The 56,956-nt window shown below is 69.0% G+C and carries 53 protein-coding genes and 2 pseudogenes (2 of these 55 cut by a window edge); 28 read left to right on the forward strand and 27 right to left on the reverse strand.

Annotated features, from left to right (window positions below):
• Positions 1–302: the 3' end of an AI-2E family transporter gene (locus tag ACQHIV_RS39010; RefSeq protein ID WP_427889358.1), read on the forward strand. It extends 937 nt beyond the left edge of the window; the window shows 302 of its 1,239 coding nt (coding positions 938–1,239); its start codon lies beyond the left edge, outside the window; it ends in the stop codon at positions 300–302.
• A 1-nt stretch (position 303) separates the two neighbouring features.
• Here ACQHIV_RS39010 and ACQHIV_RS39015 read toward each other — a convergent pair whose 3' ends face one another.
• The 7 genes from ACQHIV_RS39015 to ACQHIV_RS39045 all read right to left on the reverse strand — a co-directional run bounded on the left by ACQHIV_RS39015 (position 304) and on the right by ACQHIV_RS39045 (position 5,919).
• Positions 304–633: a hypothetical protein gene (locus ACQHIV_RS39015; RefSeq protein WP_427889359.1), complete on the reverse strand. Its 330-nt coding sequence runs from the start codon at positions 631–633 to the stop codon at positions 304–306.
• A 68-nt stretch (positions 634–701) separates the two neighbouring features.
• Positions 702–1,895, reverse strand: coding sequence for a hypothetical protein (locus ACQHIV_RS39020; RefSeq protein ID WP_427889360.1), 1,194 nt, complete (start codon positions 1,893–1,895; stop codon positions 702–704).
• Positions 1,896–1,903: 8 nt separating this feature from the next.
• Entirely contained in the window at positions 1,904–2,485 is a 582-nt protein-coding gene (locus ACQHIV_RS39025; protein WP_427889361.1) for a hypothetical protein, read from the reverse strand.
• Positions 2,486–2,646: 161 nt separating this feature from the next.
• The gene (locus tag ACQHIV_RS39030) at positions 2,647–2,964 is read right to left on the reverse strand and encodes a hypothetical protein (protein ID WP_427889362.1); all 318 of its coding nucleotides are present in this window, start codon (positions 2,962–2,964) and stop codon (positions 2,647–2,649) included.
• Positions 2,961–3,554 (reverse strand): hypothetical protein, encoded by a 594-nt coding sequence (locus ACQHIV_RS39035; protein ID WP_427889363.1) that lies wholly within the window; start codon positions 3,552–3,554, stop codon positions 2,961–2,963. The genes ACQHIV_RS39030 and ACQHIV_RS39035 overlap by 4 nt, the downstream gene beginning before the upstream one ends.
• A 155-nt stretch (positions 3,555–3,709) precedes the next feature.
• Positions 3,710–5,317, reverse strand: a complete 1,608-nt coding sequence (locus tag ACQHIV_RS39040; RefSeq protein ID WP_427889364.1) for an MDR family MFS transporter — start codon at positions 5,315–5,317, stop codon at positions 3,710–3,712.
• Complete coding sequence (locus ACQHIV_RS39045; protein WP_427889365.1) at positions 5,314–5,919, reverse strand: MarR family winged helix-turn-helix transcriptional regulator; 606 nt, start codon at positions 5,917–5,919, stop codon at positions 5,314–5,316. The genes ACQHIV_RS39040 and ACQHIV_RS39045 overlap by 4 nt, the downstream gene beginning before the upstream one ends.
• 250 nt (positions 5,920–6,169) lie before the next feature.
• On the opposite strand from ACQHIV_RS39045, the gene ACQHIV_RS39050 reads away from it, so the two are divergent.
• Both ACQHIV_RS39050 and ACQHIV_RS39055 read left to right on the forward strand, forming a co-directional pair.
• Positions 6,170–6,943 carry a CPBP family glutamic-type intramembrane protease gene (locus tag ACQHIV_RS39050; protein ID WP_427889366.1) on the forward strand — a complete coding sequence of 258 codons (774 nt, stop codon included), beginning with the start codon at positions 6,170–6,172 and terminating at the stop codon, positions 6,941–6,943.
• Positions 6,940–7,668 (forward strand): SDR family oxidoreductase, encoded by a 729-nt coding sequence (locus tag ACQHIV_RS39055; protein ID WP_427889367.1) that lies wholly within the window; start codon positions 6,940–6,942, stop codon positions 7,666–7,668. Before ACQHIV_RS39050 ends, ACQHIV_RS39055 begins: the two co-directional genes overlap by 4 nt.
• On the opposite strand, the gene ACQHIV_RS39060 is transcribed toward ACQHIV_RS39055, so the two are convergent.
• A complete protein-coding gene (locus tag ACQHIV_RS39060) occupies positions 7,650–8,465 on the reverse strand; it encodes a carbon-nitrogen hydrolase family protein (RefSeq protein WP_427889368.1) in 816 nt (271 codons plus the stop codon). The genes ACQHIV_RS39055 and ACQHIV_RS39060 overlap by 19 nt on opposite strands.
• Positions 8,466–8,519: 54 nt before the next feature.
• Positions 8,520–10,091, reverse strand: coding sequence for an amidohydrolase family protein (locus tag ACQHIV_RS39065; protein WP_427889369.1), 1,572 nt, complete (start codon positions 10,089–10,091; stop codon positions 8,520–8,522).
• A gap of 59 nt (positions 10,092–10,150) precedes the next feature.
• Between ACQHIV_RS39065 and ACQHIV_RS39070 the strand changes: the two genes are divergently transcribed.
• The 7 genes from ACQHIV_RS39070 to ACQHIV_RS39100 are packed head-to-tail and all read left to right on the forward strand — an operon-like array spanning position 10,151 to position 16,491.
• Complete coding sequence (locus ACQHIV_RS39070) at positions 10,151–10,948, forward strand: MerR family transcriptional regulator (RefSeq protein WP_427889370.1); 798 nt, start codon at positions 10,151–10,153, stop codon at positions 10,946–10,948.
• Between the two features lie 10 nt (positions 10,949–10,958).
• Positions 10,959–11,897: an ABC transporter ATP-binding protein gene (locus ACQHIV_RS39075; protein WP_427889371.1), complete on the forward strand. Its 939-nt coding sequence runs from the start codon at positions 10,959–10,961 to the stop codon at positions 11,895–11,897.
• A 1-nt stretch (position 11,898) separates the two neighbouring features.
• Positions 11,899–12,681 carry an ABC transporter permease gene (locus tag ACQHIV_RS39080; protein WP_427889372.1) on the forward strand — a complete coding sequence of 261 codons (783 nt, stop codon included), beginning with the start codon at positions 11,899–11,901 and terminating at the stop codon, positions 12,679–12,681.
• Positions 12,681–13,484 (forward strand): ABC transporter permease, encoded by an 804-nt coding sequence (locus ACQHIV_RS39085; RefSeq protein WP_380193691.1) that lies wholly within the window; start codon positions 12,681–12,683, stop codon positions 13,482–13,484. The genes ACQHIV_RS39080 and ACQHIV_RS39085 overlap by 1 nt, the downstream gene beginning before the upstream one ends.
• Before the next feature lie 38 nt (positions 13,485–13,522).
• Complete coding sequence (locus tag ACQHIV_RS39090; protein WP_427889373.1) at positions 13,523–14,587, forward strand: hypothetical protein; 1,065 nt, start codon at positions 13,523–13,525, stop codon at positions 14,585–14,587.
• Between the two features lie 56 nt (positions 14,588–14,643).
• Entirely contained in the window at positions 14,644–15,684 is a 1,041-nt protein-coding gene (locus ACQHIV_RS39095) for a hypothetical protein (protein ID WP_427889374.1), read from the forward strand.
• A gap of 60 nt (positions 15,685–15,744) precedes the next feature.
• Entirely contained in the window at positions 15,745–16,491 is a 747-nt protein-coding gene (locus tag ACQHIV_RS39100) for a hypothetical protein (protein WP_427889375.1), read from the forward strand.
• A gap of 9 nt (positions 16,492–16,500) precedes the next feature.
• Here the strand turns inward: ACQHIV_RS39100 and ACQHIV_RS39105 are convergent, their stop codons facing one another.
• A complete protein-coding gene (locus ACQHIV_RS39105) occupies positions 16,501–17,592 on the reverse strand; it encodes an aminoglycoside phosphotransferase family protein (protein ID WP_427889376.1) in 1,092 nt (363 codons plus the stop codon).
• Between the two features lie 54 nt (positions 17,593–17,646).
• On the opposite strand from ACQHIV_RS39105, the gene ilvA reads away from it, so the two are divergent.
• On the forward strand, positions 17,647–18,849 hold the full coding sequence (ilvA, locus tag ACQHIV_RS39110) for a threonine ammonia-lyase (RefSeq protein WP_427889377.1): 1,203 nt from the start codon (positions 17,647–17,649) through the stop codon (positions 18,847–18,849).
• Here the strand turns inward: ilvA and ACQHIV_RS39115 are convergent.
• Positions 18,842–19,288, reverse strand: a complete 447-nt coding sequence (locus tag ACQHIV_RS39115) for a MarR family winged helix-turn-helix transcriptional regulator (RefSeq protein ID WP_427889378.1) — start codon at positions 19,286–19,288, stop codon at positions 18,842–18,844. The two genes, ilvA and ACQHIV_RS39115, sit on opposite strands and share 8 nt — an antisense overlap.
• A gap of 88 nt (positions 19,289–19,376) precedes the next feature.
• Between ACQHIV_RS39115 and ACQHIV_RS39120 the strand changes: the two genes are divergently transcribed.
• A complete protein-coding gene (locus ACQHIV_RS39120) occupies positions 19,377–20,870 on the forward strand; it encodes an MFS transporter (protein WP_427889379.1) in 1,494 nt (497 codons plus the stop codon).
• 130 nt (positions 20,871–21,000) lie between these two features.
• The gene (locus ACQHIV_RS39125) at positions 21,001–22,089 is read left to right on the forward strand and encodes a hypothetical protein (protein ID WP_427889380.1); all 1,089 of its coding nucleotides are present in this window, start codon (positions 21,001–21,003) and stop codon (positions 22,087–22,089) included.
• A gap of 75 nt (positions 22,090–22,164) precedes the next feature.
• Here ACQHIV_RS39125 and ACQHIV_RS39130 read toward each other — a convergent pair whose 3' ends face one another.
• The 6 genes and pseudogenes from ACQHIV_RS39130 to ACQHIV_RS39155 all read right to left on the reverse strand — a co-directional run bounded on the left by ACQHIV_RS39130 (position 22,165) and on the right by ACQHIV_RS39155 (position 27,504).
• Positions 22,165–23,964, reverse strand: coding sequence for an AAA family ATPase (locus ACQHIV_RS39130; RefSeq protein WP_427896651.1), 1,800 nt, complete (start codon positions 23,962–23,964; stop codon positions 22,165–22,167).
• A complete protein-coding gene (locus tag ACQHIV_RS39135; protein ID WP_427889381.1) occupies positions 23,957–24,526 on the reverse strand; it encodes a hypothetical protein in 570 nt (189 codons plus the stop codon). The genes ACQHIV_RS39130 and ACQHIV_RS39135 overlap by 8 nt, the downstream gene beginning before the upstream one ends.
• A gap of 208 nt (positions 24,527–24,734) precedes the next feature.
• Positions 24,735–25,967, reverse strand: a complete 1,233-nt coding sequence (locus tag ACQHIV_RS39140) for an MFS transporter (RefSeq protein WP_427889382.1) — start codon at positions 25,965–25,967, stop codon at positions 24,735–24,737.
• Positions 25,968–26,060: 93 nt separating this feature from the next.
• The gene (locus tag ACQHIV_RS39145; RefSeq protein ID WP_427896680.1) at positions 26,061–26,672 is read right to left on the reverse strand and encodes a hypothetical protein; all 612 of its coding nucleotides are present in this window, start codon (positions 26,670–26,672) and stop codon (positions 26,061–26,063) included.
• Between the two features lie 139 nt (positions 26,673–26,811).
• Positions 26,812–27,033: pseudogene (locus ACQHIV_RS39150) on the reverse strand (helix-turn-helix domain-containing protein); the annotation flags it as partial.
• 60 nt (positions 27,034–27,093) lie between these two features.
• Positions 27,094–27,504, reverse strand: a complete 411-nt coding sequence (locus ACQHIV_RS39155) for a hypothetical protein (protein WP_427896682.1) — start codon at positions 27,502–27,504, stop codon at positions 27,094–27,096.
• A gap of 3 nt (positions 27,505–27,507) precedes the next feature.
• Here ACQHIV_RS39155 and ACQHIV_RS39160 point away from each other — a divergent pair, with 3 nt between their 5' ends.
• Positions 27,508–31,527 carry a S8 family serine peptidase gene (locus tag ACQHIV_RS39160; RefSeq protein ID WP_427896653.1) on the forward strand — a complete coding sequence of 1,340 codons (4,020 nt, stop codon included), beginning with the start codon at positions 27,508–27,510 and terminating at the stop codon, positions 31,525–31,527.
• 109 nt (positions 31,528–31,636) lie between these two features.
• On the opposite strand, the gene greA is transcribed toward ACQHIV_RS39160, so the two are convergent.
• Both greA and ACQHIV_RS39170 read right to left on the reverse strand, forming a co-directional pair.
• Entirely contained in the window at positions 31,637–32,149 is a 513-nt protein-coding gene (gene greA / locus ACQHIV_RS39165) for a transcription elongation factor GreA (protein ID WP_344192782.1), read from the reverse strand.
• A gap of 210 nt (positions 32,150–32,359) precedes the next feature.
• A complete protein-coding gene (locus tag ACQHIV_RS39170; protein WP_427889383.1) occupies positions 32,360–32,788 on the reverse strand; it encodes a DUF4307 domain-containing protein in 429 nt (142 codons plus the stop codon).
• A 58-nt stretch (positions 32,789–32,846) separates the two neighbouring features.
• Between ACQHIV_RS39170 and mca the strand changes: the two genes are divergently transcribed.
• The 3 genes from mca (at position 32,847) to ACQHIV_RS39185 (ending at position 35,197) form a co-directional block, all read left to right on the forward strand.
• A complete protein-coding gene (gene mca / locus ACQHIV_RS39175) occupies positions 32,847–33,710 on the forward strand; it encodes a mycothiol conjugate amidase Mca (protein ID WP_427889384.1) in 864 nt (287 codons plus the stop codon).
• A gap of 31 nt (positions 33,711–33,741) precedes the next feature.
• On the forward strand, positions 33,742–34,035 hold the full coding sequence (locus ACQHIV_RS39180) for a hypothetical protein (protein WP_427889385.1): 294 nt from the start codon (positions 33,742–33,744) through the stop codon (positions 34,033–34,035).
• A 127-nt stretch (positions 34,036–34,162) separates the two neighbouring features.
• Positions 34,163–35,197 (forward strand): CopD family protein, encoded by a 1,035-nt coding sequence (locus ACQHIV_RS39185; RefSeq protein ID WP_427889386.1) that lies wholly within the window; start codon positions 34,163–34,165, stop codon positions 35,195–35,197.
• Here the strand turns inward: ACQHIV_RS39185 and ACQHIV_RS39190 are convergent.
• Entirely contained in the window at positions 35,194–35,721 is a 528-nt protein-coding gene (locus tag ACQHIV_RS39190; protein WP_427889387.1) for a nitroreductase family protein, read from the reverse strand. The two genes, ACQHIV_RS39185 and ACQHIV_RS39190, sit on opposite strands and share 4 nt — an antisense overlap.
• A gap of 26 nt (positions 35,722–35,747) precedes the next feature.
• Here ACQHIV_RS39190 and ACQHIV_RS39195 point away from each other — a divergent pair, with 26 nt between their 5' ends.
• On the forward strand, positions 35,748–36,839 hold the full coding sequence (locus tag ACQHIV_RS39195; RefSeq protein WP_427889388.1) for a winged helix DNA-binding domain-containing protein: 1,092 nt from the start codon (positions 35,748–35,750) through the stop codon (positions 36,837–36,839).
• A 10-nt stretch (positions 36,840–36,849) separates the two neighbouring features.
• On the forward strand, positions 36,850–37,044 hold the full coding sequence (locus ACQHIV_RS39200) for a DUF255 domain-containing protein (protein WP_427889389.1): 195 nt from the start codon (positions 36,850–36,852) through the stop codon (positions 37,042–37,044).
• Between the two features lie 171 nt (positions 37,045–37,215).
• On the opposite strand, the gene ACQHIV_RS39205 is transcribed toward ACQHIV_RS39200, so the two are convergent.
• Positions 37,216–38,307, reverse strand: a complete 1,092-nt coding sequence (locus tag ACQHIV_RS39205; RefSeq protein ID WP_427889390.1) for a reverse transcriptase domain-containing protein — start codon at positions 38,305–38,307, stop codon at positions 37,216–37,218.
• Positions 38,308–38,375: 68 nt separating this feature from the next.
• On the reverse strand, positions 38,376–39,074 hold the full coding sequence (locus tag ACQHIV_RS39210) for a hypothetical protein (RefSeq protein ID WP_427889391.1): 699 nt from the start codon (positions 39,072–39,074) through the stop codon (positions 38,376–38,378).
• A 506-nt stretch (positions 39,075–39,580) separates the two neighbouring features.
• On the opposite strand from ACQHIV_RS39210, the gene ACQHIV_RS39215 reads away from it, so the two are divergent.
• Together ACQHIV_RS39215 and ACQHIV_RS39220 are read left to right on the forward strand one after the other, a co-directional pair.
• On the forward strand, positions 39,581–41,560 hold the full coding sequence (locus ACQHIV_RS39215) for a thioredoxin domain-containing protein (protein ID WP_427889392.1): 1,980 nt from the start codon (positions 39,581–39,583) through the stop codon (positions 41,558–41,560).
• Between the two features lie 253 nt (positions 41,561–41,813).
• Positions 41,814–43,877, forward strand: a complete 2,064-nt coding sequence (locus tag ACQHIV_RS39220; RefSeq protein ID WP_427889393.1) for a M4 family metallopeptidase — start codon at positions 41,814–41,816, stop codon at positions 43,875–43,877.
• Positions 43,878–43,982: 105 nt separating this feature from the next.
• Here ACQHIV_RS39220 and ACQHIV_RS39225 read toward each other — a convergent pair whose 3' ends face one another.
• A complete protein-coding gene (locus ACQHIV_RS39225) occupies positions 43,983–44,453 on the reverse strand; it encodes a hypothetical protein (RefSeq protein WP_427889394.1) in 471 nt (156 codons plus the stop codon).
• A 90-nt stretch (positions 44,454–44,543) separates the two neighbouring features.
• A complete protein-coding gene (locus ACQHIV_RS39230; RefSeq protein WP_427889395.1) occupies positions 44,544–45,695 on the reverse strand; it encodes a phosphotransferase in 1,152 nt (383 codons plus the stop codon).
• Between the two features lie 53 nt (positions 45,696–45,748).
• Between ACQHIV_RS39230 and ACQHIV_RS39235 the strand changes: the two genes are divergently transcribed.
• Positions 45,749–46,177 carry a MarR family winged helix-turn-helix transcriptional regulator gene (locus tag ACQHIV_RS39235; protein WP_427889396.1) on the forward strand — a complete coding sequence of 143 codons (429 nt, stop codon included), beginning with the start codon at positions 45,749–45,751 and terminating at the stop codon, positions 46,175–46,177.
• Positions 46,178–46,181: 4 nt separating this feature from the next.
• On the opposite strand, the gene trhA is transcribed toward ACQHIV_RS39235, so the two are convergent.
• Positions 46,182–46,877: a PAQR family membrane homeostasis protein TrhA gene (gene trhA, locus ACQHIV_RS39240; RefSeq protein ID WP_427889397.1), complete on the reverse strand. Its 696-nt coding sequence runs from the start codon at positions 46,875–46,877 to the stop codon at positions 46,182–46,184.
• A 260-nt stretch (positions 46,878–47,137) separates the two neighbouring features.
• Between trhA and ACQHIV_RS39245 the strand changes: the two genes are divergently transcribed.
• Together ACQHIV_RS39245 and ACQHIV_RS39250 are read left to right on the forward strand one after the other, a co-directional pair.
• A complete protein-coding gene (locus tag ACQHIV_RS39245) occupies positions 47,138–47,917 on the forward strand; it encodes an isoprenyl transferase (protein ID WP_344192808.1) in 780 nt (259 codons plus the stop codon).
• 131 nt (positions 47,918–48,048) lie between these two features.
• The gene (locus ACQHIV_RS39250; protein WP_427889398.1) at positions 48,049–51,444 is read left to right on the forward strand and encodes a phosphocholine-specific phospholipase C; all 3,396 of its coding nucleotides are present in this window, start codon (positions 48,049–48,051) and stop codon (positions 51,442–51,444) included.
• Here ACQHIV_RS39250 and ACQHIV_RS39255 read toward each other — a convergent pair.
• Positions 51,416–52,216: an NYN domain-containing protein gene (locus tag ACQHIV_RS39255; RefSeq protein ID WP_427889399.1), complete on the reverse strand. Its 801-nt coding sequence runs from the start codon at positions 52,214–52,216 to the stop codon at positions 51,416–51,418. The genes ACQHIV_RS39250 and ACQHIV_RS39255 overlap by 29 nt on opposite strands.
• Before the next feature lie 557 nt (positions 52,217–52,773).
• Between ACQHIV_RS39255 and ACQHIV_RS39260 the strand changes: the two genes are divergently transcribed.
• The 3 genes from ACQHIV_RS39260 to ACQHIV_RS39270 all read left to right on the forward strand — a co-directional run bounded on the left by ACQHIV_RS39260 (position 52,774) and on the right by ACQHIV_RS39270 (position 55,632).
• Positions 52,774–54,105 carry a PhoH family protein gene (locus tag ACQHIV_RS39260; protein WP_427889400.1) on the forward strand — a complete coding sequence of 444 codons (1,332 nt, stop codon included), beginning with the start codon at positions 52,774–52,776 and terminating at the stop codon, positions 54,103–54,105.
• Between the two features lie 171 nt (positions 54,106–54,276).
• Positions 54,277–54,981, forward strand: a complete 705-nt coding sequence (locus ACQHIV_RS39265) for a hypothetical protein (RefSeq protein ID WP_427889401.1) — start codon at positions 54,277–54,279, stop codon at positions 54,979–54,981.
• 9 nt (positions 54,982–54,990) lie between these two features.
• A complete protein-coding gene (locus ACQHIV_RS39270) occupies positions 54,991–55,632 on the forward strand; it encodes an MnmC family methyltransferase (RefSeq protein WP_427889402.1) in 642 nt (213 codons plus the stop codon).
• On the opposite strand, the pseudogene ACQHIV_RS39275 reads toward ACQHIV_RS39270, so the two are convergent.
• A pseudogene (locus tag ACQHIV_RS39275) lies at positions 55,617–55,997 on the reverse strand (DUF3224 domain-containing protein). The gene ACQHIV_RS39270 and the pseudogene ACQHIV_RS39275 sit on opposite strands and share 16 nt — an antisense overlap.
• Positions 55,998–56,076: 79 nt before the next feature.
• Between ACQHIV_RS39275 and ACQHIV_RS39280 the strand changes: the two are divergent.
• Positions 56,077–56,956: the 5' portion of a class II fumarate hydratase gene (locus ACQHIV_RS39280; RefSeq protein ID WP_427889403.1), read on the forward strand. 521 nt of this gene lie beyond the right edge of the window; the window shows 880 of its 1,401 coding nt (coding positions 1–880); it begins with the start codon at positions 56,077–56,079; its stop codon lies beyond the right edge, outside the window.

The raw sequence follows: 56,956 nt of genomic DNA on the forward strand, positions 1-56,956 counted from the left end.
TCGTCGCACTGGTGGCCAAGGGCCCCATCATCGCGATCGTGATGCTCGCGGTCGTGATCGGCGTACAGCAGCTGGAGGCCCACGTCCTGCAGCCGTTCCTGATGGGCCGCGCGGTCAGCGTGCACCCGCTCGCGGTCATCCTCGCGATCGCCACCGGCGTCGTCATCGCCGGCATCGTCGGCGCCCTGGTAGCCGTCCCCACCGCCGCCGTCCTGAACGCCATCGTCAACCACCTGGCCGGCAACGACCCAGCCCCCGAACCCCCACGAAAACGCCGCTCAGCAGTACCCGTCGAAGACTGACCTAACCGAGCTGCGGAAACGCCGCGACCCACCGCTCAGCGCAGCGCCGCGGGAGACGCAGCCGCGGCCAAAGCGCGAGCAGGACGTCGCGGTTCAGGTACTCGATGAGATCGGCCTCGGTGGAGGCCTCGCTGATCACCCTGTTGTAGAGCCCGATCGCCTCGTCGAGGTCCGCCAGGTCGTATCTGTTGTTCGAGGTCCAGTCGAGGCGCGTCGGCAGCTCGATCACGCCTACGCTGGGGCCTTGGAACAGCTCCAGCGACGCGGGTACGACGTACGGGATCATCGAACCGTAGGTGTCGCCAGGCCGCGCGAGGTGCTTGTCGCCCATGCGACCACCGTAACGGGACCGGCCGCCCCCGCGGGTGCGAGGGCGGCCGGTTCGAATGGTGGTGTGCGTCAGCGGCCGCCGACGCCCTTGTTGTTGTCGGTGCTCTTGGTGACGTTGGCGCCGGTCTGCTGCTGGGCGCCGTGCTCGCCTGTCTGCTGGCCGGTGGTGGCCGGCGTCTGCGGGGACTGGGTGCCCGGGCCGGGAACGCCGCTGAAGGCGGCCATCGCGCTGCGCTGGACGTCCGACTGGACGCCGGCGCTCTGGTTGACCTGGGACTGGGAGGTCCGCGCCATGTCCTGGAGGATCTCGTTGCGCGCCTCCATGGTCGGGGCGTTCAAAGCCGCGCTGAACCGCTGCGCCATCTCGGCCCGGTCCTTCGCGCTCAGGCCGCTGGCGCCGAGGTCCGGGTTGTGGCGGCCCGCGTTGTAGCTCGCCACCGCGCTCTCGGCCTTGATCATCGCGTTGTTGAACTTGCCCTCGAACCAGCGGCCCGCCTTGGTGGCGGCGTTCCGCCCGGCCTCGACGGCGCTGCGCCCGGCACCGACCGCGGTGTCGCGGGCGTTGCGGGCACCCTGCGCCACGTTGGCGCCGACGTTGCGGGCGCCCTGAACCGCCGAGTCGCGGATCGCGCCGGCGCGCTCGGTGCCGCTCTGCCAGGCCTGGTCGAGCGCGACCTGGCCGCGCTGCGCCATGTCGACGACGCGGTCCCGGCCGGTCTGGTACGCACCGACGGCCTGCTGCCCGAGCTCCTCGGCCCGATCCATCGCGTTGCGCCCGGTCTGTACGACCGTGTCGCGAGTGTTGCGGTACGTCTGGGCGGCGCTGGCACCCAGGTCACGAGCGCCCTGCACCGCGCTGTCGCGAGTGTCGCGGTACGTCTGGGCAGCGCTGGCGCCCAGGTCGCGGGCGCCCTGGACCGCGGCATCGCGGTAGTCACGCGCCTGGGAGGCGAGCGAGGTGGCCATCTCGCTGATCCGGCCGCGGGTGTTGTCGTAGGTCAGGTGCACCTTGGCGACGGCGGCGCGGGTCGCGTTCTCGATCCGGGTGCGCAGCGGGTCGCGGTTCGCGGCGCGCATCAGGTTGCCCTGCTGGCGGTCGTCGAGGTTCGCGAACGCCACCGCGGCCTGCCGCTGCTCGGGCGTCATCCCGGCCACGGCGCGGAGGTTCTGCTGCTGCTCGGTCGAGAGGTTGCTCAGCCAGTCCATGGACTGGCCCCAGCTGCCCTGCTCCCAGCCGGCGGGTCCCTCGGAGGGGGTCGTCATTGCGTCTCCTAGTCGATGTAGATCGCGTAGCTGACACCGACCGCCGGGGTCAGTGGGTCACTGGTGGGCTTGGTGCTGAACAGGCGCAGGTGCGCGCCGTTGAGGGCCCAGGTCGCCAGGTGCCGCTTGTCGGCGCCCGCGCCAGGTCCCCACTCGTCGAGGAAGTTCGGGTTGCTGTCGTCGCCCACGTACACCGGCTCGCCGAAGTACTTGCGGGCCAGCGCCACGTGGTCCGGCCAGTGCTCGTCCAGCCCGGCCTCGGCCGCCCGCGTGTCCTCCGGGCCGAGCTCGTAGGCGCACCAGCCGGCGTTGAGTACGTCGGCGTACGCCAGGCCCGGGAACACGACCATCGTCGTACCGCGCTTGGTGGTGAAGCCCCAGGAGGCGAGCACCGGGTCGATCTGCTCGCCCGGCTGCAGCGGCCAGGGCTCCCAGTCGGTGACGGCGGTGACCCGCTGGACGATCGCCCGGACCACCTCGGGACCGCTGTCGTCGTTGTTGGGCCCCGCGATGGCACGCCAGTCCGCGATCTCGGCGAAGTCGGCGAACGCCGCCTCGTCCTGATCGAGCGGCCGGTCCATGGTTTTCATTTCCGGGCTTGTTCCTTCCGTGGGTGCTCAAGCCGTCGTCGGCAACCGTACGGCGGTGCCAGGGTCAACAACAACGGGTGTTCGGCTGCCTGTGGATAACACGAATTGGTCTGCTCCGGACAGCAGATCCCGACGGGATCCGATGGACCGGTTGGACCTGTCTAGCGGCTGCCGGTGCCGCGGTCGCCGCGGTCCGGGCCGGGGCGGCCGCCGGTCTCGGGGCGGGCGCCGGTGGAGTCGGCGATGCGGGTGGTGCCCTGCGGGCCACGCGGCGGAGTGGCGGCGCGGACGGCGGCGCCCAGGTCGGAGGACAGACCGGAGGACTCGCCTGCGGCCTGGGCGGCCGCGGCGGCGCCGACGGCGACGTCGGTGAGCCTGTCGGGGGAGACGGCACTGGCCGTTCCGGTCCCGGTGCGGACCTCGCTGTTGGCAGCCGCGTCGCGCTGACTCGTCCGGTAGTCCTGCCTGGCTGTCGTCATGACCCCTCCTCGTTGAGGTACACCACGTAGTTGATGCCGACCGAGGTCGACAGCGGCTTGCGCCGCGGGCGGTTGCTGTACAGGTGGATCTCGGCGCCGGGCGGCGTCCAGACCGCCAGGTGCCGGCGGTCGCGGCCGGCTCCCGGGGCCCAGTCGTCGTCGAACCCGGTCTTCGTCTGTACTCCGACGTACGAGGGCTGTCCCCAGTGCCGGCAGGCGAGCTCGAATTTCGCCGGCCAGTGCTCGTCGAGGCCGGCCGCGACCTCCTCGAGGTCCCAGGGCTCGATCGCGAACGCCACCCAGCCGCTGAACGGGCTGTGCGCCAGCACCTGGTCGTCGTACACGGCGAGCTCGGTCTGCCGCTTGGTCAGGAAGCCCCAGCCGTCGAGCTGCTCGTCGATCACCGTGCGGCGGTTGATCGGCCACGGCTTCCAGTTGGTCGCCGACTTCACCCGGCGGATCAGCCGGCGGACCGGGACGGGTCCGGTCTGGCCGGCCTGCGGGCCGCCCAGGCGTCGCCAGTCGCGGACGTCCGCGAAGTCGGCCATCGCGCGGTCGTCGTCGTCCAGTGGCCGGTCAAGAGTCTTCATCCGTAGGACAGTCCTGTCGTTGCGGTACGTGTCGAAAGTACGACCCGGGGAGGGTCAGACGGCCGCTGCGACAACGGAACAGCCGCCCTGGAAAAGCTTTCCAGAGCGGCTGTCGGGTAGGTCAACCGACGTTTGGTATCGGTTCGGTGAAGCGGTCAGTGCATCGCGGCGGCCGCGGAGGCCTCCAGCGACTCGTCGCCCTCGGCCTTCGGGCCGTCGTTGCGGCCGGCCAGCCGCTGCTCCGGCGTGACGACCGCGAGGATCAGGGCGATCGCGAGGAACGGCAGCGAGACCAGGAAGACGTCGTCCATCGCGTCGACCAGCCCGTGCAGTGCGAAGCCCTTCAGCGGCTCCTTCAGCGAGTGCAGCGCCTGGACGCTGTTGGCCGCCTTCGCCAGCCCGTCGACCATCGCCTGGGTGGCGTTCGGGACGATGTCGCCCAGGTGGGTCTTCAGCCGGCTGGTCAGTACGGCGCCGTAGACCGCCGTACCGATCGCGCCACCCATCGAGCGGAAGAAGGTCATCGTCGAGGTCGCGCTGCCCATGTGCTGCCGGGGAACGCTGTTCTGCGCGGCGGTCACGGTGATCTGCATCGACAGACCGAGGCCGGCGCCCATCACGAACATGTAGATCGCCAGCTGCCAGTACGGCGTGGTCAGGCTCAGCGTGGACAGCAGCACCATCGCGCCGCCGACCAGGACCGCGGAGATGATCGGGAAGTGCTTGTACCGGCCGCTCTTGCTCATCATCTGGCCGCTCGGGATCGACGCGGAGAAGATGCCGACGATCATCGGCAGCAGCGCCAGGCCGGAACGGGTCGGCGACAGGTCCTTGACCGCCTGCAGGTACAGCGGCAGGAAGATCAGCGCACCGAACATCGCGAACCCGAGCAGGAACGCGTACCCGGCGTACCCGGAGAAGATCCGGCCCTTGAACAGGTCCATCGGGATGATCGGCTCGGCCACCCGCAGCTCGATGATCACGAACGCGACGGCGAGGACGACGGCGCCGGCCAGCAGCGCGATCGTGGTGGCGGTGCCCCAGCCGTTGGTCGGGCCGCTCCAGGAGATGGCCAGCAGCAGCGAGGTGACCGCGGCGGCGATCGTGGAGGCGCCCAGGTAGTCGATCTTGTGCGAACGCTTCACGTGCGGCAGCTTGAGCACGGCACTGACGATGCCCAGGGCAACCAGGCCGATCGGCAGGTTGATCCAGAAGATCCAGCGCCAGCCGGGACCGTCGGTGAGCAGACCGCCGAGCAGCGGGCCGGCCACCGAGGACAGGCCGAAGACGGCACCGAAGTACCCCATGTACTTGCCGCGCTCGCGCGGCGGGATCACGTCGCCGATGGTGGCGAAGGCCAGCGACATCAGGCCGCCGGCGCCGAGACCCTGGACGGCCCGGAAGCCGATCAGCTGCTCGATGTTGCCCGACAGGGCCGACAGCACCGACCCGGCCAGGAAGGTGACGATCGCCGCGATGAACAGTGGGCGGCGGCCGTAGAGGTCGGAGATCTTGCCCCACAACGGGGTCGAGGCGGTCGAGGTCAGCAGGTACGCCGTGACCACCCAGGACAGCTTGTCGAGGCTGTTGAACTCGCTGACGATCCGCGGCAGCGCCGTACCGACGATGCTCTGGTCGAGTGCGGCCAGGAACATCCCGGCCATCAGGCCGCCCAGGATCACCAGGATCTGCTTGTGGGACAGGTAGCTCGGACCGCTGTCGGGTGCGGCGCCGCCGGCGGTGGCGGGCTCTGTGGTGCTCATCTGGTGCTCTCCAGGTTGTTGTCGTGGTTCGCGCTGCCGGCGGGGTCACCGTCGGCAGTGGAGTCTGTGTCGGTACTGCGCTCTGCCCGGCCGGTCCGGCCTAGCCGCGGGGCGACCGCGGCCCAGCCCTTGTCGGCCCAGGCGGCGCTGGCGGGTGCCTCGGTCAGCGCGGTCACGCCGTCCGCGAAGCGGGTCATCAGCCGCTCGAAGGTCTGCACGTCCTCCTCGGACCAGCCCTCCATGGCGGCGCTCAGCAGTTCCATCCGGTGCCGGGCACTGGTCTCCCACTGCTCGATCCCCTGCTCGGTGAGCTCGACCCGGAAGGCCCGGCCGTCGTCGGGGTCGGGGGAGCGCCGGACCAGGCCGAGCTGCTCGAGGGACCGGACGTGCCGGCTCGCGGTCGAGGCGTCCAGCTCCAGCCGGGCGGCCAGGTCGGACAGCCGCAGTGCGCCGTTGCACCGCAGGGCGAACAGCACGACATGCGCGCTGTGGTCGATCGTGTCGCCGGGCTGCTTGGCCTTCAGCCGGCGCCCGATCCGGGTGAACGCGTGCATCACACCCTCGATCGGGGTCTGTGGAGCGTACGCGTCGTTTACTTGCATGCTGCAAGCATATACATGCTTGCGTGATACACGCAAATGAGTTTCCAAGGTATTCAACTGAGCCGCCACTCATTTGCTCTCGGTCGCCGGATGGTCACTCTCCGCAGTACTCCGCGGGATGCGGACAGTAATTCGACGGCGCACGGTGGCGTTTTGTGACGTGAATCGGGGAAGAAGTGGTGCTTGCCTCACCCCGGAAGGTCGGCCCAGCACCCTGGTGGCGGTGGTACGGCGTACCCAGGCTTGGACGGTGATCAAGCGCCGGCTGGTGGAGTTCGCGGTTGTCTGTCTGGTTCTGACCTGGGTGCCGTGGGGCGTACTGGGCGTTCTTGGGGTGGACCCTGGTGAGGGCGTGGGCATGCTGGTGTTCGCGCTCGCGGCTTCGGGGCCGTCGTTGGCTGCACTGGTGCTTTGGGTACGTCACCGGGAGCGGCGGCGGGTGGTGCGGTGGTCGGGGGTGTGGGTGGTCGCGGCCGTCGTACTGGGGGCGTTGCCGCCGTTGGTGGCTTGTGCGCTGATGGGGGAGTTGCCGGCGTTGCCAGCGCACGCGGGCTCGGTGGTTGCGGGTGCCGGCGGGGTGCTGGGGGCTGCGGCGTACACGTTTCTGGCTGGGCCGGTGGCGGAGGAGTTCGGGTGGCGTGGGTATGTGCAGCCGCGGCTACGGGAGTACTTCGGGCCGGTGGGGACGGCTGTGGTGCTTGGGGTGGTGTGGGGGTTGTGGCATGTGCCGTTGTACTTGCTGGACGGGACTGGGCAGCACGATGACGGGCTGTTTACCCAGCAGGCGTTGACGTTCTTTCTGGAGTTGTTCCCGTTGAGCTTCGTGATGTTGTTCGTGACGGAGCGGCTGCGGGGTGGGGTGCCGGCGGCGATCCTTGTGCATGCTTCGTGGAACCTGACGCAGGAACTGGTGCCGCCGTTGGGGCGGGGGGAGTGGGTGGAGTTGCTGGTCATGACCAGCGTGGCCGGGGTGTTGCTGACATGCTGGACGCCTGTTCGACGAGGCGGAAGGGTGGCGGCATGACGCGGGTTGCGGTGGTGACCGGAGGTGGGTCGGGGCTCGGGCGGGAGATGGCGCTCGCGCTGGCCGGCGCCGGCTACCAGGTGTGGGTGACCGGACGCACGGAGGACAAGCTGAAAGACACAGTTGCCCTGGGTGGGGAGCTGATGCGGTACGCCGTACTCGATGTTGCTGATGGGGTGGCGGTGCGGGGGTTTTTCGGGGGGCTCGAGCGGGTTGACGTGTTGGTGAACAACGCGGGGACGGGGTCGCCGGCTGCTGCGGTGGAGGACGTGCGGGAGGAGGACTGGCGGCGGGTGGTGGACACCAACCTGACCGGGTCGTTCCTGTGTGCGCAGGCGGCGTACGAGCTGATGCTGCGGCAGGATCCGAAGGGTGGGCGGATCATCAACAACGGGTCGATCTCGGCGCACGTACCGCGCCCGCAGGGGATCGCGTACACCGCGAGCAAGCACGCGATCAGCGGGCTGACCAAGGGCCTCGAACTGGAAGGCCGGGCGCACGGGATCACCGCCTGCCAGATCGACATCGGCAACGCCGCCACCGCGATGACCGCCCGGATGGAGCAGGGCGTCCTGCAGCCGGACGGGTCGATCGCGGTCGAGCCGACGTTCGACCCGAAGATCGTCGCGGACTTCGTGGTCCGGATCGCCGGCCTGCCGACGACCGTCGCCGTACCGACGCTGACCGTGATGGCGGCCGGAATGCCCTACGTCGGCAGGGGATGAGGGGCGTACAGATCTGGCTGGGCGTCCTCCCACAGGGCGGAGTTGTGGGCGTCGGCCTCGTGAATGCCGGCTTCCAGGTCGACGTCGCAGACGAGTGACGCGCGGTCGCGCGGGGCTTCGGCGACCGTGGTGCCGTCCGGGGCGATCACCCGGCTGCGGCCGAACATCCCGCCGCCGCACTGGTTCACGGTGATCCACCACTGCCCGTTGGCGAGCGCGTTCGCCGGGTGCAGCAGGTCCCACCAGCTCTCCGCGGCCGTCTCGTACGCCGCGGGCATGACGACCAGCCGCGCCCCGCGGTCCCGCAATGCCCGCGCGTACCCGGGATGATCGCCGTCGAAGCACGTCGCGAGCCCGACCGGCCCGAACCGATCGGTGTCGAGCACCGTCACGGTCTCGCCGGCCGCGAACACCGCGTCCTCAGCGGTAGGCCGATAAAGGTGCACCTTCCGATGTACGCCGGCCAGCTCGCCCTCAGGGTCGAACACCAGCGTCGTGTTGTACACCCGCCCGTCCGCCAACTCGGGCACAGACCCCGCGAACAGCCACAGGCCGTGCTCACGCGCCGCCCGCGCCAGGGCTTCGCTCCGAGGCCCTGGCACCGGCTCGGCGGTGGCGGAGACGATCTCGCCGAGCCGCACCGCGTCGTACCCGCTCGCCCACAGCTCGGGCAGGACGACGAGCTCGGCGCCCTGCGCGGCGAGGTCCGCCACGACCTCGAGAGCCGTTGCCAGGTTGACGTTGTGGTCTCCGGGCACAGCGTGCCACTGGCCGAGACCGATGCGCGTAGTACTCACGCGACTCAGCCAAGCCTTCGGCTGAGTCGCTGTCAACGAATCACGTCATCGGCATTATCGATGGCTTGTACGGGACAGGTCGATGTCGATCAAGTCGTACCACCGGCCCGCCGCCGGCTGCTCCAGCAACGGGTCCTTCCAGCGCAGCCGCACGCGCTCCGGCTGCGCCTCCATCAGCACGGCCTCCTGCCACTCCCCGTCCGTTCGCGCCCACCAGGTGTCGGTCAGGCATTCCAGCCCTTCCTTCTCCACCAGCGCGACAGCCGTGTCCCGGTCACTCGCCGGGCCTAGCGCGGCACCGAAGACAGTCGTCGGCAACCACCCACCGGTCACGGGTACGACGCGCCCGAGCACCTCGCCGTCCTCCCGCACCACGTCCTCCGGTGACGGGAACCCGGGCCATTGCTCCTTCAGCGCCTTGACGATCCGTGCGGTGGTCTGACCGAGGAACCGGATGCTCGCCAGCTCCGCAGTACTGCCCGCGTACTCAACCGGCACCTCCCCGGCGACCCAGGTCTGCCGGATCCGTTGTGTGGCAGTGATGTCGACCAACGGGTCCCCGTCGACCAGCAGCAGGTCAGCACGAGCTCCTACAACCAACCGACCGCGGTCCGTCAGCTTGAACACCTCGGCCGGCCCACTGGTAGCAGCCACGAGAGCCTGCGCCGGTGTGAGCCCAGCACTCACCAGATGCACCAGCTCCCGGTGCAGCGACGCTCCAAAGACCAGCCCTGGGTTGGGCACGTCTGTACCAGCGAGCACTTGTACGCCGGCCCGCAGCAACGCCAGTGTGTTCGCCCGAGCAGGTGCACCGTCCGGCGCCTGTGGCGGCATCCAACGCCGCGACTGGTGGTCCAGCACGCGCCGCCAGCGCGCAGGCATCCTGGCCATCAGCTCCGGCTCGTCTTGCAACGGCAGGTGTCCAGGAGACCCGAACATGTCGACTACGCCCAGCGTTGCGATCACGGCCACGTTCTTGACCGCGTCGATGTCCTCAGGCGTCATCAGGTCGGACGGCGCATGCGCCAGTACGTCGACACCGCACTCGGCCACCGTCACCGCACCGGCCGCGGTGGACACGTGCGCCACCACCGTGAGCCCGTTTGCATGCGCCTCGTCGGCCAGCGCACGGATCGTGTCCCGGGTGAGCGTGGGGATGTTCAGCATCGCGCCGGAGCCGTCGTCGTAGATCAGCTTGAGGTGGTCGGCGCCTTCGGCGATCCGGTCCGCGACGAACCGCTTGGCGTCCTCCGGCCCGGTCACGGACGGGAACGGCGGGAACGCGATCGTCGGATGCCCGCCCGGTGCGGTCGCGCCGACGCTCGACGTGAAGAACCCGGACCGCGGCGTCTCCGCGGCGATCACCTCCGGCATGCTGAACATGTCGAGCTGCGTGGTCACGCCGTACGTCGCCGCGAGCCCCGTGCTGCCCGGCGCGAGGTGGACGTGGGCGTCGATCAGCCCGGGGAGCAGCGTCGTACCGGAGCCGTCGACGAGGACGTCGCCGGGCTGGGCGATCTCCGGGCCGCCAATCGCCGCGATGCGGCCGTCCGCGACCCGCAAGCAGTCCGCGGGCAACGCCGTACCGCGGTCGACGAGTCTGGTGTGCAGGATCGTGAATGCCATGCCCGGGACGCTAAAGGGTGACGTAACGTCAGACTCCAACCCGAATTTCGGAGGTGCCGGTGGAGCGGACGGTCAGTGAAGTGGCGCGGCTCGCCGGTGTCTCGGTGCGCACGCTGCGGCACTACGACGCGATCGGGCTGCTCCCGCCGGGGCGGATCGCCGCGAACGGCTACCGGTACTACGGCCGGCCCGAGCTGCTCCGGCTGCAGCGGATCCTGCTGCTCCGCGAGCTCGGCGTACCGCTGCCGTCGATCGCGCGGATCCTGGACGAGCAGGACGACGAGGTGACCGCGCTGGAGGGGCATCGGGAGCAGCTGCTGCGGGAGCGGAAGCGACTGGACGACATGCTCGGCGCGGTCGAGCGGACGATCGCGGGACTGTCGGGGGACGAGACCGTCGCGGACGAGGAATTCTTCGCGGGCCTGAACGACGCGCGGGCGCGGCTGCGGGAGGAACTGGCCGAGCGGTACGGAGAGGCCGCGGCGGAGGGGTTCGAGAAGGCGGTGCGGGAGACGTCCAGCTGGACGCGGGAAGACTACGAGCGGTTGGGCGACGAGGGGCGCCGGTTGCTGCTGCGGATGGCGGCCGCGCGGGACCGCGGCGTACTGCCGGACTCGGCCGAGGGGCTGGAGCTGATCGAGCAGCACTACCTGGGCGTGCTGGAGGTGTGGCCGGCTACCCCGACCACCTATTACGGGCTCGCGGATCTGCTTGTCGAGAACGCGGACCAGCGGGCGATCATCGCGATGGTGGACGCGGACCTGCCCGAGTGGCTGGCGGCCGGCGTCCGGGCGTATGCGGTGCGACGGCTCGGGTACGTGGGAAACGAAGAGGAAACTGTCCGACGGTCCGTCTAGTGTCGGGTGGGTGAGCGATTCTCTGGTGCACGTCCGCGGTCTGCGGAAGTCGTACGGCGACTTCGAGGCGGTCCGCGGCATCGACCTGGACGTCTGGCGCGGCGAGGCCTTCGGCTTCCTCGGGCCGAACGGCGCGGGCAAGTCGTCGACGATGCGGATGATCGGCGCGGTCTCCCCGACCAGCGGCGGTACGCTGCGGATCCTCGGCATGGACCCGGCCACCGACGGCCCCGCGATCCGCGCCCGGCTCGGCGTCTGCCCGCAGGACGACACCCTCGACACCGAGCTCTCGGTCCGGGAGAACCTGACGATCTACGGGCGGTACTTCGGGCTCAGCCGGGCGGAGTGCCGGCTCCGCGCGGACGAGCTGCTCGAGTTCGTCGCGCTCACCGAGAAGGCGAAGGTCAAGGTCGACGAGCTGTCCGGCGGGATGAAGCGGCGGCTGACGATCGCCCGCTCGCTGGTCAGCAAGCCGGACCTGCTGCTGCTCGACGAACCGACCACCGGACTCGACCCGCAAGCGCGGCATCTGCTGTGGGACAAGCTGTTCCGGCTCAAACAGGCGGGCGTCACGCTGATCATCACCACCCACTACATGGACGAGGCCGAGCAGTTGTGCGACCGGCTCGTGGTGATGGACGGTGGGCTGATCGCGGCCGAGGGGTCGCCGGCCGAGCTGATCCGCGACTACTCGACCCGGGAGGTGACCGAGCTGCGGTTCGGCCCGGACGTGATGCTCGCGGACCACGACGCACTGGCCGGCAAGGTCGAGGACCTCGCCCAGCGCATCGAGGTACTGCCGGACCGGCTGCTGCTCTACACCGACGACGGTGAGCGCGCGGTCGCCCAGGTGCACGAGCGCGGCCTGCAACCGGCCGCCGTGCTGGTCCGCCGCTCCACGCTCGAGGACGTGTTCCTGCGACTGACCGGCCGGACGTTGGTGGACTGAGATGGCCGTTGCCGTGGAGAACGGTCGCCGGATGTTCGACTACTGGCTGACCGTCTACAAGCGGACCTGGAAGGGCACGGTGATCAGCAGTTTCCTGCTGCCGCTGCTCTACCTGGCCGCGATGGGGATCGGGCTCGGCTCGTTCGTGGACAGCAACGGGACCGGTGCGCTCGGCGGCGTCAGCTACCTGCAGTTCATCGCGCCCGGGCTGCTCGCCTCGACGGCGTTGCAGATCGCGGTCGGCGAGGCGACGTACCCGGTGATGGGCGGGCTGAAGTGGCAGAAGTTCTACCACTCGATGATCGCGACCCCGCTGCGGCCGGCGGACGTGGTGTACGGGCAGCTCGGGTTCATCGCGTTCCGGGTGTTCACCTCGTGCACGGTGTTCCTGGTGGTCATCGCGCTGTTCGGCGGGCTGCGGTCGCCGCTCGGGATCCTCGCGCTGCCGGTCGCGCTGCTGGTCGGGATGGCCGTCGCCGCGCCGATCGCGGCGTACGCGACGACGCTGGAGAACGACTCCGGCTTCGCGATCGTGTTCCGGTTCGGGGTGGTGCCGGCGTTCCTGTTCTCCGGCGCGTTCTTCCCGGTGTCGCAGCTGCCGGACTGGATCGAGTGGCTCGCGTACGTGAGCCCGCTGTGGCACGCGGTCGACCTGTCCCGCGCGCTGAGCCTGGGCTCGGTCAACCCGCTGCTCGCGGTCGTCAACGTCGTCTACCTGCTGGCGTGGTTCTCCGTCGGCACCCGCCTCGCCGTCCGCGGCTTCACCAGAAAGCTGATCGGCTGATGGCGACCATCGCAGCGCGCGTCCTTCCGGTGCCGGTCCGCCTCGGCGGCGGCCGGCACATGGTCGAGCGGAACTTCATGCTCTACCGCCGGTCGTGGGTGGTGTTCATCTCCGGGTTCTTCGAGCCGGTGTTCTACCTGCTGTCGATCGGCGTCGGCGTCGCGCACCTGGTCGGCGCGTTCACGCTGTCGGACGGGACGAAGATCGCGTACGCCGCGTTCGTCGCGCCGGCGATGCTCGCCAGTTCCGCGATGAACGGCGCGATCTTCGACTCGACGTACAACATCTTCTTCCGGATGAAGTACGCCAAGCTGTACGACTCGATCCTCGCGACGCCGCTGCGGCCGTGGGACGTGGCCACCGGCGAGGTCACCTGGGCGTTGCTGCGCGGCGCGATCTACTCGGCGATGTTCGTGGTCGTGATGCTGATCATGGGGCTGATCTCGTCGTGGTGGGCGCTGCTCGCGCTGCCGGCGTCGGTGCTGATCGGGTTCGCGTTCGCCGGGGCCGGGATGGCGCTGACCACGTTCATGCGCAGCTGGCAGGACTTCGAGCTGGTGCAGCTCGCGATCATGCCGATGTTCCTGTTCTCGGCCACCTTCTACCCGGTCGAGACGTACCCGGGCGCGATCCGCTGGCTGGTCGAGATCACCCCGCTCTACCAGGGCGTTGTCCTCGAGCGCGCGTTCAGCACCGGCGCGGTCGGCTGGTTCCTGCTGGTGCACGCGCTGTACCTGGCCGCCATGGGCACCTTCGGGATGTACGTCGCGTCCCGCCGCCTCGGCAAGCTCCTGCTGAAGTGAGCGGAACCAGCACCCCCTGTCCCACCGTCCGACCCTGCATGACCGATGAGTCCTTCCACGATCTGGTGCGGGCACCGAAGGTGGCGCTGCCGGGCGGACCGCGGCGCTGGGTCGAGGACTCGTTCCGCTTACTGGCCGACCACTTCGGTACGGCGGTCCTGCGACGGCCGGTCGTCGTACCGGACGAGTTCGTGCCACCCGGGTACGACGGCTCGGCCGCGGCCGCGCGGGACGTCTGCGCGCGGGTCTGCGAACACCTGGGGATCCCGGCCGAGCGGGTGCATCTCAGTTTCCGGTTGGAGAAGGTCGCCGAGGCCGCCGAGTTGCTCGGGTCGGCGATGCTCGACGGCTATCTCGACCCGGAACACCCGTTGTCGCAGGGCGCGGCGCCCGGCGACCGCGCGGCGGTACGGACCCATTCGAGCCGCCTGGGTACGGCGTCGTTCGAGCAGGTGGACCGGATCATCGAGGCCGAGTTGGCAGCCGACGAGGACAGCCTGCTGCCGTTCCTGGTGCGGCGGCTCGGTGCCGACGAGTTCGGTGCCGAGGTGGTGCGGTGCCTGCTGGCGGCCGCCGATCCGGGGCGGGCCGGCGTCGTTCACCCCGCCGTACAGGCCGGCCCGGCGCTCGGGCGGTGGATCGACCTGGGTGCGGAATCTCCTGGCATCGAACCGATTCCGGGGCATTGCGCGATCCTGCTGCGGTCCGATGTGATCGCCGATCCGCTGAAACTGCTCGCCGCGGTGTCGCACGAGTTGAGCCACGAGCTGCTGGCCCGGCCGGCTCCGCCTTGGGCGTCCGGGCCGCTCGAGGAACCGTTGACCGACCTGTGCGCGTTGTTCCACGGGTTCGGTGTCGTGCTCGTCAACGCGGCCGTCGACGAGACCACGCTCGACGACGAATGGGTCCACACGTCCGGCTACCTCGGCGAACACGCGGTCGCCGAGGCGCTCGCGCTGTACCGCTTCCGCCAGCACCGGCTGCTCCGCGACGGTCCACTGCTCCCGGGCTGGCACCAGGCACTCGACCCGGCACCACGGGCCCGTTTCGCGGCCCGTCTGGAGGAACTGATCGGAGGTCCGCCGACCGTGCTGGGTTGGTGATACAGCTGCAACATTTCCGATGGAATGGGCGCCGGGTCGACCGCGTCAGTTCCGGTATGAATCTGATCGGTGCCTGGCGGCGTCGGCAACGTGAACGCGATCTCCTCTACGGCCCGAAGGTGATGCTGCCCGGCGGACCCGAGCAGTGGATCGAGGACTCGCTGGACTGGCTGATCGGCCGGTTCGGCGTCGAACCGCTGCGCCGCCGGCCGGTACTGCCGAGTGCCTTCGTCCCTGCCCGGTACGACGGGTCCGAGCACGCCGCGCGGGAACTCTGCCTCCGGGTCTGCGCCTGGATGGAGGTGCCGGACGACCGGATCCGGTTCAGCTTCCGGATGGAGGACGTCCGCGCCGCGGGCCGCAGTACCGCCGCCCGCCGCCTGCAGGCCGAGCATCCCGCACTGACGGGGATTTCGGGGCTCCAGGCAACGATGTCGGCGGTCGAGGTCGAGGAGCTGGCCGCGGCCGGGTACGCGCCCGAGATCGCGGTCCTCGCCGAGCGGGAGCTGGCCGCCGAGGTGAAGCGCAGTACGGCGCTCCGCGACACGACCGATCCGGAGCAGCGCGCCGAACTGTACGAACGTGCCGTCGCGGTCTGGTCGGCGCCGGCCGGCACCGGTTCGCGCGCCGCCTGGCTCGACCTGCGCACCGGAGGCCACGAAGGTACGGCGGTGATGCTGTCGGCGACCACCCGGTCCGACCCGTCCGCGGTGATCGCGGCGACGGCGCACGAGCTGGGCCACGAGGTGCTGTGGGGCTACCACCTGATGGACCGGAGCCGGCCGGACGCGGAGGCGGTGACCGACCTGTTCGCGGTGTTCCACGGCTTCGGGATCTTCCTCGCGAACCAGGCCGTCGAACGGGTCCCCGGGCGCCGCTCGATGCGGCAGAGCCTCGGCTACCTGGGGGAACGCGGCGCCTCGGACGCCCTCGCGGCGTACTGCTTCCGCCGGCACACACTGTGGCCGGAGTCGCTGCTGCCGGTGATGCCGACCGAGCTGGACCGCGCGGTCCGGATCCGCACGTTCGCCCGGCTCGCGGCGCTGGTGAAGCGCGCCGAGATCGACTCGATCCAGGAGGGCTCGCCGCTACGCTGAGCGGTGACGCAGCGGGACCGGGAGGTTTCGCTGCGAGGTCGGGCAGGCATGATTCGGCGGGTGAGGAACCCGATCGGCACGATCAAACGAAGCCAGCAGCTGCGCTCCCAGCTGAAGGCACCCCGCGAGCGCCTGCGCGGCGGCAGCCGCCGCTGGATCCGGATGTCGATGGACTGGCTGATCGAGGAGTTCGGCAAGGACGTCGTCCACCGGCCGATCGTGCTCCCCACCGAGGTGATCCCTTCCGGGTACGACGGGAGCGAGGCCGCGGCGACCGCGTTGTGCGAACTGGTCGACGGGCGGATGGACCTGCGCCCGGGGCAGTGCGGGCTGAGCTTCGAGCTGAACGGCGTACGCCGTTCGGTCCGCGCGCACATCGTCAAGGAGCAGTCCGGCCGCTGGATCCGGGGCGAGCCGAGGAACGAGATCCAGCTCGCGCCCGCGCTGGCGGCCGACCCCGTCGCGCTGACAGCGATCTATGCCCATGAGGTCGGCCACGAGCTGCTCCTCGGCGGCGGCCGCATCACCCGCGCCGCTCGCCCAGACCACGAGTCCCTGACCGACCTGATCACGGTCTTCTATGGCCTGGGCATCTTCACCGCCAATGCAGCCTACGAACGCCGCCCCCGCCCCAACGGCCGGGGCAAACAACCTGTTGCCCGCGGCTACCTCCGCGAAGCAGTCCTCTCCGAAGCCCTCGCCTACTACGCCATGCTCCGAGGCGAACGTACGCCCACCTGGGATCAGCACCTGGACCCACCCGTACGCCGAGGCATGCGCACCCACCTGGCAATCCTCCACCGCTAACCGGTCCTGTCAGCCAAGCAGTTTGCGGGTCCAGAAGTCGCCGCCGCGGAGGAGGGAGGTTCGGCTGGGGCCGGTTACGTGGTCTACCAGGTGGAGGTACGTGATGGTTTGGTAGAGCACGCCTACTTCCTCGGCGAGCTGGACCGCGTGGCGTAGGGCGGTGGGGGTGGCGTACTCCTCCCACTCGGCCAGGTAGGCGTCTCGCACTCGCGGGTCCGCCGACAGTGGCGAGCGCTTCTCGACAAACGTCACCAAGTCGAGGAACGGGTGTGCCAGCGCCGCATCCGTCCAGTCGAAGGCGAGTACCTTCCCGTCCCGCACCGCCAGGTTCCGCGGGTGCAGGTCGCCGTGCAGCAACGTCTCCGGTAGGCCGATCTCCGCGAGTTCGGTGATTGCCTCGCGCAACTGCTTCGCCCGGTCCGGCAGTTTGGCGAGCTCCGGCGGAGCGAGGCGTTGTGTCAGCTTGTTCGGTTCGAGGAGGCGGTCCAGTTCCGAGTCGAGTACGGCGAGTCGCCGATCGGCGCAGCTGTACTCGAGCAATCGGTCGGACTCCGCCGCGTAGCTCCGCTGCAGCCGAGCATGGTTGCGTACGGCATCGATCCACAGCGCGACGTCTGTTTCCTCGCCGAGCGGCGTACCGAGATCGGCCAGCAACAGCCACCGGCGCGCCTCGTCGATCGCGATCGGCGCCGGGATCTCCCCGGGCCGATCCGCGGACGCGTGCTGCAGGAACCGCGGCTCATGGGCGAACAGGAACGGGAGCGCCTCAGGATCGGTCGACGCCTGCGAAAGTGCCTTGAAATATACGTCCCCGTCGGTAGTCGGGACACGCAGTACGTCGGACAGCCCCCACGTTTTCACCTGCGTCCACGGACCGGTCGCCTGTACGTGTTTCCCGATCCACCGCAGTTCCTCGTCGTACCGCTCCCGCGATTCGAGCAGGTACGTGACCGGTTCGTCGGATACGCACTCGCGGACGACGGCCTCGACGCCGTACTGCTCGTGCAGCGCCCGCAGCACCGGCTCCACGTCCGGGAACCAGAAGTCGTCCGGCATCTCGACCGTGAAGACCTGTTCTGCGACGTGAGCCCGGACTTCCATGGGCTGAAGCGTATGTTCCCGGTGCAACTGCTTTTCCCCGTTAAGGTGCATGTCGTGATCGATGCCAGAGATGTTGCGCGGGCGGCCGATCTGCTGCACGACGTGGTCGCGCCGACGCCCCTGGAGTACTCGCGCTGGCTGAGCGACCTGGTCGGCGGCGACGTGTTCCTGAAGTGCGAGAACCTGCAGCGCACCGGGTCCTTCAAGCTGCGCGGGGCGTACGTCCGGATGGCCCGGCTGTCCATGGCGGAACGTGCACGCGGCGTCGTCGCGGCCAGCGCCGGGAACCACGCGCAGGGCGTCGCGCTCGCCGCGCAACTGCTCGGCATCAAGGCGACCGTGTTCATGCCGAACGGCGCACCGATCCCGAAGGAGAAGGCGACCCGGGCGTACGGCGCCGAGATCCGGTTCGCGGGGACGTCGATCGACGACTGCCTGATCGCGGCGCGGGCGTTCGAGGCGGAGACCGGCGCGATCCTGATCCACCCGTTCGACCACCCGGACATCGTCGCGGGACAGGCCACGACCGGGCTGGAGATCGTCGAGCAGTGCCCGCAGGTGCGGACCGTCGTCGTACCGACCGGAGGCGGCGGGCTGCTCGCCGGGATCGCGGCGGCGATGCAGCGTGACGGCCAGCCGATCGAGGTGGTCGGCGTACAGGCGGCCGGCGCAGCGGCGTACCCGGCCTCGCTGGCGGCGGGGGAGCCGGTGCAGCTGGAGCGGATGCGGACGATCGCGGACGGGATCGCGGTCGGGCTGCCCGGGAAGGTCCCGTTCGAGACGGTCCAGCGGTACGTCGGTGACGTCCGGACCGTCGGCGAGGACTCGTTGTCGAAGGCGTTGCTGCTGGTCCTCGAACGCGCGAAGCTCGTCGTCGAACCGGCCGGTGCCGCCGCGGTGGCCGCCGTACTCGACGAGCCGAAGCGGTTCAAGCCGCCGGTGGTCGTCGTACTGTCCGGGGGCAACATCGACCCGCTGCTGCTGATGCGCGTGATCCGCCAGGGCATGGCCGCGGCCGGCCGCTACCTGTCCGTCAGGGTACGGATCCCCGACACGCCAGGTGGGCTGGCGATGCTGCTGACCCAGATCGCCGCGCTGGACGCGAACCTGATCGAGGTACTGCACGAACGCATCTCGGAAACCCTCAGCCTGGACGAGGTCGAGGTCGCCCTGCAACTGGAACTGCGCGGCGAGGACCACCGCGAACGCCTGCTCGCCGGGCTACTCGCGAACGGCTACACCTACACGCTCAACTGAGCGTCGTAGCCGGCGCGGGTTCGCAGGTCTTCACCAGCGGGGCGTGCAGCCGCTGGGCGAGCACCTGACGCTGGGTCGGCTGGGCCTCGGCCTGTCGCTGCAGGCCCTCGTCGGTCAGCCGGACGTTGATCGCGCGGCGGTCCTCGGGGCACATGTGCCGCTCGACCAGGCCGGCGATCTCCAGGCGGCCGATCACCCGGGACAGCGCGCTCTGGCTGAGGTGCACGGACTTCGCGATCGTCGCCACCTTCGCGGAATGCTCCGGGAACTCGGCGAGCCGCTCGAGCACCTCGTACTCACTCATGCCGAGCGAGTGCCCGGCCTGCAGTGCCCGGTCGAGGGCGCAGGTCAGGTCCGCGTGGCGGGCCAGCAGCTCGCGCCATTCGCGCACATCGGCGGTGGTTTCACCAGTCCCACCGCTGACCTTCGTAGCGGTCATGTCGGTCAACATAGCATGCGGCTGCAATCAATGCAAACGCATTTAATGCCTAGACATTAGATGCACACGCATGCAATAGTCTCTTCTCGTGACTACGCAAACCACATCTCCCGCCCGCATGACCTGGGATGCCCGTCTCTGGGGCGCACTCCTGGTGGTCTGCGGCGTGATCTTCCTCGACGGCCTGGACGTGTCGATGGTCGGCATGTCGCTGCCGTCCATCGGCGCCGACCTCGGCGTCTCCCTTGCCTCTCTGCAGTGGGTCGTGACCGGCTACGTGCTCGGGTACGGCGGTCTGCTGCTGCTCGGCGGCCGGACCGCCGACCTGCTCGGCCGGCGCCGGGTCTTCCTGATCGCGCTGGCCGTCTTCGCCGTCGTCTCGATGCTGAGCTCGCTGGCGAGCAACCCCGAACTGCTCATCGCGGCGCGGTTCGTGAAGGGCATCGCCGCGGCGTTCACCGCCCCGGCCGCGCTCTCGATCATCACCACCACCTTCCACGAGGGACCGGATCGCAACCGGGCCCTCAGCATCTTCACCACCTGCGCCGCCAGCGGCTTCTCGATGGGCCTGATCCTCGGCGGCGCGCTCACCGAGGTCGGCTGGCGCTGGACCTTCCTGATGCCCGGCCCGGTCGCCCTGATCGTGCTGCTGTTCGGCCTCAAGCTGATCCCGAACAGCCCGCGGGACGACGCCGCCGGCGGGTACGACGTACCCGGCGCGGTTACCGTCACCGGCGGCATGCTGTCGCTGGTCTACGCGGTCGTCGGCGCCGAACACGCCGGCTGGGTGTCGCTGCAGACCATCGGGCTGTTCGTACTGGCCGTCGTACTGCTGGCCGGCTTCGTCGCGATCGAGCTGCGCACCAAGCACCCGCTGGTCCGGCTCGGCATCCTCCGCAACGCGTCGCTGCGGCGCGCGAACCTGGCCATCCTGACCGTCTTCGGTTCGTACGTCGCGTTCCAGCTGATCGGCACCATGTACCTGCAGAACCTGCTCGGCTGGTCGTCGTTCCAGACCGCGCTCGGGTTCCTCCCGGCCGGCCTGCTGGTCGCCACGCTGTCCCCGAACGTCGGCAAGATCGTCGACCGGGTCGGGACCGAGAAGATGATCATCGTCGCGATGGCGCTGTTCGTGGCCGGGTACGCCCTGAGCCTGCGGATCGGGCCGGAGTCGGCGTACTTCTCGACCGTGTTCCCGACGATCATGCTGCTCGGGCTCGGGTTCGCGCTCGGGTTCCCGTCGCTGAACATCCAGGCCGTGTCCGGGGTCCCGGACCACGAGCAGGGGCTGGCGTCGGGGCTGTTCAACACGTCGAACCAGGTCGGCGGAGCCGTCGTACTGGCGATCGTGACCGCGGTGATCAGCGGTCAGACGGTCGGCGTCACCGCGGCCGCCGGGGTGCTGTCGGCGTACAAGTCCGGGCTCGGGGTCGTGACCGGGATCGCGGCGCTCGGTCTGGTGATCGCGCTGACCGGTCTGCGCGGGCTGAAGGCGCGCCGGGCGGCCGAGGAAGCCGAGGCGGCGGAGCTGGCCGCCGTACAGGACGAGCTGGCGGCGGAGGAGATGACGCCGGCGGCGTGACAACAACCAGCCCGTTGTGGCTGTGAAGTGATAGAGAGCGGACGGTGCGGACTCCTTCGGGGGTCCGCACCACTGCTTTTCGGGGGATTCCCCGATTGGTTTCGACCCGGCGGGGTGCTGGACTGGACGCATGAGCAACCAGAGCTACGACGAGAAGGTCAAGGACATCCTGGACCGCGTCGCCAAGGGCCACCTCTCCACCGAGGAAGGTGCCACGCTGATCACCGCCCTCAAAACCGCCGGCGCGGCTGACACCGGAGCACCGACCGGCACCTCTCCGGTTGCCGACGACACACAAACCACCACCCCCGACCACCCAGCCGCCGCCGCGGCCCCCTCCCCAGAAGTCTGGGCCGACGCCGTCGACTCACCCACCACCCCACCCGACGAAGCCGCGGCCGATACCACCACCGGCGCGACCGCCGCCCCCACAGCCGTGCCCACCGCGGGATCTACCGCAGAGCCCACCGCTGAGCGGGCCGGGGAGCCGGGCGCGCGGCATGCCGCGGAGCCCTCGTCCGTGCAGGATGTCGTGCCTGAGGAGGTTGAGGGAGTGCCGGCTGAGGAGGAGCACAGTAACGTGCCTATTCCGTCTGGGGTGCAGCGGGTGACGGTGCGGGCGATCGGGCGCCGGGTGCGGCTGATCGGGGAACCGGCCGTGAACGGGGTCGCGGTGGACGGGCCGCACGTGATCAAGCGCGACGGCGACACGCTCGCGATCAGCAGCGAGGGCGACATGGGTGTCTCGATCGACGGGTTCAGCATGCTGCGCAACCCGACCGACCTGAAGGCCCACGTCAACGGCCTCGCCAAGGAACTGTCGATCCGCGTCAACCCGCACCTCGAGGTCGAGGTCGAGGTGACCGGCGGCAGCGTGAACGCCGAGCGCCTCCCCGGCCTGACCAAGGTCCGCGTCACCGCCGGCACCGCGAAGGTCGCCGACGTCGACGGCCCCATCGACGTACTCGTCCAGGCCGGCTCCGCGACCCTGGACGCCCAGCTCACCAAGGGCCGCTCCCGCGTCCGCGTCGAGTCCGGTACGGCGAACGTCGCCCTCCGCCGCGGCTCCGACGTCCACGTCCACACCGAGGCCCAACTCGGCCGCGTGACCTGGGCCGGCGCCGTCTCCGGCCAGTCCAAGGACGTGGAAATCGGCCGCGGCCGCGCCGCCCTCGACGTAGAGGTCCTGGTCGGCACCGCCCAGATCACCTCCGACTGAGCGACTGATTCGCACCGAACGACCGCCGGGTGGCAGGCCCGTGATTCTCCCGCCACCCGGACGGTCATGGTGTGCCTACGGTGCATCGATACGCAGGACACGAACGGACTCGCGATCACCGTGGAGCGCCAGCCTGCGCGCCAAGGACTCCTCGTAGGTTGTGACGAGCAACTGGCCGAGAACGCCTTGCGACGTCAGATCGGTGAGCATGCGGCCGATCGTCCAGCGGTTCCTCGGATCGAGATGTTCGAGTGGCTCGTCCAGCAGCATCAGCGGAGCCGCGGTGAGCGCCTTCAGCGCCGCCACCTTGTACACCAGGAGCGACTGGGCCTTCTCACCTCCGGACAGTGAGTGGTAGTCGACCGTCTTGTCACCTCGCGCGGCCTGGATCGCGCCGTCGCGCGAAACGGTGAGACTGTCACCGCCTGGCAACTGCTTCCAATGGCCACGAATCAGCCTGACCAAGGGGTCGGCGCCACGTGCGGTCAGATCCCCGGCGACCGCCTCAACAGTGTCTCCCAGAACCGTCGCATAGGCCTGTCGCCGATAGCTCCTGACAGCAACCTCGAACATCCGGTTCTGACTCTGCAGCCGTTGTTCCTCGCTGCGTGCGACACCGAGCCGGTCCCGCAGCACCTCGCATCGCGCCTGTTGCTCCCCGAGCAGCTCGGTCAGGCGATGGCCGGAGTACGAGGCAAGCTCGGGAGAGGCCGGATCTGCAGTCTCGTCCACGTCAGCCAATGGAGCGGGCAACGGCTCCGAGAGAGTCACCCGGAACTCGCGAAGCTTCTCCAGGTGCGAGCCCAGGGATGCCGTCTGCGCTTCCAGGCCGGACGCCTCCTGCTCCAGCCGTCGGATCTCCCCGCGGTGTCCCTCGGCAGCCTTCTCCGCGGCGGTTGCGTCGAGTTGCCGAAGACACACCGGGCAATCGTCGCCGGGATGGAGAAGACGTAGCTGATCTGCGGACACCGCGGCCATGGCACGACTGCGGGCAGCTCGCTGGACGAGTTCGTCCCACCGGGCCCGCAGCCGCTTGCCCATCGCGTCGACCGTCGTGAGTGTCAGCTGATGCGGCGGAAGCGATTCGCCTTCCCGCTCGGCAATTCGGAGTACGCCGGCAGTTGCCTCGGCGTGACGCGTTCGTACAGCCTCCGCGCCAGCTCTCCATTCGGTCCGTCGCTGCTCGATCGTGGCCCGCTTCTCCCGGGCGGCGAGCTCGACCTGGAGCTGCCGCAGACGCTCGGCGGCGACTTCGTACTCGCTCTCGGCAGTGAGCAACGCCGTCTGCGCGGCGCTAATCACCTCGGCGTCGATCTTCTTGGCCTCTCGTGCCTGGCGTTCAGACGCTCTGGCCTCGCTGCGAGCGGCGCGCTGCACGTCCGTCAGGACGTCGAGCCGGAGCAGGCGGGAAACCTCCGTGGTGAGGTCGACGCCGATCGGTCGATCGTGTTCCCGCCAGATGGCGTCGTCGGAGCCTATGAGCAGTCGGCTCAGCAGTGCGGGAGGGGCACCCAGCGCGGCGGTGATCAGTTGCGCCCAATCATCGTCGTCGGTGCCGGATCCGTCCGCTGTGTGGAACTCGACTGAGCTTTTGGGCCTGCGTGCTTTTGTCGCAGCGGTCATCGAACGGGTGACGCTCACTGGTCCGCGGCTGGGCAACTCGAGGTCCAGCCTCACTCGGCAAGGTCCGTTGCCGCGCCTGGCATTGTCGGCATCGATCCCCGACTCCGGCCCGAGCAGAGCCCAAGCGATCGATTCGAGGAGTGAGGTCTTTCCCGTTCCGTTCCGCGCGACGACGAATGTCGTCCCGCCGAACAGCTGGAGGTCGAGATTGTCGAAAGCCTTCCAGTTCTGCAGCCGGACGCGACTAATCATCGTCGCCACCGGCGATGTCGTCGAGCTCGTGGGCGAGTTGATCGGCGGTCCAGTTGCCCGCGAGCGTTGCCGTCACACGCTGCACAACCCAGTCCTCGATGTGATCGTCCAACGAGCCGTAGGCGGCCTTCTTCGCCTCCAGTTGCACCTTCTTCGCGCGGATCGCCCGCGCCTTGGCTGCGGCGATCTCGCCGATGTTCTGTGGATCGATCAGCTGGCTGAGCCCGACGGCGATCGGTGCTTGCGGAAGGTCCGACCAGTCGTGGTGTGCCGGAGCGAGCAGTTCTTGGACGGCTCGTCGTACCGATTCGTAGCGGGTGTCCGGACGGCCAGGCAGTTCGTACGCGTCGATCACCAGGCAGGGGAACGGCGGGCTCGGTCGGCAGAGGATCACAGCGTCGGCGTCGGTCGTTGTGTTCAGCAACTCGGCGCCGGTCTGCAGGACGTCGGTCGGCGGAACGACGTCCCAGAGGACCACTACCAGGACGCGCAGCTGCTGGCCGTCGACGATGAAATCGGCTGCGGAACTCCCGTGGGCCGACGGCCGGCGTTCAGGGAGCACCGTGACCGGATGCTCGAGGTTCTCGAGCTCGGCCAGAATTGTCCGGAGGACGACCGGCCGCTCCGGCGCGGGAACCGGCGGGTCGTCGGCATGCAGATCGATGGCGCACCCCTGTCTCGATCGTTGGGTCTGATGTGTGGCTGTGCCCGACAAGGTATGGCTTTTCGGCCCGCTCGGGCGGGGCGAATCCGGAGCCTGTGGACAACCGTCAGTGCGCGGCGGGGATGTCGGCCAAGTTCTTCTGCGTTCGGAGTGGGGAGAAGTACAGGAAGGATGTGCCGGCCAGGGTGGCGAAGCCGGCTGTGTAGAGGGTGGGGCGGAGGCCGAGGGTGGTGCCGAGGAGGCCGCCCAGGAGGCTGCCGAGGGGGGTGGCGCCCCAGGAGACGAAGCTCATGGTGGCGCTGACTCGGCCCTGGAGGTCCGGTGGGCAGACGCGTTGGCGGGTGCTGGCGGCGAGGATGTACGCGACGATGATCGAGAAGCCTGCCAGCAGGGTTGCGAGGACGTACCAGGCCAGTTGCCAGCCGCGGTTCGTCAGTGCCTGCAGGACGAACGCGACTCCGATACCTGTTGTCGAGAGCAACAAAGCGCGGGCGTCGCCGAGCCAGGTGCTGATCCGCTCGGTGACGACCGAGGCGACGATCGCGCCGAGCAGGCCGAGCATGCTGAGGATGCCGATCGTGCTCGGGCGGAGGTGCAGTTGGCGGACCAGGAAGACCACCATGACCGCGCCGTTCGCGGACTGGAACAGCATTGTCGTGGTCTGGTTGAGCGCGATCGGCCGGAGCAGCGGGTGCTTGAACACGTACCGCAGGCCCTCGCGGATCTCGCGGCGCAGGTGTGGGCGTTCGGGTTTGACCGGCGCGGGCTCGGGGGTGCGGATGCTGCGGAGCCAAATCGCCGACCAGACGAAGCTCAGCGCGTCCAGGCCGATCGTGACCGCGGCGCCGATCCACTGCACGAGGATGCCGCCCGCGCCGGCGCCGATCACGGCCGCGACCGAGTGGTTCGCGGCGAGCTTCGCGTTGCCCGGGAGGAGCTGGTCGGCGTTCAGCAGCCGCGGCGGATAGGTGCTGTGGGCAACGTCGAACAGTACGGTCAGTACGCCGGCCAGCGCGAGTACGACGTACAGCTGCGGCAGGCTGAGTACGCCGAACGCCGCCGCCACCGGGATCGATCCGAACAGGACGGCCCGGCCGAGGTCCGCGGCGATCAGTACCGGCAGACAGCGGACCCGGTCGACCCACGCGCCGGCGAACAGCCCGAGCAGCAGCCAGGCCGCGGTCTCGCAGGTGCGCAGCAGCGACACCTGGAACGTCGTCGCGTCGAGCGTCAGCACCGCGAGCAGCGGTATGGCGAACATCGTCAGCCGGCTGCCGAGCTGGCTGAGCAGATCGGCGAGCCAGAGCCGCCGGAAGTCGGGGTGCCTCAGAATGCCCATGTCCTGGACCGTAAGCAGGATACTTGAGTGCTGTCGACTCAAGTATCAAGAAAGTTGAGTCGCAATGACTCAACTTCACGCTCAAAGAAGTTTTCAGAGCCACCCGCGGCGCATCGCGACGGCGCCCGCCTGGAAGCGGTTGGAGGTGCCGGTCAGCTCGTGCAGGCGACGTACCCGGCGGCGCATCGTGCGCAGTGACCAGCCGAGCTGGCGGGCGATCGCGTCGTCCTTGAGACCGGCGACGAGCAGCGTGAGCAGCGCGCGGTCGTCCTCGGTCAGCTCGCCGGCCGCCTCCGCGCCGAACGGGATCGCCTGCTGCCAGCACAGCTCCCAGTAGTCGACGAGCGCGTCGAGCAGCGTGCTCTGGTGCACGACCGCCGCCCGCAGACCGTCGCCGACGTCGAGCGACAGCGGGAGGAGAGCCGTCGATCGGTCGGCGATCGCGAGCTTGATCCGTACGCCGGTCAGCATCCGCGCGTCCTCGCCCGCGCGTACCAGGCGCTGGATGTCCTTGCCGACGATCGGATGCGCGAGCGCCTCGGGGGAGTACACGACGCGGTAGCGGACGCCGCGGTCGATGGCGCGCTCCTCGACCGGGTTCTCGGTGGCCAGCACGTACGGCGGGCGGTCGAGCGCCATGAACTCCTCGGACGTCTCCTGCTGCAGCTGGACGAAGCGCCGCCCGAGCGCCTCGGGGCCGTGCAATCTCGATCTCGTCGCCCTGCCGGCCGCCGGCGCCGTGGCGGTACAACTCGCCGAGTTCGCGGGCGGCGGCGCGGACCAGTTCGAGGGCGCGTTCCTGGTCGCGGACGAGGGCCTCGACGCCGCTCGCCGGGTCGATCGCGGCGAAGCGCTTGCCCTCGCCGGCGAGCTGGCCGACCAGGCCGAGGTCGTGCAGGCGGCCGAGTGCCTTGGTGACGCGGGCCTGGGAGTCGCCGAGGTCGGGCATCAGCTCGGCCGCGGTGGCCGACGTACGGGTCAGGAGGACGCGGTACACGCGCTCGTCGAAGGCGCCGATCCCGGCGGCTTTCAGGGTCTCGTCGGCCATCGGTCGATGATGGCTCATCTGGGCCACTGGCCGCTACGCGCCAGCACAAACCGGTGCGCTGCCACGGGGAACGCGGCTTCAATACCCGCTATGCATTTCACAGCGCGCACCACGAACCTGACCGGCGCCGTCACCGCCGGTTGCCTCGCGGTCACCCTGCTGGCGTCCGCGGGCCTCCCGCCCGCCGCCGCGGCCCCGACCGCCGCCGGTCGTGACGTCATCGTCGTCTTCGACACCGCGCCCGCTGCGGCCGGAGCGGACCTCGCCGAGCCCGCCGGCGCTCGAGCGGTCGCCACCAAGCACCAGTTGATCCGGCAGACCCAGGACGGCGTGCTCGCCGCTGCCCGGGGTGCGGGTCTCAAGCTCGACGTGCACAAACGCTTCAGCACCGTGCTGAATGCGGTGGCCGCCACCGTTCCGGCGTCGGACCTCCCCACGCTCGAACACCTCCCAGGCGTAGCCCGCGTCGTCCCGGACCTCCCGGTCCACGCGATGACGGAGGCCTCCGATCCCGCCGCTCCCGCCGCTCCCGCCGCTCGCGCGGCGGGAGGCGGTGGTGCGGGAGGCGGAGCTGCGGGAGGTGCGGGAGGCGCAGGTGCGGGAGGCGGTGGTGCGGAAGGTGGAGCTGCGGGAGGTGCGGGAGATGGAGGTGCGGGAGGCGCAGGTGCGGGAGGCGGTGGAGGCGCAGGCGTTCGTGGTGCGGAGGCCGCGGGTTCCACTGGACCGTCCGCGCCTGCGGCTGGCTCCGCGCCTGGGGCTGGCTCCGCGCCTGGGGCGCCTGGGGCTGGCTCCGCGCCTGGGGCTGGCTCCGTGCCTGGGGCCGTGTCCGCGCGTGCGGCTGGCTCCGGGGCTGGGGTTGGCTCTGCGCCTGCGGGCGTCTCCGCGCCTGCGGTTGGCTCCGGGGCTGCGGGTGTGTCTGCGGGGGCGGGGGTGACGGTTGCTGTTGTTGATACGGGGGTTGATTACAGGCATCCGGATTTGGGGGGCGGGTTCGGTGCGGGGCACAAGGTTGTGGGGGGATATGACTTTGTTAATGGGGATTCCGACCCGATGGACGACAACGGGCACGGGACTCATGTGGCCGGGATCATCGCGGCCGATGGGGAGTTGACAGGTGTCGCGCCGGGCGCGGAGATCACCGCGTACAAGGCGCTGGACGCGAACGGCTCCGGGTCGAGTTCCGACATCGTGGCGGCGATCGACGCCGCTGTGGACCCGGCCGGTCCGCACCCGGCGGATGTCGTCAACCTCAGCATCGGCGTGGACGGCGGATCCGGCGACGACCCGGTGACCGCGGCCGCTCAGGCAGCCGCGGATGCGGGCGTGATAGTGGTCGCCTCCGCCGGCAACGCGGGCCCGGTGGCCTCGTCCGTCGCCAGCCCCGCGGTAGCTCCGGGCGTGATCGCCGTGGGCGCCACCCAAGGCAACCGCCGTGTCGGCTCGGCAAGCATGGGCACCGAACCCCTCCAGACCTTCGAAACCCCGCTGACCGCCGGTGCCCCGGCCAAGCCCGTCACCGGCGGCCTCGTCGACGTCGGGTACGCCTCGCCGGAGGAGATCGGCGACCTGCACGGCAAGGTCGCGTTGATGAACGGCATCGCCGGCCCGACCGCCGAGTACGCCGACTACATGGACCGGGACGCGATCCAGCGCATCCAGGACGCCGGCGCCATCGCCGTACTGATCGGCCAGCCGAGTTCCGGTGGTATCGGCATCAGCTCCGTCCCCGAACCCGGACACATCTCCGCCGACGACGGCCTCCGGATGAAGTCCCTGGTCGTCCTCGGCATGGACGACACGCAGTACGCCGAACTCGCTGCCGCCGCCGGCCGCGACATCACGATCGTCGGCAAGGACGTCAGCGGCGAGGTCGCCTCGTTCTCGGCCCGTGGCCCCGTCAACGACGGCACCTTCCGTCTCAAGCCCGACGTGTCCGCACCCGGCGTCGACGTCGTCTCCACAGTCCCCACGGCGCTCGACCCCTCCGGGTACGCCGCGATGTCCGGTACGTCGATGGCCAGTCCCGCGGTCGCCGGTGCGGCGGCCGTGATGCGCCAGCGGTACCCGGACAAGCCGGCCGCGGAGATCCGCTCCGCGCTGATCGGCGCCTCCGACCCGCTCCCCGACGTACCGCCGACCACCGACGGCGCCGGCCGGATGAACCTGGCGTCCGCGCTGAAGTCCCCGCTCGAGACCAGCCCGACCAGCCTGTCGTTCGGCCTCGCCGACCTCGACGGCAAGTCGGTCTCCGCGTCGAAGGCGATCACCCTGCACAACACCGGTACGAGCCGTCTCGTCGTACACCTCAACGCGAAGGGCGTGAAGCTTCAGCCGGCCACCGTGTCACTCGCGGCCGGTGAGTCGCGCAACGTCAAGGTGACGCTAGCGGCCGACGTACCGACGAAGAGCACGAACCTCGAAGGTGACCTGATCGCCTCCTTCACTGGCGGCGCGGTCACCGTGCCGTACCTGCTGGCCGCTCGTCCGATGGGCGTCTACGTCACGCTCGGCTCCGTACCGAGCCTCGACCTCGTCGCACCGCTCCCGTTCCAGGGCACGCCCCGAGCGACCCTCACCGGCCCGGACGGCAAGGCGCAGCCGATCGCCCTGCAGAGTCGCGGCCAAGGCTGGGCCGGCGCCCCGCTGTCCGGCCTCGTCCCGGGCCTGTACCACGTGACCTCCACCGGTACGACGACCTCGGGCGTGAACCTGATCGGCAGCACGTCCTTCGAAGTGCCGGGTACGTCCTCGACAACCAAGTGGTCCGCAGTCGGCCCGAACAGCCGTGGCGGCGACGTGACGCCTTCACCACAAGGCGATGTAGCGGTCGCCACCGTGTCCGGCTCGACCCTACCGTGGGTCAGCACGGACGCCGGTAAGACGTGGATCCCTCGCCCGGGCGCTCCGCTCGGCGCGAGCCTGGGCGATGGGTACGTCGCGTTCGACCGGACCGACAGCAAGCGGTTCTGGTTCGCGGTCAACGAGTGCATCGGCGGCTGCGGCAGCATCGTCCGTACCGACGACCAGGGCGTCACCTGGAAACCGCAGCACCTCGACAACGCCCAGATCCTCGGCCTCTTCACGATGCCCGACGGCGCCGTCGTCGCGGTCACGCCGATCTCGCTGCTGTCCAGCACCGACAACGGCACGACCTGGTCGACCCACCCGACGGGGATCAGCGGTGACGTACAGTACGCCGCCGTACTGGGCGACAAGCTCTACCTCACCGACGGCCGGAAGATCTGGTCGACGCCCATGTCCGGTGGCGCACCGGGCGCCGTCACGCTGTCGTACTCCTCCACCACCACGGTCTTCGTCACCTCGCTGTCCGCGGGCGACGGCGTACTCGCCGCGAACGTCTGGCTGCAGGGCGCGGTCGCGAGCACCGACGGTACGACGTGGAAGACCGTGCACGCGGGCAACTTCCACGAGAGCGTGCACGCCTCGGGTACGTCGATCTACGCCACCGACAACGGCACCGGCTACCTGTCGGAGGACCGCGGCGCGACCTGGCGCGAGGTGCGGACGCCCAACAGAAACGGGGTCGTCACCGACTTCGACGTCTGGGCCGCGGGCGACACGATCGCGAACTCGGCCGGCATCTACCGCCTCGGCACCGACGGCTTCCAGCGGATCGGGCTGTCGGCGGCCACCGTCGACGACCTGCTCCCGGTCGGCGACCGGATGCTCGCGGCGACCGAGTCCGGCGTCTACGGCAGCGCCGTCAATTCGACAGGCAAGGAGTGGGGCGCCGGGGAAGGCGAGGGCATGGTCGGCGCCGGCACGCGGTACCTGGCGTCGAGCGGCGACGTCGTCTGGCGGCTGGGCCGGACGGCGTTCGGCGGCAGCCGGCTCGACCGCAGCGACGACGGCGGGACGACCTGGGCGACGGTCAGCGACACGGACAACGGGCCGACCGCGCTCTGGGCCGACCCGGACGACCCGGCGCACGTCGTCGCCGGGTTCAAGCGGCCGAACGACGGCGCGACCGGGATCCGGGTCAGCAAGGACGGCGGGCAGACCTGGAAGAACGTCTACACGCCGTACTACGTCGAGGCGATCGGTACCGACGACGCGGGACGGCTGCTGCTCGGTGGCCCCGACGGGCTGTTCCGCTCGACCGACGGTGGTGCGACCGCCACGAAGATCCTGGACGGCCGGGTCAGCACGATCCGTCGTACCGGCCGCTACCTGATCGCGGCCGGAGACGCGATCAACGTCAGTACGAAGGACGGCCGCTGGACGACCGCCGACCTCGGCGGCGTGCCGACCTCGATCGGTGACGTCGTTGTCACCGGCAAGGCCTGGTACGCCGCCGGCGCCGACACCTTCTGGGGCGTGCCGGTCGCGGGTCGTGGCGTCCTCGAATCGACCGACCACGGCCGCAGCTGGCACAGCATCGGCGCCGGACTGCCGACCACGGACGCCCGCGCGCTCGCGGTCAGCTCCGACGGGAAATGGCTGTACGCCGGACTCGGGAACGCCGGCACGTACCGGATCCCGATCGGCTGACCCCCGGCCCGCGGGTCCAGGCAAGCCGTTGCTCCCACAGATGCGCGGTGCCGACAATGCGATGGGCCCCGGTGGACTGTCCACCGGGGCCCTTCGGGAGCTTGGTGGGTCAGCCGGTGAAGGGTTCCGCGGCGACGATCTCGACGGTCACGTCCTTGCCGTTCGGGGCCTCGTAGGTGGCCTTGTCGCCCTTCTTCTTGCCCAGAATGGCGGCGCCGAGCGGGGACTGCGGAGAGTAGACGTCGATGTCGACCGACGCGTCCAGGGCGAGCAACTCGCGGGAACCGAGCAGGAACGTCTCGACGTCGTCGTCGCCGGCGAACTTGATCGACACCTTCATGCCGGGCTCGACCTTGCCGCCCGCCTTCGGGGTCTCGCCGACCCGGGCCCGGCGGAGCATGTCCTCCAGCTGCCGGATCCGCGCCTCGATCTTGCCCTGCTCGTCCTTGGCGGCGTGGTAGCCGCCGTTCTCCTTGAGGTCACCCTCGTCCCTGGCCTCGCTGATCCGCTGGGTGATCTCGGCACGGGCGGGGCCCTTGAGGTGCTCGAGCTCGGACTTCAGCTGGTCGTAACCGTCCTGCGTCAGCCAGACAACGCTGTCCTCGTCGATCTTCTGCGTCACGGGCTGCTCCTTGTGTCGGTGGGATGGGCAGGAAAATACTGCTGGCCGCCGTCGTCGACGGCGACCAATCAAACGAGCGTAGCAAGAGACCGTCGATCACGCAGGGGTTCTGACCGGCTACCAACGCTTGGAAAACGTTTGCTACCTCGGTTTTCTCCTACCGCGAACAGAACCGGGCGGCAGTCCGCTGCCGTGGCAGCGGGTTCGCTGTCAGCGCGGGCGGTGCTGGTCGGCCGTCGTACAGCCGATCAGCACCACGGAGGTCGCCGAGCGTTGCGTTGTCAACGTCACCGGCAGGGTCTGGTGACGCGCCGAGTCGGCCGGGACCGTGACCGTCACCTCGCCGACGATCGAGAAGTCCGCCGCCTTCGCCTGCAGCCGGCAGCTCGCCTCGACGGACTTGGTCCGGTCGACCGTCATCGTGGCCGTCGCGCTGGTCGGCGAGACGATCGTGAAGCCCTGCAGCTCGGAGCGGACCGGCGGGTTCGACTGCACCCAGGCGACCCACACCAGCCAGACCAGCCCGGCCAGTACGACGACGCCCAGGACGCCGATCAGCAGCGGGCGGCGGGACCGCCCGCCACGCCCGTACCGCGCGTTCAGGTCGGAGGTCGGGGTGGCTGCAGCTGACTCGGTCACAGGTCGTCCAGGGGGTCGGTCGTGGGTTTTGCGTGGGCTTGGAGGACCATTGTGTCTTGTGAGTGGAGATCTTCGGTTGTTGCATGTACACGCCCACCCGGACGACGAGTCGAGCAAGGGAGCCGCGTCGACCGCCCGGTACGTCGCCGAAGGCGTCGAGGTGCTGGTCGCCACCTGTACCGGCGGCGAACGCGGATCGATCCTGAATCCGAAGATGGACCGCCCCGAAGTACTGGCGAACATCACCGAGATCCGCCGCAAGGAGATGGACAGCGCGCGCGAGATCCTCGGCATCCGGCAGGAGTGGCTGGGCTGGGTGGACTCCGGGTTCCCGGAGGGCGACCCGCTGCCGCCGCTGCCCGAGGGCTGCTTCGGGGCGCTGAAGGTGGAGGACGCCGCCGCCCCGCTGGTGAAGCTGATCCGCGAGTTCCGCCCGCAGGTGGTCACGACGTACGACGAGAACGGCGGGTACCCGCACCCGGACCACGTGATGTGCCACCAGATCACGGTGGCGGCGTTCGAGGCGGCCGGCGACAAGGACGCGTACCCGGAGCTCGGCGAGCCGTGGCAGCCGCTGAAGCTGTACTACCACCACACGTTCCACTACGAGCGGATGAAGGCGCTGCACGACGCGATGGTCGCGCGCGGCCTGGAGTCGCCGTACGCCGAGCGGCTGAAGGACTGGAAGCCGGACCCGGAGAACGAGCGCCGGATCACCACCCGGGTGGAGTGCGCGGAGTACTTCGAGGTCCGGGACCGGGCGCTGCTCGCGCACGCCACGCAGATCGACCCGGACGGCTCGTGGTTCGCCGTACCGCTCGAGGTGCACCAGGCGGCCTGGCCGACCGAGGACTACGAGCTGGCCCGGAGTCTGGTCGAGTCGGAGCTGCCTGAGAACGACCTGTTCGCGGGGCTGCGCTGACGGGCGGCCCGGACAATGAGAGAATGGTGGCGTGACAGCGATGATCTCCCTTCAGACGGTCGAGATCGACCCCAACGTGGTGAGGCCGGGCTGGGTCGCCCTGCTGATCGTGCTGGCGCTCGGTGCCGCCACGTTCCTGCTGTGGCGCAGCATGGGCAAGCAGCTGAAGCGGATCGACGTGGACCGCGATGGTGCGGACGACCCAGCACCGTCCGCCGACCCAGCGAGTCCGGCCGGCTCGCCGTCCCCGGATGGCGATGCGGCGCCGACGACTTCGGACCCGAAGGACCTGACGAAGACCCCCGGTGACCACGCTCCGAAGTAACTAGATCTCGGTCGGGTCACCGATTCCTGGGAGCCCGATCACGAGATGGTTTCGGACTGGGCTGCCCACCTCCGGCTGACCCTATAGTGAGCCGGGTGCTGACTGGTGCCCACGACCACATCCTCCGGTGACGGCGACCCGCGCGACCCGCGCCGCCCGGCATCGCATGCCTGGGCGTCTGGTCGTCGGTGGGGCCGGAGCCGTCCTCGTCGCCTCCGTGGCGCTGGTGCTGGCTCTGTTCCTGTCCGACAGCCAGCCGGGAACCGCCGGCGGCATCGGCGGTCCAGGCGCGTTCGTGTCCTGGCTGCAGCCGCTGCTCCGGCTCGTCTCGACGCTGGCCACGGTGGGTTGCGCGGGCGCGCTGCTCGCGGCCGTCGTACTGCTGCGGATCGAGGGCGGACCGCTCGGCGTCCAGGGCCGGCGCGCGGTCCGGGACGCCAGTAACGCGGCGCTGATCTGGGCGGTCTGCACGTTCGCCGGTTCGATCGTGACCGCGGCGCTCATCCTCAACACACCGATCCGGCTGCTGCGGCTCCGCCTCGACGACGCCCTCGGCGTACCCGAGGTCAAGTCGCTGCTGATCACCGGCATCCTCGTGCTCGCGCTGGCGATCGGCATCCGCCGCGTGCAGACCTCCTCGGCGGCGGGCCTCGGCGTACTGGTCGCGATCGCGGCACTCGTCCCGACCGCGGTCACGGCGTACCCGAGGAACGAGTCGTACGTCGTACTCGCCGGTGCCGCTCTGGTGGTCCACGTGATCGCCGCGACGACCTGGATCGGCGGACTAGCGGGCCTGGTCCGGTACGGCCGGGCCAGCCGGAGTGGGCTGCCGATCGTGATGGAGCGGTACGGCCAGGTCGCCGTCATCTCGGCCGTCGCCGTCGTCCTCAGCGGCCTGCTGAGCGCCGCCGGCCGCCTCGCCGCGAAGGGCGGCGGCTGGGGCTCGGTCTTCGACGAGCTCGCCCACGACGCGTACGGCACCGTGCTGATCGTGAAGGTGGTCGCCTTCGTCCTCCTCATCGTGCTCGCCGCCGTCCACCGCGCCCGCTCCCACGGCGACCTCCTGGACCGCGGCAGCCCGTTCTGGCGGGTCGTCGGCGTCGAACTCCTCGTGATGGCCGTGACCCTCGGCCTCTCGATCGCCCTCTCCCAGACCGCCTAGTCCCAGGGCGCGCTGCGAAGGTCCGCCGTACTGCGCCGGTCGCGGTCGGCCGGGCGCTCCTCGGCGGGGGTGCCGACGGCGATCATCGAGACGATGTGCCAGCCGGGGCCGGGGCTCAGGTCGGTGGCGAGGGCTTCGAGGTCGAACGCGCGGAACTGGCGGCAGGCCAGGCCCATCGCGTGGGCCTGCAGGGTCAGGTGGGCGACGGACTGGCCGAGGTCGTAGTCGGCGAAGTCGGAGTACGCCCAGTCGGTGTCCTCGACGTACCGGTGGGCCATCGTGACGACCAGCAACGACGCGGTCGGCGCCCAGCGGCCCGAACTGCGGGCCAGGTGGCGGACGATCCGCTTGTGCTCGGGCTCGTCACGGCGCGCCACGAAGTACGCCCAGGGCTGCGAGTTCCCCGCGGACGGCGCCCAGCGAGCGGCCTCGAGGAGTACGTCGACGTCGTCCTCGGTGACGGTCCGGGCCGGGTCGAACAACAACGGGCTGAAGCGGCTGGCGAGCAGTGGATGGACGGGCATGGTCCCATTCAACATACGGTTGGCCCGTGACGCATGTACTCGGCCGCCGGGCGCTGAACCGGGCGACTCTCGACCGGCAGCTGCTGCTGCGCCGCTCGGACCTCTCGGTCGTCGACGCGGTACGCCGGCTCGCCGGTCTGCAGGCCCAGACGCCGCACAGCTGGTACGTCGGGCTGTGGTCCCGGCTGACGGACTTCGCCCCCGAACAGGCGGCCGGCCTGCTCGTCGACCGGACGCTGATCCGGATCGCGTTGATGCGCTCGACGATCCACCTCGTGACGCCGGACGACGCCCGCGGGCTGCGGCCGCTGATCCAGCCGGTGCTCGATCGCGACCTCTACCAGAACCACACCCACGGCAAGCCGATCGCGGGCATCGACATGACGCGGCTGGTCGCCGACGGCGTCGAGCTGCTCGCCCCGAAACCCCTGACGAACAAGGACCTCGGCGTCCTGCTCGCCGAACGGTGGCCCGACCGCGCGCCGGCGTCGCTGGTCTACGCGATCCGCAACCAGGTGCCGCTGGTCCAGGTACCGCCGCGCGCCGTCTGGGGCCGGAGCGGCCCGATCGCGCACACCACCATCGACGCGTGGCTCGGCGCGAGTTCGCCGTCGCCCTCGTCGCTGGAGTGGATGATCCGGCGCTACCTGGAGGCCTTCGGCCCGGCGAGCGTGAAGGACGTGCAGGTGTGGTCCGGCCTCACCAAGCTGCGTGAGGTCGTCGAGCGGATGCACCTGCAGGCGTTCCAGGACTCGGACGGCCAGGTTCTGTACGACGTACCCCAGGCCGTCCACCCGGATCCGGACACACCGGCGCCGCCGCGATTCCTGTACGACTTCGACAACCTGCTGCTGTCGTACGCCGATCGCTCGCGGGTGATCACCGACGACCACGGCCGGCAGGGGTACCGCACGCAGCGGCCCGCGCCGCAGATCCTGCTGGTCGACGGCTTCACCGCGGGCGACTGGACGGTCGGCCGGACCGCCGACGAGGTGACGCTGACCATCCGCCCGTACCAGCCTCTCTCGAACGAGGACGCCGACGCCGTCGTCGCAGAAGGGGAGGCCCTGCTGGCGTTCCTGCATCCGGACGCGGGCAGCCGCAAGGTCCTCCTCTAGCGTTGGGGGTATGGCGAACGAGCTTGGGCGATCGACCAGTCCGTACCTGCGGCAGCACGCGGGGAACCCGGTGGAGTGGCGGGAGTGGTCCGAGCGGGCGTTCACCGAGGCGCGCGAGCGCGACGTACCGGTGTTCCTGTCGGTCGGGTACTCCGCGTGTCACTGGTGTCGTAAGGCACGCCTGAGCGTGGAGCAGCGAGGATAAGCCCAGGTCGGAGGTCGATTTCGTGCCGAGTCGGTTCGTTCTGTGCCGTTCTGTGCCAGAGATTCCGGGCCTCGTGCATCACCCTCGTGTATCAGTCCGTACGGTTCCGGAAGATCTTCACGGTGTGATGAGCCGGAGTCCCTCGTGCTCGGCACGCTCGCCGCGACGTCGTCACTTGGCCGCACGGCGGGCTGGGGCAAGCGGCAGTGACGCTGTCGGTGTATAGAACGGGAGAGTTTGCGCTGGCGCGTTCCTCACTTTGGTCAGAAATTCCTGCCTGTGGCGCTGGGCGCGTTCGACGCGGCTATCAGTTCGCTGAGGAATCAGGTCGCGGAAGGCATTTGGATACCTGGATTTCAATCTAGTAGCGAACTCTGGTTCAACTGACTTCGCATAGTAGAACTGACCAATCAGCCGATCCGCCGTGCGCTCCGGGTGCGCGCCAATCTCGTCGGCATGTCCCACCAGGCCGTACTTCTCTACGAAGTAGAACTCGCGGCGGAGTCGCGACTTGAATCGCTTGCGAAGGCGTGGCCGCAACTCATCCGAAATCGCTAACCCGGTCACGAACATTGGCTGTCCAAGTTTGAACGATTTCGTTTTCGACGCATTCAATTCAAACCCACTGGACGCCAATGCCGCTCTGACCTCACCGCTGACGTCAAAAAGTTCCTGGGCACTGAACGACAAGTCATCGGCGTATCGACTGTAGACGAGCTTCCGCTCGGCGGCTAGCGCAATCATGGAATCGTCAAACAATCCTAGTATCAAATTTGAGATTCGCGGGCTCGTCCTGGCTCCGAGCGGGACACGACCATTACACGACACCAACCGACTGATCATAGTTGCGGCCTCGGTGCCGAAACCAATATCGCACAATGCTGTCTGAACCTGTGACGTTCTTATGTTGGTGAAGAAGTCTTTGATATCAAACTTCTGCAGGTATTTGGCTCCAATATGAGGCAGGGCGTTCGTGATCGTGGATCTCCTAGCTACGAATCCGTTGACCTCTTTCCTCATTGCTAGGTCTGCGGGAAAGATGAGCGAGTTTATCCGGCGGTGAACAAGGTCCAGTTGACTATTCGGAACGGAGACGTCTCGCAATTTGCGGCGAACCCAGAGGGAATGAGTCTTGTAAGCCTCGCCGGTGTCGCAAGTCGCGGCCAGGCGTTCCAGCGCTTGAGTCGGCTTGCCAAGCGGGACTTCCAGCGAGGCGATGGACTGGTGACACGTGAACTCGAAGAGGGGGACCGAGGGTGCCATAGCGGGATTCTCACACATCACGTGGTCGCGAGGACGACTCGTCCCCAAGGCTGCAGCACCCCCGGCGCTCACAGTATAGGGTGCTTCCTGCCACCTAGGTGTCGGTCGTCATCGAAGTCGATGAGGTAGGCATAACTTCTCCCCAACGCGACGAAGCGTCTCTCCTGGAAGTCCGAGGCACCTTCCAGGAGGTGCGCCCGCGTGACGCCGAGAACGTAGTCCGTCGCTGCCAAGCATGGTGCGGATTTTGTACCACGCAATGCCGTGGCGGACTCAATGCCTCGAATCGTGTCCTGCAACACTGACCAGATCTTGCCATACAGCGAATCCATCGTCGAATTCTGCTCGAACACAACAGTGAGTGTGTATTCTTGGTATCGGGCGAGTACGCTCGACAGCAATGTGCCATACATCGCCACGATGAGGTCGGTCGTACTGCGCTGCTCATCATTTTTCGCATAAGCTGCGTAGGCCCGATAATCGATTGAGTCGAGCGCTGAGAGAAAGGCACTTCTCACCGACTCGCTGTCTTCGGTGAAATGAAATCCAACTTCCGAGAATTTTCGACGTCTCGCTGAACTGCGCCACAGGGATGCATCTCCTAGGGCGCGGCCATGCGCCTCGATGATCGCCGCCTCCGCTTTGTCAATATCATGAAATGCGGTAGCGCCCACCATGGTCAGGGGATCACTTGGGGCGGTTCCTGATTCGTCCAAGAATAGAAAGACCGGCGGTCGATCTTGTGGCTCTCTGTTGTCGACGACCATGCTCAGACGATAGCAGCGATGCCCGCTCAGACCGAGAGTGAGCGCTGGGCACCAGATAGATGTCAATTCCGCAGTTCAGGCCGCAGATCGGGGCTTCCCTCGGCGGCGCGTCGTCGACCGAAGAGAGGACGATCGCCTCCAGGAGCACGAACACTCCTAGACGCTCGTCGTGGATGACCTCCGCGTGCCCGACGTGAGGTTCCGCGAGACCCCGGTTGACGATCCTCGTGCGGGGTCGGCGGAGGTGCGTCACTTCGCCGCGAGCGACGTTCCTTCGTCCCCCAGGCCCGTTGCTGCGATCGCCAAGAGGGCCTTCGGGTCTCTGCTACTGGCGACCAGTGGCAGGCGCGCTCGGGATTGATACGTGAAGGGCGAGTTGATATACGTGTCACCGGCGGGCCGGTGACGGCGATTCTGAGGGTGCCCGTGTATCACTCTCGTGTGTCAGGCGACGCTCGAATTGTGGGTGGTGAACAACAGTTCGTGGCGTGGGGGAGGATGGTGGGGTGAACCGGCTGGCATCGGCGACGAGTCCGTATCTCTTGCAGCATGCGGGGAATCCTGTGGACTGGTGGGAGTGGGGCGAGGACGCGTTCGCGGATGCCAGGCAGCGCGACGTACCGGTGTTCCTGTCGGTCGGGTACTCCGCGTGTCACTGGTGTCATGTGATGGCGCACGAGTCGTTCGAGGACCCCGGTACGGCGGCGTACCTGAGCGAGCACTTCGTGAGTGTGAAGGTGGACCGCGAGGAGCGGCCGGACGTCGACGCGATCTACATGGCGGCGACCGTCGCGATGACCGGGCAGGGCGGGTGGCCGATGTCGGTGTTCCTGACGCCGGCCGGAGAGCCGTTCTTCTGTGGGACGTACTTCCCTCGTGAGGCGCGTGGTGGGATGGCGTCATTCGGGCAGGTGCTGGAGGCCATCACGGACGCCTGGCAGCACAAGCGTGAGCAGCTCGACGGCATCGGGAAGCGGGTCGTCGGGCAGCTCGGGGCGCAGCAGGCCGGTACGTCGTCGGACTTCGACCTCGAGCGGGCCGTCGAGCTGCTGAAGGTGGACTTCGATCCGGTGGACGGCGGGTTCGGGCGGGCGCCGAAGTTCCCGCCGTCGATGGTGCTCGACTTCCTGCTCCGGCACCACCGGCGGACCGGGGACGAGGACGCGTTGGCGATGGTGGCGCAGACCTGTGCGCGGATGGCGCGCGGCGGGATGTACGACCAGCTGGCGGGCGGGTTCGCGCGGTACTCCGTCGACGGGCAGTGGGTGGTGCCGCACTTCGAGAAGATGCTGTACGACAACGCGTTGCTGCTCGACGTGTACACGCAGTGGTGGGTCGTGTCAGGGGATCCGTTGGCTCGGCGGGTCGCGGTGGAGACCGCGGACTTTCTGCTGGGGGAGCTGCGGACGGCCGACGGCGGGTTCGCGTCGGCGCTGGACGCGGACACGGAGGGGGAGGAAGGCAAGTACTACGTCTGGACACCTGAGGAACTGCATGCGGTGTTGAGTGCCGACGATGCCGCGTGGGTGATCAACTTGTGCGATGTCACCGGCACCTTCGAGCACGGCTCCTCGGTCCTGCAGCTCAGGCAAGACCCGTCCGACGAGGTCCGTTGGTCTCGGGTCCGCGGGGAGCTGAGGTCCGCTCGGAGCCTTCGTACCTACCCGGGGCGTGACGACAAGGTGGTTGCCGCCTGGAACGGTCTCGCGATCACGGCCCTCACCCGGGCAGGCGTGCTGCTGGAGCGGCCCGAGTACGTCGGGGCCGCGCTGGGGGCGGCGCGGTTGATCCGGGATGTGCATCTCGACGGGGCGCGGTTGTACCGAACGTCGCGGGACGGCGTACGGGGGAGTGCGGACGGCGTACTGGAGGACTACGCGGCGTTCGCGCAGGGTTGTCTGACGTTGCTGGGGGCGACCGGGGACGTCGAGTGGTTCCGTACGGCGGAGGCGCTGCTCGGGCGGGTCCTGGAGCAGTTCGTTGCCGACGGCACCTACTACGACACCGCGGCCGACGCCGAGCAGCTGATCTGGCGCCCGCAGGACGCCACCGACAACGCCACCCCCTCCGGCGTCAGCCTCACCGCCGAAGCCCTCACCACCCTCGCCAGCCTGACCGGTTCAGACCAATACGAAACCGCCGCTCACCAAGCCCTGACAGCCTCCTCCACCATCGCGACCCAAGCCCCCCGCTTCGCCGCCCGCGCCCTGGCGGTCGCCGAGACCATCACCACCGGCCCCCTGGAAATCGCGATCGTCACGAACACCCCCGCCGGCTCGGGTGGGGAGCTTGTTCGGGTTGCCTTTGGCAACGCTCCGTGGGGCACGGCGATTGTTGCCGGTGCGCCTGAACTGGGGGTGCCTCTGATGGAGGGGCGCAGTCTGCTGGACGGGCGGCCGACGGCGTACGTGTGTCAGAAATTCACCTGCAAGCTGCCGGTGACGTTGCCGGAAGACCTTCGGCACCTGTTGCGTCCTGTGCACTGAGGCCCTGCGCGGGTGCGGGTTTTCCCTCAGGTTTCACTCAGTTCCCTTGACTCACGGCGACCGGGCGGCAACAGTCGGTCCTCAAGCCGGATGTAACAGAACTCGCATGTACCGACACAAAGTGTCACAAATGAGGCAGTGGCACTGTTGCGTCAGCATCCGGCGCGTCCCCAACTGAATTGGTCGCTGCGCCCAAACAGCGACCACACCGTGAGGAGATGTTGTCTTGAAACGACTGACATCAGCAGGGGCGGTGGCGATCGTCGCAGCGGCGGGTCTGGCCACTGGCATGACGGGGTTCACCGCGTCGACAGCGGGTGCCGCCGAACGGGCGGTGCCGCTCCCGGCGTCCGGCTTCAACCAGCCGGCTGCCGTCAAGGCCGAACAGGCGCTGACCGCGCAGACGGCCGCCGCCCTCGGGCTCGGCTCCGGCGAGCAGCTCCAGGTCCGCGACGTCGTGAAGGACCCGGACGGTACGGAGTACGTCCGCTACGACCGGACGTACAACGGCCTGAAGGTCGTCGGTGGCGACCTGATCGTCAAGCGCAAGGGTGAGTCGATCGGCCAGGTCACGTACAACCGTGGCGCCAAGGCCGTCGAGGTCTCCACCAAGCCGACCCTGTCCCAGTCGGCCGCCCTCACCAAGGGTGCGCAGTCCGCCAAGTTCAAGGCGAACACCAACAAGGGCCAGCTGGTCGTCTTCGTGACACCGGCCAAGCCGGTGCTCGCGTACGACGTCGTGACGACCGGCGTGAAGCCCGACCAGACCCCGTCGGTGCTGCACACGTACGTCGACGCCAACTCCGGCAAGGTGCTGGCGCAGAACGACGAGATCAAGGAAGGCACCGGCAACTCGATGTACGCCGGCAAGGTCACGATCGGTACGTCGGGAACGTCCGGCAACTTCTCGATGACCGACCCGACCCGCGGCGGCAACTACACCACGGACCTCAAGGGCGCGACGTCCGGGAACGGCACCACGTTCACCGACGCCGACGACACCTGGGGCAGCGGTGCGGCCTCGGACCGGGCGACCGCCGCGGTCGACGCGCACTACGGCGCCCAGCTGACCTGGGACTACTACAAGAACGTCCACAGCCGCAACGGCATCTTCAACAACGGCCAGGGCGCCCGCTCCCGGGTCCACTACGGCAACGCGTACGTGAACGCGTTCTGGGACGGCACCCAGATGACGTACGGCGACGGGATCAGCAACACGCACCCGCTGACCGCGATCGACGTGGCCGGTCACGAGATGAGCCACGGTGTCACCGAGGCGACCGCCAACCTGAACTACTCCGGTGACGCGGGCGGCCTGAACGAGGCGACCTCGGACATCTTCGGCACCATGGTCGAGTGGTACGCGAACAACGCGAGCGACCCGGGTGACTACCTGATCGGCGAGAAGATCAACATCAACGGCGACGGTACGCCGCTGCGCTACATGGACAAGCCGTCGAAGGACGGGGCCAGCAAGGACTGCTGGACGACCAGCACCGGCGGCCTGGACCCGCACTACTCGTCCGGCCCGCTGAACCACTGGTTCTACCTGGCTTCCGAGGGCACCGGCAGCAAGACCATCAACGGCGTCACCTACAACAGCACCGCCTGCAACGGTACGACGTTCGCCGGTGTCGGCCGGGACGTCGCCGCCAAGGTCTGGTACCGGACGCTGAGCACCAAGCTGAGCTCGGGCAGCACCTACAAGGACGCGCGTGAGGGCGCGATCAACTCCGCGAAGGAGCTGTACGGCGCGGACTCCGCGCAGTGCAAGGGCATCGAGGCCGCGTTCGGCGGCATCTCGGTCCCGGCCGGCTCGGCCGCCTGCGGTGGTGGCACCACGCCGCCCCCGACCGGCGACAACCTGCTGAAGAACCCGGGCTTCGAGTCCGGCGCGGTCGACTGGACCGGCACCGCCGGCCCGGTCACGGACAACACCGGCCGCCCGGCGCGCACCGGTACCTGGAAGCTGTGGCTGCAGGGCAACGGCCGCGCCACCACCGAGAGCGTCGGCCAGTCGGTCGCGATCCCGGCGTCGGCGACGTCGGCCAGCCTGTCGTTCTGGATCCGCATCGACACCGCGGAGACCACCACGACCACGGCGTACGACACCGCGAAGGTCCAGGTCGTCGACGGCTCGACGACGAGCACGCTGGCGACGTACTCGAACCTGAACAAGAACACGTCGTACGTGCAGAAGACGCTGAACCTCTCGGCGTACAAGGGCAAGACGGTGACGATCAAGTTCGTCGGCCAGGAGGACTCCTCGGCGCAGACGAGCTTCGTCGTCGACGACACCTCGCTGACCGTCAGCTGAGAACGTCCGGGGCGCGCGCGGCCTCCGCCCAAGGCCACGCGCGCCCCGGATTCCCTTCGTCACAAGGTGGTTCCGGTTGCGTCGACTCCGCCCCCGTCGACGCGGCTAGAGCTTCGTGCAGAGTTTGCCCGGCGGGATGGCGGCTTCGGTGAGCAGCTTGGTCACCGGGGCCGCCAGTACTTTGAGCTGCGGCTCCTCGATCCGCGCGGTCTTCCCGTTCGCGGTCACGGACACGATCATGTCGTCGGGGTGCTTCGTGGCCGGTTTGGCCGCCGCCAGGCTCGCCCAGTCGACCTTCTCGACGGCTGCGCTGATGGTGGCCAGGAACGCCGGGTCGAGCTTGCATCGCAGCGTCGGCTTACCGCGGGAGCTCACCGTCGCGATGCCATCCGTACCGATCTGCACCTGGTCGTCGAAGCCTGCGAACCCGCCGGTCCGGGCGACGGTCACGGGCAGCCCGGCGCCTACCGGGGCCGACTGGGTGACCGTCGGTATGGTCGGTGGCGGCGTGCTGCTCGGCGTACCGCTGGATCCTGACTCGTTACCGCACCCAGTCAGCATGAGTCCTGCGATCACGGCCACTGTGGTGTATCTGCTCAGGTTCCTCACGCACAAGGGATACACGGTGAGGGGCCGTTCGTTGCAGCTGTGACACGACTGAAATGTTCAGATCACCTCTGACACCAGGTTGACGAGCACTCGGGTCAGTAATACCCGCTGCTCGAACAGGTCCGGCGACGCATCAGCCTTCCCGAACAGCTCCAACGGCAGCGCAGTGAACGCGGCCCGGACAAGGAGCGAGCCCAGGTACCCGTACAGAACCTGCTCCTCGTCCACGCGCATCCCGTCTGCTGCAAGGCCTTCCAGGAACGCCTTCAGGATCACGTTGTGTACTGCGGGCAGCGCCTCCGCCGACAACTCGCCCGCGTGCGCAAGACCGACCAGCAACTGGCCTAGGTCGAATCCCACGGCCTGTGGACAGTCGAAGCCCCAGTCGATCGCCACGAACTCGTCAGGGCTGTCGTGAGGCACCAGCAGGTTCTGCGGGCTCGCGTCTCCGTGCTGGTAGCACTGGGGGAGCGCGTCCAACGCGTCGAGCACCACGGGCACCTGCCGACCGAGTTCCAGCAGGTCGTCCTTCAAGCGGTGGTCGCTGAGGTTGCAGACCGCCGCCGCGAGCAGGGGCTGCCGCCAGGTCGCAGGATCCGCCAGTGCGGGCAGGGCGGCCTTCTGGACGCGGCCGTCCGCGTAGTACCGCAGACCGCACCCAGGCATCCTGGAGACCTCACGGTCGATCAGCGGCTCGACGAGGTGTGGCTGCCGCCGCGCGGACAGCCGCCCGAGGAGGTACGCCGCCCGCTCGAAGCGTTCGATCGGCCACGGTCCCCACTCCTGGACGACGTTCTCCATCCAGATCGTGCCGTGGTCGTCGTCGTACAGGTCGATCCGGTACGCCTTCGCGAGCCGCAGCCCGGCCGGCATCAGGTCGCCGATGCCGCTGCGGTGCACCGCGATCTCCAGGTCCCAGGGCATGTAGTCGATGAAGCTCTGCCGGAACTCCGGCGGTACCAGCTCGATGATCGGCGAGTGCCGGACCGATTGGAGTTTCTTGACGAAGCACGACCAGCTGACGTCTCCCGCCGTACCGAACACGCGGTGCAGCGACTCGGTGCTCGGCGTACCGATCGGGTAGTCGACCGGCTCGACGCGGGCGCTGCTCGGCACCGCCGCCGGGTCGCCGGTGATCGTCCGGACCAGGGCGGTCAGGTCGGCGGCCGGCAAGGCGTCGCGGCCCAACGGTTCGAGTGCGGTGATCATGTTCCCCCCACGGAAGCAAAGTCACTTTACTATCGGCATAGTAAAGTTGCTTTATGACCTCCGTCAACGGCACGGACCATGTGGCGCGACTGCTCGGCGAGGCGCTGCGCCGGATCCGCGCAGAGATCCTGGCCGACGCCGAGCAGCAGTTCCCCGGCCTGCGCGTCTCGCACTTCCGCCTGCTCGAACTCATCCCGCCCGACGGCGCGCGCGTCACCGACCTCGCCGAGGTCGCGATGATGACCAAGCAGGGCCTCGGCCAGCACGTCGACTACCTGCAGAAACTCGGCTACACCGAGTCGGCCCGGCTACCGGAGGACCGTCGCGTCCGCCTGGTCCGCCGTACCCCGGCCGGCGACAAGGCCGTCGCCTACGGCCAGGCCGCCATCGCCCGGGTGGAGGAGGCCTGGTCGGACCACCTGGGCCCGACCCGCTACACGGCCTTCCGTCAGACCCTCGAAGAACTGGGGGAGTGGCCCTGACCGATCAGCCCGCGCGGTACGTCGCGATGCTGACGGCGATGTAGTGGCAGATGAAGGCGGCCACGGTGAAGGCGTGGAAGATCTCGTGGAAGCCGAACCAGCGGGGGGACGGGTTCGGGCGCTTGGTGCCGTAGACGACGGCGCCGAGCGAGTACAGGCCGCCGCCGACCGCGATCAGTGTGACGACCGCGGCGCCGCCGGTCTGGTAGATGTCGCCCATCCAGAAGATCGCGACCCAGCCGAGCGCGAGGTAGATCGGCGTGTAGATCCAGCGCGGTGCGCTCAGCCAGAAGATCCGGAACAGGATGCCGGCCGCGGCGCCGCCCCAGACCAGGCTGAGCATCAGCACGCGGTCCTTGCCGTGCAGCAGCACCATGCCGAGCGGCGTGTAGGTCCCGGCGATCAGCAGGAAGATGTTGCTGTGGTCGAGCCGGCGCAGGATCGCCTCGCCGGTCGGGCCCCAGTAGAACCGGTGATACAGCGCGGAGATGCCGAACAGCAGCATCGCGCCGACCGTGTAGACCGCGGCCGCCCAGCGGGCGTTGGCGTGCGGTGCGAGGCAGATCAGGACGATGCCGGCGGCAGTGGCGAACGGGAACGTGCCGGCGTGCAACCATCCACGAAGTTTCGGCTTGAGCGGTCCGATCCGGCCGGAGAGCCGGTGCCCGAGGTCCTGGGGCTGGGCGCTGCTAGCGGTCATCGCCGTCCTTTCGAGGGGTGCCGGGCGGGGTGTACCTACGCCACCGTAACCTACGCAACCGTAGGTTCAATGGTCCAGAAGGATGAAATGTAGGCGACGTCACCCGGACGACGCGACACCTCCGCGTGTTCGATGCACGAACTTCGAGGAAAGTTCGACCTTGCTGACAGCTTGCTGTGAGGCACTCCAGGGCCTCTCCGACCGGGGCGGATCTGGGCTAGCCTCGTGGTCGAGAAGTCATTGAGGAGAGCACCCTGCCCATGCGGACACCTGGCAAGCAGAAGCTGCGCGACGCGGTCTACGGACTGTACGAACGCCGGCTCACCCGATCGCTGTCGCCGGACCGGATCCCGCGGCACATCGGCGTCATCATCGACGGCAACCGGCGCTGGGCCCGGCAGGGCGGCGACCCGGTGTCGCGCGGTCACGAGGCCGGGGCCAACAAGATCTCCGAGTTCCTCTACTGGTGCGACGAGGTCGGGGTCAAGGTCGTCACGGTGTGGATGCTGTCCACCGACAACCTGACCCGGCCGGCCGACGAGCTGGAGCCGCTGCTGCGGATCATCGAGCAGGCCGTCGAGGAGCTGACCGCGATCGGCCGCTGGCGGATCCACCCGGTCGGCGCGCTCGACCTGCTGCCGGGCAGTACGGCCGAAGCCCTGAAGGCGGCCGAGACCGCGACCCAGGACGTCAACGGCATGCTCGTGAACGTCGCCGTCGGGTACGGCGGCCGCCGCGAGCTCGCCGACGCGGTCCGCTCGCTGCTGCTCGAGGAGGCCGCGAAGGGCATCTCGATCGAGGAGCTGGCCGACCGGGTCGACGTCGAGCACATCGCCCGTCACCTGTACACGAAGGGCCAGCCCGACCCCGACCTGGTCATCCGTACGTCGGGTGAGCAGCGGCTCGGCGGGTTCCTGCTCTGGCAGAGCGCGCTGAGCGAGTTCTACTTCTGCGAGGCGCTCTGGCCGGACTTCCGGCACGTCGACTTCCTGCGCGCGATCCGCAGCTACGCCCAGCGCGAGCGCCGCTTCGGCACCTAAAGGCGCATTGGTCCGGACCTATTCACCAGTTGTCCGGACCAATTTCAATGCCGTGATCGCCTCGTGTTCACGGCGTATTCGCCTGCGCTGAACAGGCTCCCGGACGACCCCGTGAGATCGGAGAAGTCCGGATGACCACCGTTTCCCGCCGTACGGTGCTCGGCGGTGCCGTGGGTGCCGCCGTACTGGCCGCCCTGCCGCCCAGCCTCCAGCAGGCCCTCGCCGCGCCGAGCCGTCCCGGCCGGCTCGAGGACATCGAGCATGTCGTGATCCTGATGCAGGAGAACCGCGCCTTCGACCACTACTTCGGTACCGCCGCCGGCGTTCGCGGCTACGGCGACCGTACGGCGGTCCGTGGCGTCAACGGCCTGCCCGTGATGTACCAGCCCGACCCGTCCCGCCCGGAGGGCTGGCTGGCGCCGTTCAGCATGAACGCCGCGCACACCAACGCGTACCGTCAGGGCGCCGCCGACTTCGGCTACGCCACCTCGATGAGCGCCCGCAACGAGGGCCTCGCCGACGGCTACGTGACCCGCCGCGGCAGCGGCTGGCTCGGTCAGGGGTACTACGAACCCGCCGACATGCCGTTCTACGCCGCCCTGACCTCGGTCTTCACGGTCTGCGACGCCTACCACGCGTCCATGGAGACCAGCACCAACCCGAACCGCGAGCACTTCATGACCGGCACCAGCGGCGGTACCGTCCGCGACCTGCCGCTCTTCGACAACACGGAGATCTCCGGCGGCTACGAGTGGACGACGTACGCCGAACGGCTGGAGGCGGCCGGGATCACCTGGAAGACGTACCAGGCGCTGGACAACTTCGACGACAACGCGCTGGCCTGGTTCTCGGCGTTCGTGAAGGCGGAGCCCGGGTCGTCGCTGTACGAGCGCGGCCTGCGGATGGTCGGTGACAGCAGCCAGCAGGGTGACGCGTTCGCGATGGGCGCCGCGTTGGTGAAGCAGTTCGCGGACGACGTACAGGCGGACCAGTTGCCGCAGGTGTCGTGGCTGGTCGCTCCTGCCGCGCTGTCCGAGCATGCGTCGTACACGCCGCCGAACGGCGAGCACCTGACCGCACAGTTGCTGGCCGCGCTGGCCGACAACCCAGCGGTGTGGGCGAAGACCGCGTTCATCCTCAACTACGACGAGCATGGCGGCTTCTTCGACCACGTGCTGCCGCCAACGCCTCCGGTGGCTGCTGGCCGCGGTAAGAGCACGGTCAGCCCGGACGGTGAGGTCGTCGTACGCGTCCAGCGTTCAAGCGGCAGCGCGGGGTACCGCGTTGTGAGTCAGAGCGGCCAGTACCGCGTTCGTGCGGCGGACGGGACGCTGACCTGGTCGCACACGCTGCCGGCCGGTGAGACGCAGGTAGGTGGGCCTACCGCGCTCGGGCTCGGTACGCGCGTGCCGATGATCATCGCCTCGCCCTGGACGCGCGGTGGCGCCGTCGACTCGACCGTGTACGACCACACCTCGGTGATCCAGTTCCTGGAGCGGCGGTTCGGCGTACTGGAACCGAACATCAGCCCGTGGCGCCGGGCGATCACCGGCGACCTCGTGTCGGCGTTCGACTTCTCCGGAGCCGAGCCGCAGTGGCCGCAGCTCCCGGACACGAGCGGCAACCGCAAGAAGAGCGACGACGCCGCGGGACGCCCTGCGCCGACCGTGCCGAGCCCGCAGACCCCGCCGCGCCAGCAACGCGGTACGAAGACGCTGCGCCCGCTGCCGTACTCGCTGACGCTGGCCAGCCGTGTCGAGGCCAACCGGGTCACCGTGGACTTCGCCAACCACGGGACGCAGGCAGCTGTCGTTGCGACGTACCCGGAGCCGGGGGAGAAGCCGCGGTTCTACACCGTCGAGGGCGGCAAGCAGCTGGACGACGTGTGGAGCTATGGGCCTAACGGGTTCGACCTGCGCATGCACGGCCCTAGCGGCACACTTTGGCACGTACGAGGCCGTGACGGAGGTCTTGACGCCACGGTCGAGCTCAACGACGCCGTACTGCTCGTGAAGCTCGTCAACCACGGCCGTCGGTCGGAGACGTTCCAGGTGGGCGATCTTGCGTACGGCGAGGGCATGCGAACCGTCGTCGTACCGGCTGGGGCCTCGCGAGCGGTGCCGGTCCGGATCGGCTCGCACGGCTGGTACGACGTGGCCGTGACGGCGACGGGTGACGCGTTCTTCCTGCGGCGGCGCGCGGGCCGGCTGCCCAGCCGCACTACGGGCACCACCGACCCCGCGCTGGGGCTGCCGGATCCGGTGACCGCTTGGCTGACGCTGCCCAGCATCGTGCCCGGCCGGCCGACGACCCTGACCGCCAACCTGTCGTACTCGGAGACCGTGACCGGGCTGACCGCCGTACTTGACGTTCCTGTGGGCTGGACCGCCAAGCAGACGGCGACGGCGACCTGGGAGGTGACTGCGCCGATCGGCACGACTGACCAGGACCTGCGACGGGTGCGCGTGTTCCTGCACGGGCGCGCCGGTGAGCGCTTGGTGGTGACTGAGGCCGCAGCCATCCCGAAGGTCGCCGCTGTGCTGGGCGCTTCCCTGGGGTTGGGCAAGGTGTCGACGACCATTGACGAGCAGGTGATCGTGCCAGGCAAGCAGACGCCTGTTACAGCGACTCTGACCGCTGCTGACGACGTGACGGCGCTCTCGGCCGCCCTGACCGTTCCTGCGGGCTGGACGGCCACCCTGGTCACTGCGGCGCCTACAACGCTCGCAGCGGGCCAAACGGCGACAGCTACCTGGCAGGTGACTTCGCCAGCCGCCCTGACCAACCAGGATCCGCGCGCTCTGCAGGTCGCCGTACAGGCGCAGGCGCGCGGCCGGCAGGTCACGGCAGCAGCCACGACCACGCCGATGGTCGGCCCGGTCATGACCGGGCACCTGCTGGACGAGGACTTCGAGTCGCTGGCCGACCAACTGCAGACGTCCTTGGACCGCCCTGCCCCGGCCACGCTGCTGGGCTGGACAGCCACGCCTCCCGCGGGCTGGTCGGTGGTGAACGCGCCAGGAATGCCGCAGGGCACGCGCGAGCTGCAGGGCTGGACGTTCATGACCAAGAGGCTGCACAGCACCGGCGCACAGGACCGTGACAAGTTCACGCTGGGCCTGGGCGTGCTGGCTGTCGCGGACCCGGACGACTGGGACGACACCGGCAACCCGTCGGCGCGCGGTGCGTTCGACTCCACACTGGTGTCGCCCGCCGTACAGATCCCGAGCGGTACGTCGAAGCTGTACCTGGTCTTCGACTCGCACTACCGCCAAGAGGCACCGCAGAAGGTGTTGCTGACGGCTACGTTCGACACAGGCGCCTCCGTGGACCTGCTCCGCTACAGCAGCGATGCCACGGGCAACGACAACGCCGGTAAGGACGTGGAGAACAAGGAGATCCGCAAGGAACTCGCCGTACCTGCCGGAGCAACCACCGTGACCCTGCGGTTCCGGGTGTACGACGCCCGCAACAACTGGTACTGGGCGATCGACCACATCAGGCTGGACTCGAAACCGATCGGCTGAGCTCGACCAATGCAGGCGGTGTGGTCCCGCGGCCGCACCGCCTGCACGTCGACCGCCGGCGCAGGTAGTACGCGTACGTCGCAGCACCCAACGCCGCGCCCCACACCGTCCAGAGGATGCCCGGAGCGTTGGTCGCCCAGTTGTCGCCGTGGAGCGGCGCCTGAGCGTTCATCAGCCCGGCCGGGATCAGTACGACGGCCACCACCGACGCGGGCAGGATCGCCAGCAGCGGTGGGACCCTGCGGCCGGCCCTGAACCAGATCCACCGCGGGTAGACCTCGCCCCAACGGTGCACCAGCCCGTGCGTGAGTACGCCGCCGCCGAGGCCCAGCACGGCCAGCCCGAGACCCATTTCGAGCATCCCGGGCGTGTCGGCCATCATCCGGTGGAAATCGGCGCTGATCCCGACCGGCCAGCCGAAGTACCAGGCGATCCGGGTGAACTCGTACGGGAGGTTCGCCACCACCGCGACGGCGACCGCCCACTTCCCCCAGCGCAGCGCGGCCTCCGGGCGGGTCCAGGCGTGCTCCGCGACGCCGCGCCCGCAGGACACGCACAGGTTGCGGCTACGGCGGTGGTACGCGATCGCAGTGGCCGCCCAGAGCACCCCGCCGGCGAACAGGATGATCAGGTTCACGCGGTGCCAGTACAGGATGTCACCGACGCCGCCCTGCGGCCCTGGTACGCCGGTGAACGCAAACACCCGCCCACGTGGTCGTGTGCGCGTCATCACGAGTGCCAGCACCGCACCGGCCAGGCCGATCGTTGCCATGAGCGGCGCGACCACACGCTACGACGTACCCTCCAGAATCGAGGCTGTGGCGCGGTCGTCGGGGACGGGCGCGAACGGGTAGCCGGAGCCGCCGAACGACCAGTACAGGCCGAGTGCGCCGTACCGGCCAGTTCTTTCGCATGTACCGAGCGTCGCCGCATGGGAGCGGGTACCGGATCACCCAGGGGAGTGACCGAGCTCCCTCCGGCGGCTGAAGGTGTAACGCCGTGTTAACCCCGTGGCCGGGCGTGTCGGGCTGCGCCGTTTGCGGGAGCCTCCTACGCTGGCAGAGACGGTCGGAGGGGAAGCCGGCTGTCACGGGAGGCCCGATCAGTTTGAGAATCTCGTTCCAGCCGGTTGCCCCATGAGGGGCCGAACGGAGTCCCCGAGACCTGACGCGTTCCACGTGGTCTCGAACTCACTGATCGCCGATGCCGCACACGCGGCGGCACGGACGGGGCCAACACCAGGCCCCGAGGGCGGCACCCGACCCATCACCTAACCACTGGCGGGCCGGGGCGAGGGTGTACGTCACGGCCTAGAAGAGGACGTGCGACATGGCCATCCACGCCAAGGCGTCAAGTACCTCATCAACACCGGACCAGCGCACCTTCGTGCTGGACACCTCGGTGCTCCTCTCCGACCCGCACGCGATGTTGCGGTTCGACGAGCACGAGGTCGTCGTCCCGGTGGTCGTCGTCACCGAATTGGAGGCCAAACGGCATCACCCGGAACTCGGCTACTTCGCCCGTACCGCACTGCGACTGCTCGACGAGCTCCGGATCCTGCACGGACGGCTGGACGCACCCCTGCCAGTGGGGGAGAAAGGCGGAACGCTCCGGGTCGAGCTGAACCACACCGACCCGCAGACGTTGCCGGCCGGTTTCCGGCTCGGCGACAACGACAGCCGGATCCTGGCCGTGGCCTGCAACTTCATGGCCGAGGGCAAGGACGTGACGCTGGTCTCGAAGGACCTGCCGATGCGGGTCAAGGCGTCGGCGTGCGGCCTGCAGGCGGAGGAGTACCGGGCCGAGCTGACCCTGGAGTCGGGCTGGACCGGGATGGCCGAGCTCGAGGTCGGCACCCAGGTCGTGGACGACCTGTACGAGGACGGTGCCGTCGAGCTGCCGGAGGCCGGCGAGTTCCCGACCCACACCGGGCTGGTGCTGCTGTCCGACCGGGGCAGCGCGCTCGGCCGGGTGATGCCGGACAAGCGGGTCCGGCTGGTCCGCGGCGACCGGGAGGCGTTCGGGATCCGCGGCCGGTCCGCCGAGCAGCGGGTCGCGCTCGACCTGCTGCTGGACCCCGACGTCGGGATCATCTCGCTCGGCGGCCGCGCCGGTACCGGCAAGTCCGCGCTCGCGCTGTGCGCCGGCCTGGAGTCGGTGATGGAGCGCCGCCAGCACAAGAAGGTGGTCGTCTTCCGGCCGCTGTTCGCGGTCGGCGGCCAGGAGCTCGGGTACCTGCCGGGCAGCGAGTCCGAGAAGATGCAGCCGTGGGCACAGGCCGTGTACGACACGCTGGGCGCGCTCACCAGCAGTGACGTGATCGACGAGGTCATCGACCGCGGCATGCTCGAGGTGCTGCCGCTGACGCACATCCGCGGCCGGTCGCTGCACGACGCGTTCGTGATCGTCGACGAGGCGCAGTCGCTGGAGCGGAACGTGCTGCTCACGGTGCTGTCCCGGGTCGGGGCGAACTCGCGGGTCGTGCTCACCCACGACGTCGCCCAGCGGGACAACCTGCGGGTCGGCCGGCACGACGGCGTGGTCGCGGTGGTCGAGCAGCTGAAGGGCCACCCGCTGTTCGCGCACGTCACGCTGACCCGCTCGGAGCGCTCACCGATCGCGGCGCTGGTCACCGAGATGCTGGACGACCTTCAGCTGTAAGGAGCATCGGGGTACTTCGGTCATAACTGTCTGTAAAGCAAAGGTAAGAACGGTGCGGTCGCCACGCGGCGGCCGCGCCGTTGTTTCGTGACCTGCTTGTGATCACGGACGGTTTACGCCAGAGTATGTTCTCGTTGCAGCCGACGGGGGTCGGGTTTCTCGGAAGGACAGATGAAAGCGAAGCGCTCCGTCGCGGTTCTTGCAGTAACCGGAATCGCCGTGGTCTCCGTTGTCGCCGGTGTCGACCTCTTCAGCTCTCCTGGGAGCAGTAGTGCGTCGGAACAGGTGTCCGGGCGGGCCGAGATGGCCGTCCTCAACAGTGGCAAGGTCCTGGCCAGTGACGACAAGCCGTCCACCATGCCGAAGAGTGCCGCCGACACTGCGGCCGCCGACGCGGTCCGGATGCGGAACCAGGTCGAGGCCATCGCGCAGCAGCAGGTAGTGCTGCAGAACGCGGCCGACCAGAAGATGGCGGCCAAGAACATCGTGCGCAAACGCGACGAGGCCTTGGCCCGCGCCGCCCGCTCGTCGAGCGAGGAGCGCGCCAGCCGGGACGCCGAGCGGAAGAAGTACGCGGGCACGCCGAAGGAGGTCGCGATGAACCTCCTCCCCGACCACGGCTGGAGCCAGGGCCAGTTCAGCTGCCTGGAGAAGCTCTGGAACAAGGAGTCCCGCTGGAAGGTCAGCGCGGCCAACCCGACGTCCTCGGCGTACGGCATCCCGCAGGCCCTCCCCGGCAACCGGATGGCGGCGTACGGCTCCGACTGGCGCACCAACCCGGTCACCCAGATCAAGTGGGGTCTCGACTACATCGAGGCGACGTACGGCTCCCCGTGCGGCGCCTGGGCCCACTCCGTGGCCAAGAACTGGTACTAGTCAGCGGGCATGGAGCTGGCACGGGCAACCAGTGAGCGTGGTGAGCTGGTACTGCGTCACCGCGAGGACGGGGCACTGGAGCTGCGCGTCAACGGCGTGTTCGTGATGGACGACCAGGAGACGTCCAGCGAGGAGCTCCTGGCGGCGGCGGCGCTGGCGACCGTACGGCATCCTGACCGGGTGCTCGTGGGTGGGCTCGGGCTCGGGTACACCGTCCGCGCGCTGCTGGCCGACGAGCGGCTCGGCGAGGTGATGGTCGCCGAGATCGAGCCGGACCTGGTGGCGTGGATGCGCGCCGGCCTGGTGCCGTCGGTCCTCGACGACCCGCGGGTCGCGGTTGTCGTCGGGGACGTCCGGGCCGTGGTCGCCGACCTCCCCGGCGCGTCCGTCGACGCGATCCTGCTGGATGTGGACAACGGCCCGGACTTCCTTGTCTACAACGAGAACTCCGCCATCTACACGTCCGACTTCCTGACCACCTGCCACGCCAAGCTCCGCCCGGGCGGCGTCCTCACGGTCTGGTCGTCCGCCGCGTCACCCGCCCTGGAATCAGCCGTCAAGACCGTCTTCAGCGCGTGCGACGTGAAGCCCGTCCCGGTGCGGCTCCAGGGCCGGGACGAGCTGTACTACGTCTATCAGGGCAGCTCGTAGTCGACCGTGACCTGCGGCGAGCCGTCCTCCAGGTGCTCGTAGAGCACGGTGCCGGTCAAGCCCGCCAGGTCGCCCTCGGCCGCGACGATGTTGCCCGGTGCGCCGTTCTGGTCGGCTGACGCGCCGTGCAACATCACGAACGAGCCCTTCCGCCCGCCGAGCGTCCCGGTGAAGCGCTCCAGTGCCGTTTACGCCGCCGGTCCGTCCGCCGTCCCCGCCATCAGCAGCTCGGCCGTGCTCGTCCCCTCGAGCTCGCCGCCGGTGAACGTCTTGCCCACGCTGGCCCGGCCGAGCTGGATCGTGCCGGCCTCGTCGTAGGCCGCCTGCTCCCACTTGGTGATCTCGAACGACTGGCTGAACTTCATGCCGTACCCCTCCTGTGGTGTTGTCCACAGCTTGTCTATCAGCCGGTTCCGACAAGTCCGATCGACGTACTCTGCAGGTATGGGTGATGACGCGGAGTTCAGGATCGAGCACGACACGATGGGCGAGGTGAAGGTGCCTCGGGACGCGTTGTGGCGGGCGCAGACACAGCGCGCGGTGGAGAACTTCCCGATCTCGGGACGGCCGCTCGCGCCGGAGCTGGTGCACGCGCTGGCGCAGATCAAGGCCGCCGCCGCGGTCGTGAACGCCGCGCTCGGCGTGCTCGACGCGGATCGCTCGGACGCGATCGTCGCCGCCGCGGACCAGGTCGCCGCGGGGGAGTTCGACGGCGAGTTCCCGATCGACGTCTTCCAGACCGGCTCCGGTACGTCGACGAACATGAACGTCAACGAGGTGCTGGCCACGCTGGCGACCCGCGCGCTCGGGGCCGACGTACACCCGAACGATCACGTCAACGCGTCCCAGTCCAGCAACGACACGTTCCCGTCGGCGATCCACGTCGCGGCCACCGCGGGCGTCGTGCAGGAGCTGCTGCCGGCGCTGGAGCATCTCGCGGATTCCCTTGCCCGTAAGGGATCCGAGTTCGCCGAGGTGGTGAAGTCCGGGCGGACGCACCTGATGGACGCGACGCCGGTGACGCTCGGCCAGGAGTTCGACGGGTATGCGCAGCAGATCCGGCGCGGGGCGTCCCGGGTGCGCGCCACGCTGCCGCGGGTCGCCGAGCTGCCCCTGGGCGGTACGGCGGTCGGCACCGGGATCAACACGCCACCCGGGTTCGCGGCCGCGGTGATCACCGAGCTGAACCGGCGGACCGGGCTGGAGCTGTCCGAGGCCGAGGACCACTTCGAGGCGCAGGGTGCCCGCGACGGGCTGGTCGAGCTGTCCGGTCAGCTGAAGACGGTCGCGGTCAGCCTGACCAAGATCTGCAACGACCTGCGCT

This window comes from Kribbella polygonati (genome assembly GCF_050320105.1).
Lineage (GTDB): Bacteria > Actinomycetota > Actinomycetes > Propionibacteriales > Kribbellaceae > Kribbella.

Coding starts and splice junctions, on each gene's coding strand:
- ACQHIV_RS39210 (WP_427889391.1), bottom strand. CDS start 39,074: ATGGTCGTCGACAACAGAGAGCCACAAGATCGACCGCCGGTCTTTCTA.
- ACQHIV_RS39085 (WP_380193691.1), top strand. CDS start 12,681: ATGGCGACCATCGCAGCGCGCGTCCTTCCGGTGCCGGTCCGCCTCGGC.
- ACQHIV_RS39265 (WP_427889401.1), top strand. CDS start 54,277: ATGAAAGCGAAGCGCTCCGTCGCGGTTCTTGCAGTAACCGGAATCGCC.
- ACQHIV_RS39245 (WP_344192808.1), top strand. CDS start 47,138: ATGCGGACACCTGGCAAGCAGAAGCTGCGCGACGCGGTCTACGGACTG.
- ACQHIV_RS39105 (WP_427889376.1), bottom strand. CDS start 17,592: ATGGAAGTCCGGGCTCACGTCGCAGAACAGGTCTTCACGGTCGAGATG.
- ACQHIV_RS39035 (WP_427889363.1), bottom strand. CDS start 3,554: ATGAAGACTCTTGACCGGCCACTGGACGACGACGACCGCGCGATGGCC.
- ACQHIV_RS39095 (WP_427889374.1), top strand. CDS start 14,644: ATGAATCTGATCGGTGCCTGGCGGCGTCGGCAACGTGAACGCGATCTC.
- ACQHIV_RS39020 (WP_427889360.1), bottom strand. CDS start 1,895: ATGACGACCCCCTCCGAGGGACCCGCCGGCTGGGAGCAGGGCAGCTGG.
- ACQHIV_RS39045 (WP_427889365.1), bottom strand. CDS start 5,919: ATGCAAGTAAACGACGCGTACGCTCCACAGACCCCGATCGAGGGTGTG.
- ACQHIV_RS39080 (WP_427889372.1), top strand. CDS start 11,899: ATGGCCGTTGCCGTGGAGAACGGTCGCCGGATGTTCGACTACTGGCTG.
- ACQHIV_RS39030 (WP_427889362.1), bottom strand. CDS start 2,964: ATGACGACAGCCAGGCAGGACTACCGGACGAGTCAGCGCGACGCGGCT.
- ACQHIV_RS39160 (WP_427896653.1), top strand. CDS start 27,508: ATGACGGAGGCCTCCGATCCCGCCGCTCCCGCCGCTCCCGCCGCTCGC.
- ACQHIV_RS39040 (WP_427889364.1), bottom strand. CDS start 5,317: ATGAGCACCACAGAGCCCGCCACCGCCGGCGGCGCCGCACCCGACAGC.
- ACQHIV_RS39190 (WP_427889387.1), bottom strand. CDS start 35,721: ATGCCCGTCCATCCACTGCTCGCCAGCCGCTTCAGCCCGTTGTTGTTC.
- ACQHIV_RS39055 (WP_427889367.1), top strand. CDS start 6,940: ATGACGCGGGTTGCGGTGGTGACCGGAGGTGGGTCGGGGCTCGGGCGG.
- ACQHIV_RS39115 (WP_427889378.1), bottom strand. CDS start 19,288: ATGACCGCTACGAAGGTCAGCGGTGGGACTGGTGAAACCACCGCCGAT.
- ACQHIV_RS39125 (WP_427889380.1), top strand. CDS start 21,001: ATGAGCAACCAGAGCTACGACGAGAAGGTCAAGGACATCCTGGACCGC.
- trhA (WP_427889397.1), bottom strand. CDS start 46,877: ATGACCGCTAGCAGCGCCCAGCCCCAGGACCTCGGGCACCGGCTCTCC.
- ACQHIV_RS39130 (WP_427896651.1), bottom strand. CDS start 23,964: ATGATTAGTCGCGTCCGGCTGCAGAACTGGAAGGCTTTCGACAATCTC.
- ACQHIV_RS39235 (WP_427889396.1), top strand. CDS start 45,749: ATGACCTCCGTCAACGGCACGGACCATGTGGCGCGACTGCTCGGCGAG.
- ACQHIV_RS39260 (WP_427889400.1), top strand. CDS start 52,774: ATGGCCATCCACGCCAAGGCGTCAAGTACCTCATCAACACCGGACCAG.
- ACQHIV_RS39025 (WP_427889361.1), bottom strand. CDS start 2,485: ATGAAAACCATGGACCGGCCGCTCGATCAGGACGAGGCGGCGTTCGCC.
- ACQHIV_RS39090 (WP_427889373.1), top strand. CDS start 13,523: ATGACCGATGAGTCCTTCCACGATCTGGTGCGGGCACCGAAGGTGGCG.
- ACQHIV_RS39140 (WP_427889382.1), bottom strand. CDS start 25,967: ATGGGCATTCTGAGGCACCCCGACTTCCGGCGGCTCTGGCTCGCCGAT.
- ACQHIV_RS39015 (WP_427889359.1), bottom strand. CDS start 633: ATGGGCGACAAGCACCTCGCGCGGCCTGGCGACACCTACGGTTCGATG.
- ACQHIV_RS39200 (WP_427889389.1), top strand. CDS start 36,850: ATGGCGAACGAGCTTGGGCGATCGACCAGTCCGTACCTGCGGCAGCAC.
- ACQHIV_RS39250 (WP_427889398.1), top strand. CDS start 48,049: ATGACCACCGTTTCCCGCCGTACGGTGCTCGGCGGTGCCGTGGGTGCC.
- ACQHIV_RS39255 (WP_427889399.1), bottom strand. CDS start 52,216: ATGGCAACGATCGGCCTGGCCGGTGCGGTGCTGGCACTCGTGATGACG.
- ACQHIV_RS39230 (WP_427889395.1), bottom strand. CDS start 45,695: ATGATCACCGCACTCGAACCGTTGGGCCGCGACGCCTTGCCGGCCGCC.
- ACQHIV_RS39270 (WP_427889402.1), top strand. CDS start 54,991: ATGGAGCTGGCACGGGCAACCAGTGAGCGTGGTGAGCTGGTACTGCGT.
- ACQHIV_RS39205 (WP_427889390.1), bottom strand. CDS start 38,307: ATGGCACCCTCGGTCCCCCTCTTCGAGTTCACGTGTCACCAGTCCATC.
- ACQHIV_RS39065 (WP_427889369.1), bottom strand. CDS start 10,091: ATGGCATTCACGATCCTGCACACCAGACTCGTCGACCGCGGTACGGCG.